Source organism: Burkholderia anthinoferrum (genome assembly GCF_002925705.1).
Classification (GTDB): Bacteria; Pseudomonadota; Gammaproteobacteria; order Burkholderiales; family Burkholderiaceae; genus Burkholderia; species Burkholderia semiarida.
In genome coordinates, this window is the sequence record NZ_LFZP01000063.1 from 1 (window position 1) to 56269 (window position 56269).

Sequence of the window (56269 nt, forward strand, 5' to 3'; positions counted from 1 at the left end):
CTTTTTTGATAGGAGACCTGATCTTTAGGGCGATCGGAACACCCCGTGTCGTCGCAGATCCGTACCGTGCTGCTGGTGATGGACGGATCCTGCGCGCAGGCGGCCAACAGCAACAGCAGCCCCGGTGCGAGTAAACGGCGATACATGGGTACTATCCTCAGGTTCTTATTGGCACCGCAATGCTTCGAGCTATCCACCCCGTGAGCTCGTACCCGGTTGCGTGCGGCGCACCGGATACAATTCCATCCGCCAACGCCGACACGCATCCCAAGGCTCTCTCAGGTTCTCTCTTTGAATCGTTCCGTCACTGTTTATTACCGCCGCTTTTCGCCGCCCGCCCATGGCCGGCATCGACCTCCAAACATGACGCGACAAACAATAGTGACGTGGTGAGCAATAATAATGGAGAAAAATGGCATGTCAAGTTCCATCGCACGTTTAAAGTTTGCGTGGCGCGTCAGCTTTGATATGCTCTTCCTCGCCAAAACCCTTGGAGACCCCCTCGAGATGTCCACCACCGAGCAGGCCAACGTCGATCTCATCACCGCCAACAAGGTGCGCGATCTCCTGAACCGGAACGGCATTCCGCCTCGAAGTCACAACACGACGATCGCGAACGTGCTCGGCCTGAGCTTCTCGGTCGTCACGCGCAAGATGAAAGGCCTGATCCCGTGGAACCTGTCGCAGTTGCAGGACATCGCGACGCACTTCGGCGTGCCGCCCGCGATCCTGCTCGACGACAAGGGCATGCAGCCGGCCGCGCCCGAGATGATCGACGCGACGTTCGTGATCGAATCGAAGCGCTTGCGCTGCCGCGCCGCGATCTCGACGAAGGCCACCAGCCAGATCGAAACGGATTTCGTCGCGCTGCAGTGGCAGGGCGAATGGATCGTCACCGAGCGTGCGCACGCGCGCGAGGGGCGCACGTATCCGGTCGACGTGATCGAGCTGCGCTCGGCGCAGCCGAACGTGTATGCCGCGCGGATCGCCGTGGTCGACGATTCGCACGACGTCGCCGAAACGGTCTGTGAATATTTCATCGAGAAAGGCGTGAACGCGATCCCGTACTTCGACGGCGCGAGCTTCCGCAAGGCGCTGGAAGTCGAGGATTTCGACGGGTACATCCTCGACTGGATGCTCGGCGACCAGACGGCCGCCGAACTCGTGCGCGGCATCCGCTCGAGCGAGAACAGCGGCGCGCCGATCTTCCTGCTGACCGGCAAGATCTCGACCGGCGAAGCGAGCGAGGACGAGATCGCGCACATCGTGTCGCACTACAACGCGCGCTGCGAGGAAAAGCCGGTGCGCCTGCCGATCCTGTTCGCGGAAGTCGCGCGCGAACTGAAGCTCACGCTGCCGGGCGCGGCCGCCGCGAACTGAAGCCGGAGCGACACACCACCACACGAACCACCAGACCGAGGGAAAGACATGCGCGTTTCAACCATCTGGATCAAGACCGTGCTCGCGGCCTGCCTGCTCGGAATGGCCGCCGCGGCATGGGCCGCGTCGTCGTTCACGTTCACCGTCGACGGCAAGATCAGCAAGAGCAATCAGCAGGGGAAAACGGCCTACGTCTTTTCCGAGCCGGCGCTGATGGCGCTGCCGCAGCATACGATCGTCACGTCGACGAGCTGGACGCCGAAGGCGACCTTCACCGGCCCGCGCCTGTCCGACGTGCTGAAGACGGTCGGCGCGCAGGGTACGCAGATCGAATTCCACTGCATCGACGAATACACGTTCACGATTCCCGTTTCCGATGCCGACAAGTACGGCGTGATCCTCGCGCGGACGATGAACGGCAAGGTGCTCGGCAACGACAACTACGGCCCGCTGTGGATCATGTATCCGCGCGATCAGTATCCCGACGAGTTGAAGACGCCGCTCGGCGAAGCCAAATTCGCGTGGCAGATCATCGGCCTGACCGTGAAGTGACATGACGCGGCGGCGCTGGAGAAACAGAAAGATCATCCTGATCCTCGGCTCGCTGTGGATCGCGGGGTTCACCGCATGGGCGTTCCTGCTGTGGGATCTCCTCGCCACCTCGGTCAACGAGGGCGTGCTCGAGGGGCCGCGCGAAGGCGTGTTCTGGACCGCCGCGCAATACCGCAACGTCTATACGCGCTTCGACCGGCAGCTGATTCTCTACGCGACGCGCGAGGACGACGATTTCGATCACGTGCAGATGCAGCTCGACAGCCTGTCGGTGTCGTTCGGGTTCCTGCAGCGGCCGTCGGAAGTGTCCCGATACTGGCTGCGCATCCCGCGCGCGCGCAACGAGATCGACGCGCTCGGCGAATTCATGACGCGCCTGAAGCGCGAGGTGCCGCTGCTGCGCGACGCGCCGAAGCAGGCGCATCAGGTGATCGACGAAGTCAATGCGTACTGGCCGAAGGTCAACGGCCTCGCGAACTACTTCCGCGCGATCGAAATGGCGCAGCGCGATTTCACGTTCCATCAATTGAAGGAAAAGCAGCGCGCGATCCTGATCCTCGGCATCGTGCTCGGCGTGATCCTGTGCGCGCTGTTCCTGCTGCTGTTCTATACGATGCGTACGCGCGACGACCTGCTGGCGCGGCAAAACGCGGCACTCGATGCGGAACGCAAGGCGTCCGACCGCGCGTTCGAGATGATCGAGGCGAAGAACGCGTTCCTCGGGATGGTCAGCCACGAACTGCGCACGCCGCTGCAGGCGATCTGCGGATCGATCGAGATCCTGCTGGCACGCCCGCAGTCCGACGCGAACCTGAAGACGATCCGGCGGCTGCAGAATTCCGCACTGTCGCTGGAAGCGCTCGTCAAGGACCTCACCGACTACATCAAGCTGCGCTCGACGAAACGCGTCGCCGAACTGGATACCGTCGGCATCGCGCCGCTGCTCGCCGAAGTGCTCGAACCGCTGCGCGGGAAGATCGCGGCCAAGCGGATCGCGGTCACGCAGCTCGTCGAGCCGCCCGGCCTCGCGATCCGCTCCGATCGCAAGCTGCTGCGGCAGGTGCTGTCGAACCTGATCGAGAACTCGGTCAAGTACACCGTCGGCGGCTCGATCACGGTGGCGATCACGCTCGCGGACGCGCCGGCCGGCGAGCAGGTGCGGATCGCCGTGCGCGACACCGGCGCCGGCATCGCGAAGCAGCATCTGCCGAAGATCTTCGAGCCGTTCTATCGCGCGAACGACGCGGTCGGGCTGCACGTGGACGGGATCGGCATGGGGCTCGCGGTCGTGCGCGAAATCGTGACGACGCTGCGCGGGCATGTGGACGTGCGCAGCGTGGTCGGCGAAGGCAGCGAGTTCGTCGTGACGCTGCCGGTCGAAGCACCCGGCGTCGAACCGGCCGGCAACGCAGCAGGGGACGCGCCCGCGCTACCGCCCGCGCTTCCGCAACGCGACCGGCGCGCGCTGGTGGTCGACGACAACGACAACGCGCGCGAAACGCTCGGCGCGATGCTGTCCGCGCTCGGCATCGAGGCTGACCTGTGCGGCACCGGGCAGGAGGGCGTCGCGCGCTTCGGTTCGGGGCGCTACGACCTCGTCGTGCTCGATCTCGAACTGCCGGACCTGAGCGGATTCGACGTGGCGCGGCGCATTCGCGCGGTGGCGCAACCCGACGGCGACGGCCGGCATCCGGCGATCCTCGGCGTCAGCGCGTATGAATCGGCCGCGTTGCGCGAGAACAAGCGGGTGTTCGACGCGTTCCTGCCGAAGCCCGTCCACCTGCGCGAACTCGGCGCGCTCGTCGAGAAGCTGCTCGCCTGAGCCGCACGCCGGCGCGGCATCGCGCGCTTCGCGCTTGCCCGGCCACTCGCCTGCTCGCCTACTCGCCGATCAGATGCAGCACGATGTCGCGCCGGTGCGCCGCGCGGCGATGCTCGAACACATAGATCCCCTGCCACGTGCCGAGCACCATACGCCCATGCTCGACCGGGATCGACAACTGCACCTGCGTGAGCGCCGTGCGCAGATGCGCGGGCATGTCGTCGGCGCCTTCGGTATCGTGCTCGTAACGCGTGTCGTCCTCGGGCGCGAGCGTCGCGAAATAGCGTTCGATATCGCGCCGCACCGACGGATCCGCGTTCTCCTGGATCAGCAGCGACGCCGAGGTATGGCGGCAGAACACGGTGAGCAGGCCGGTGCGGATCGCCTGCTGATCGACGAACGCGCGTACCTGCGGCGTGACTTCGACGAGGCCGCTGCCGCGCGTATCGACGCCGATGTGCGTGATGGCCTGTTGCATCGCCGTGACCTCAGGCCAGCGCGGCGAAGCCGTCGGCTTCGATCTGCTTCGCGTCGGTGGGGCGCACGACGCGCGCGACTTCGACCCCGTCGCGCAGGAATACCAGCGTCGGCCACAGCTTCACGCCGAACGAACGGCCGAGCGGACGGCCGGGGCCGTCCTCGATCTTCAGGTGCCGCACGGCAGGATGCGCGGCGAACGACGCCGTGATCGCGGGCTGCGCACCTGCGCAGATCCCGCACCAGTTCGCGCCGAATTCGATGACGGTTGCGCCGCCCAGTGCGTCGACTTCCGCGCGGGTCGGCGCGTTGGCGGTGTAGCGTTGCTCGGTGTCCATCGGGCCCTCGTGTACGTTGGCGAAACGCGACCGCGCGCGTCGGCGTGAGGCAGGCGCGCGGCCTTCGATTTCCTACTGTAGCGGAAAAGCCCGGCCGCTGCCGGTGTCGGCCCGGCGCGGTACCCGTGCCCCTTTGCGCACCCTTCGGAATGACACGACAAGAATCGGAGCGCCGCGCCGCCGCGACAGGATCAGCATGCGGACTGACCCGTCACCGAAGGACTCGACCATGAACGCGCCCCATTGCGTCACCGAACCGAACATCCTCTACTTCGGCACGCCCGTCGTGCTGGTCAGCACGCTCAATGAAAACGGCACGGCCAATCTCGCGCCGATCTCGTCCGCGTTCTGGCTCGGCTGGCGCGGCGTGATCGGCATCGCCGCCAGTTCGCAGACCACGCGCAACCTGCTGCGCAACGGCGAATGCGTGCTGAACCTGCCGTCGTCGGCGCAGGCGGACGCCGTGGACCGGATCGCGCGCACGACGGGCACGTATCCGGTGCCCGACGGCAAGCGCGCGAAAGGCTACGCATTCGAACCCGACAAGTTCGGCACGGCCGGGCTCACCGAGGCCGCGTCGCAAACCGTCGCACCGCCACGCGCGCTCGAATGCCCGGTGCATCTGGAGGCGGTCGTCGCGGCCACGCACGGGATCGGCGACGACATGCCCGACCTGCGCGGCCGCATTCGTGTGTTCGAGGTGCGCATCCAGCGTGTGCACGTGCATCCCGACCTGCTGATGGACGATCATCCGGACCGCATCGATCCCGACAAGTGGTCGCCGCTGATCATGAGCTTCCAGAAGTTCTACGGGCTGGCGCCCCGGCAGGTGCATGCGTCGCGGCTCGCCGAGATTCCCGAGCATGCGTATCGCAGCCCCGATATCGAGCGCTCGCGCGAGGCGGGCGTACTGACCGGTTCCGTGCGGTCATGACGCCGCACGCGCCGGCACGGCGGCATCGCTGATGAACGTGACGCGGATGACCGGCGCGGTATTCGGCGGGGCGATGCCGGGCGCGCTGTACGACGCGTGCGGCGGTGGTGCGACCGGGCTGCGAGTCGCGATGCTGACGGGCGGCACGCTACAGCTCGCGGGCGCGGCGCTCGCGTGGCGCACGGCCGGCGCGCCGGCGCCGATCGGATAAGATACGGCCGGCCACGCATCTGGGCCCATGACCGAACCGACGGAGTGTTTTCAGTGATTCAACCGACCGCAGTATTCAAGGACAACCTCGCGCAACTGCCGGCCATCGACGGCATCGCGCGCATCGATCTCGTCGGCGCGAACGGCGACGTGGTCGCGACCATCGAGAATCAGCCCGGCAAGCAGGGCTCGCTCGCGGTGTACCACTATCTGAAGCAGGCGTTCGGCACGCTCGACGCGAAAGCGGCCGAGCACGGCCTCGCGGTGTTCGCCGAGCATACGGCCGACGCGCGCAATCGTCCGGGCGCGCATCCGAACGTCGATCGCCTGCTGGCGATCGTCGCGGGCGGCGATGCGCTGCGCATCGACGTGGTCGCGAAGGGCTGAGTCGTTGGCGACACGCGCGTGCCGCCTGGCGGTGCGCGCAACCGTGATGGACGGGCGGAAAAACGCGATTGCCGCGCCCGCCCCACTTTCCCCGGAGACAGCCCGCGTGTTCCTTTCCGTTGCCTCACCGCTCGCCCGCAATCTTGCTTCGATCGTTTCGATCGCGGTATTAGCCGGCGCCACGTTCGGCGGCGCGGCATCGGCCGAGCCGCTGCGCACGGGCTCCGATATCGCCGGCGCGTCGCTCGTGCCGCTCGGCACGCTGCCGCACTCGCCTGAAAGCGGTGCGCTCGATCCGTTCTGCGCGCAATATCGCGCGAAAACGACCACGGCCGCCGGCCGCGAAGTCGCGCAGCGCGACTGGATCGTGACGTCCGAGGCACCGCTCGGGCGCTATACGGTCGTGACCTTCGCAAGCGGATTCAACGCCGGCACGAGCGCGATCTGCTTCGCGCGCAACGGCAATATCGGCGTCTTCGACGGCACGACGCTCGTCGCGCTCGGCTACACCGCGCGCAAGGCCGGCTGGCAGCTCGGCTCGGTCGATCGTCTGGAAAACGGCGCGCTGCTCGTCTGGGGCGGCGACGGCCCCGGCGCGCCCGTCGGCGAGTTGCACGCGGAAAGCGGCGGCCTGCGGCTGACCCGCGTCGCCGCCGAAAGTACGCACTGCAACGGCCGCGCGGTCGTGCCGAACGTGTATGGCAAGCCGCTCGACGCGGCACGCAAGATGCTGATCGCGCATGGCTGGCAGCCGCTGCGTCCGCGCGAAAAGCCGGACGCGGCGGATGGCGCTGCAACGCTCGCGAAGCACGGCATCGTCGAAGCCGAAGCGTGCTCGGGCACCGGCGTCGGGTATTGCGCGCTGCGCTACCGGAACGCGGCCGGCGTGCTCGGCGTGACCACGGTGGGTGGCGCGCCGGACAAGCCTTCCGAGAACACCGTGATCGACTATCAGGTTGCTTGCCGCAAACAGTGAGTGGCGTGCAGGCGGCACACGCGCGATGCGTGCCGTCTGGCCATCGGGCCATCGTCCGTTCGCTCGATTGACCGGCCTCGGGCGCCCTCCTAAACTGACCTCCCTTTAACGCCGCACCGGCAAAAGGGGCCGCCATGATCGATCTCTCCACGCTCGCGCTGTTCTCCGGCGCGTGTCTCGCGCTCACCGCCACGCCCGGCCCGGACATGTTGCTGATCGCGTCCCGCAGCGTGAGCCAGGGCCGGCGCGCAGGCTTCGCGACGCTCGCGGGCATTCAGGCCGGCACCTACTGCCATGCGCTCGCTGCGGCGCTCGGGTTGTCGCAGCTCTTCGTCGCGGTGCCGCTCGCGTACGACGTCGTGCGCTTCGCTGGCGCCGCGTATCTGCTGTATCTCGCGTGGAAAACCTTCCGTTCGGATGCGACCGCGCTGTCGCCCGTCGCGTCGCAACGTCGCCACTCGACCGCGACGATCTTCCGCCAAGGGCTGACGACGAACCTGCTGAACCCGAAGATGGCGCTGTTCGTGCTCGCGCTGTTCCCGCAGTTCGTGCGGCCCGAACATGGCTCGATCGCCGTGCAGATTCTCGTGCTCGCGACGGTGCTCAACCTGATCGGGATCGTCGTGAACGGCGCGGTGATTCTCTCCGCGAGCCGGCTGAGCCAGCGGATCGGCGCGCGCCGCCGGCCGTCGAAGGTGCCGCAGTATCTACTCGGGTCCGTGTTCGTGGGGCTGGCGGCGCGGCTCGCGGTGGCGGGGCGGAACTAACCCCGTCGCGAATCCGTAGTACCCACTCCAAGCTGACACCGAGTCGCGCTGCTTCCCGGGCCCGAATTCCCGAGCGCGCTCGGTTCCGTGCATCGTCATCGACATCGATATCTCCGACCCAAGAAATACGGTCGCGAACTCCCTCACGTGTGACCAACCGCCTGTGTCCGCATCTGCGGCCCGTCGTCGTTCTTGTCGCAACATAACATATTTGTTACTATGTCGACTCATGGTTACGAGATCCAGTTCTTCAACGACCGTGTAGCGGCGGGAGTCGCGTCGTTGCCGACAACGCTGCTTGCCCGGTACTTTGCACTCGCTGACCGCATGGAACGGTACGGTCCGAATCTCGGGGAGCCTCACTCCCGACCGATGGGAAACGGCCTGTACGAAATGCGATTGAAGGGCGCGGAAGGTATTGCCCGAGTGTTTTACTGCGCGATCGTCGAGTGGCGTATCGTCATGCTGCACTGTTTCGTGAAGAAGACGCCAAGGGCACCTCTGAAGGAACTGGAAATCGCGCGTCGTCGATTGAAGGAGGTTCGAGATGGCAACGTATAAGGAACTACGTGAGCGGGCATTGGCCGACCCCGCGGTGCGCGCGGAATACGAACGATTGAATCGCGAGGAATTCGCGCTGCTCGACGCGATGCTGGCTGCGCGGCGAGAGGCTGGCTTGTCGCAAGCCGATGTGGCGGAACGGATGGGCACGAAAGCGCCCGCCATTACGCGACTCGAGCGTGCGCTCGCAACGGGGCAGCATTCCCCGTCCGTCGATACGCTGCGCAAGTATGCGGCGGCTTGCGGCAAGAGGCTCGTGATCTCGTTCGCCTGAATCACGCACGCTCGAAACGGTCGGCTTCCATGACGGATTTCAATACCGGCATGGCGCGCGAGCGCCGAAGCCGTCAGCGCGTCGCGCCCAGCGCCACGCGCAGCCGCTCCATCAACTGCGTGTAATGCTTCAGCACGTCGTCCTTCGGCACGACGTTCGCGGTCGCGAAACGCTCCGACCACGCCGGCTTCCATTCATACGAACCGTGCACGCTCCGGTCGCCGTCGGGCGCCTGGATCAGCGAGCGGATCCGCGCGTCGCGGCCCGGCCCCGTATGCATCTCGAACAGCGCATGGATGAACGTGTGATATGCGTCGTACACGTCATCGTCGAACAGGTAACGGTAGATGTGGAATGTGCGGTCGAGGTCGCGCTTCGCGCGGATCACGTCGTCCGGCGAGATGTCCTTCCAGTAGCCGATCCACGTGTAGAAGCACAGCAGCGCATTGAGCTGCGGCGCGACCGTGTCGTACAGCGCCAGCCGCTTCTCGATCAGCCGCTGGTTGGTCCACTGCACGAGTTCGAGCCGCTTCAGCCGGCGTGCGACGAGCCAGCCGAGGCACGCGACCGACAACGGCGTCAGCACGCCGAGCACGAGCTTGACGATTTCCAGTGAATTCCACGGCGTATTGAATGGCTGCATGCAGGACTCGACAGGAAAAAACGTATCCGCTGCGACGCACGACCCGGCGCGCCACGCCGCGCCGCTGGGCCGACTGCATCGGCATTGACCGTTAGTTGCTTGCACATCGAACAGTGCGCGATCGCACGGCTCATCCGGTGCGACGCGACCCACCCCATCAGTTTATCGGGCGATTGTCACCGCGCGATGACCGCGCATCGATGCGCCGCCACGCGCCCACTCCGCGCTAGGTCGGCAGCGCCGACGTGAGCTTGACCTTCTGCATCGGAATATCGGTCTTCACGCTCAGCACGCCGGGAATGCGCGTCAGATATTCCATCTGGAAGCGCCGGTAATCGTCGATGTCGGCCGCGACGACGCGCAGCAGGAAATCGCAGTCGCCGGCCATCAGGTGGCATTCGACGACTTCCGGCATCTGCTGGACGGCCTCGGCGAAACGGTTCACCGATTCCGCGTCCTGCCCCTTCAGCCACACGCGCGTGAAGATCGTCAGCCCCTTGCCGACCTTCGCGGGATTCAGCACGGCGACGTACTTCTCGATCACGCCGGCTTCCTCGAGGAGCCGCACGCGCCGCAGGCATGGCGACGGCGACAGCCCAACCTCGTGCGCGAGTTCCACGTTCTGCATGCGGCCGTCGCGCTGCAGCGCGCTCAGGATCCGGCGGTCGATAGCGTCAAGCTTCATTTGGCACCCGATTCCAAAAAATTCGCGTATCACGCGTTCAATGCCAAATTCTGAGAAAAATCTGGCCACAACGCAACCCGATTCGAGTCAAAAAAGCAGACAATCCCTCCCCCGAAGGAGGAGTAATGAGCAGTAGCGTTTCAACGTCGTCCGGGCTTCGCGACAGGCCCGCCCATGTCGCCGAGATGGGTCGCGGTTTGCGCGCGGCGCTGCCCGTCATGCTGGGTTTCGTGCCGTTCGCGCTGGTGCTGGGCGCGCAGGCCGCGCAGAAAGGGCTGAGCCTGTTCGAGGTGCCGATGATGACGGGCCTGAACTTCGGCGGCGGCTCCGAATTCGCGGCGATCCATCTGTGGACGTCGCCGCCGCATATCGCGCTGATCGTCGCGATGTCGTTTCTCGTGAATTCGCGCCACATCCTGATGGGCGCCGCGTTCGAGCCTTATATCCGGCGCCTGCCGCGCCGCCGCGCGTTCGTCGCGCTGTTCTTCATGTGCGACGAGAGCTGGGCGATGTCGCTCGCCGACGCGCGCGAGCGCTCGGCCACGCACATCAGCGTGCCCTATTACGCGGGCATCTGCATGGGGCTCTATCTGACGTGGATCTCGATGACGACGCTCGGCGCGGCGGTCGGCCCGACGATCGGCAACGTCGAACAGTACGGCTTCGACATGGCGTTCACGGCCGTGTTTCTGGTGCTGCTGCGCGGGATGTGGAAAGGCGTGCGCGCGAGCCGCCCGTGGTTCGTCAGCCTCGTCGTCGCGGCAGCCACCCATCTCGCGCTGCCCGGTGCGTGGTATGTCGCGGCCGGCGCGTGCGCGGGGCTGATCGCCGCGCTGCTGTGGGAGCCGCGCGATGCCTGAGCTTCCGGATTTCAGCACGGTCGCGACGATCGTGCTGATGGCGTCGACCACGTACCTGTCGCGCATTCTCGGCTATGTGCTGCTGCGCAATCGCACGCTGAGCCGGCGAATGGCTTCGGTGATGGAGAACGTGCCCGGCTGCGTGCTGATTTCGGTGATCGCGCCGGCCTTCGTGTCGACGCGCCCCGCCGACCTGCTCGCGCTCGCGATCACGCTGCTCGCGGCGACGCGCCTGTCGATCCTGCCGACCGTCATCGTCGGCGTCGTGTCGGCCGGCCTGCTGCGCTACCTGCTCGGCTGAGCGGGGCCGGCCGGCCGCACCGGCAATCCATTCCGCGACACGACGAACGCGGTGGACGGAAGTGGACGGGGGGAAGCCGCGGCATCATCCGGGGCCGTTGAAACGCGAAGAGCCGGGGGGGAAGCTCAGTTCGAGGAAGTTGATAGAAAGCTTGGCGGCAGTCCGTCGACGCGGGACGGTTTCGCGCCCGGCAGGGCGGAATCGCCGCGACACGCCGGATACCCCGGAATCTCGACGACACGACCTTGCAGCGGCCGCGGCACCCCCGGGTAGACATTGAAGCGGGGCACTGCCTGCCCGTCGACCGTGGCATCCTTCACCGCATAGCGTATGTTGCCGGTCGCCGTCAGAAGCGCGCCGTGCGCATCGCACGCGACGGACAGTGCCTCGCGCGTACTCTCGGGCAACTGGCGCACGAGTGCGCGGAATGCGAAGTTGACGACAATACTGCCGGTTGTGTTCTGCTGCTCCTGGGTCGACACCTTGATTTCGGGCTTGACGTCCAGCCGATATACCGTTTCGTTCTGCACCGGCTGCAGCGCTTTCAACACGATCTTCTTGGATTGCCCGGGCGCAAGACTCAGCTTGAACGGATACGCATACAGCGCCGGCCTGGCCAGGGTTCCGACGGGTTCGAGCTTCTCGTCGTCCAGCGGCACGCCCGGATTGAGCAGACGAGACAGCGAAATGGTCACGTACTCGGGCCGGTCGCCGTTGTTGACGATCTCTACGTTCGTCGTATTCGAGCCAACCGTGATTTCCTTCGGAAGCACGTCGATCGCGGCAAGCGCCGGGCTCGATATGAACCCGGCGATCACTACCGCAATCGGCACAATCGAAAAAGAGAATGTGTGCAGTTTCATGTTCGCGTCTCGGTGAATCGGCATCGTGCTGAAACATGCCGGAGGGGCGTCTTGCCGGTTATCGCTCACGTGCGCGTCATGCTCGAAAAAGCGAAATCAACGACGATCGGTAAAATGCACCGCTCGCGCGCGGGCGAACGATCATGAACCCGGGCGGCGATGCCGCGAGCAGCGGCCGCGCTATTTCTGTTTCGGCACGATCGGCTCGAAGACTAGCGACAGCGTACCTGTATAGGTTCCGGTCGTACTCTTGAAATCGCCTTCCGGCGGATACGCGGAAACGTCAAGCGTATAGTAGCCTTCCGAGTCGATTTCCTCGGATGGTGGCGCCGGATTCACGAATTCGATCGCCTGCCCGACGGTGAACTGCTTCAGGGCGGCGTTTTCGGCGCCCATGCTGACGACCGGCTTCCGGAACGCGAGCGTCGGTTTCGCCTGGTTACGAATGTCCAGCGGCTGGTCCATGCGGACCTGAAACGTGCCCGTCGTCGATACGACGCGCAGGCGCGCCTTCACCTCGTAAGGGGTATCCCACGCGCCTAACTGCTGCATCGTCAGGCCTTGCCCGAACCAGCCGCCCTTGTCGTCGGTGATGATCAGATTGTTCGGGCGAATCACCTTTGCCGTGACCCTGCTTTCGGTCTTGCCGGTGAGCGCCGCAACTTGCGCCGACGCAAACGTCGGCACCAAAGCCAGAACCGCCAACGATCCGCTCAGGATGATTTTCTTCATGTCCACTCCTACGATTTCGTCACGACCGTGAACAACAGCACGTCGCTATAGTCGCCAGCCCCCGCGGACATGCCAACGGACGTCTTGAATGTCGGCACGAAACACGTGCGATTGCCAGTGTTCAGCCTGATCGCGCTGGCGCCGATGTTCGGTAACGGGAAATTCGCGCTGCCGCCGTTCAGCGTCACGCTGTACGGAACGGTTTGCTCCGGCTTGCTGGTATTCCTGAGCAGATAGCGATTACCGGACATTCCGTTCGCATTCGTCGCGTTAATGACGAAATTGCCAGAGCTGGCAAACCCCGTGTACGTGAAGCAGAGCTGCTGCGATGCACCGGCAAGCGTCTTCTGGCTTTCCCCTCGCGGCAGTTCGCCGAGATCCCAATCCGGCGCGACCGTGTCGAGAACAAACGACGGCGCCGGTGGCGGCGGCTTCGCAGGGTCCAGCACGATGCAGGTACCGTCGGTGCTCGCCATGGTGAGATAGGCTGCGCCCGTTACCTCGCCGAAATCGTTACCCTGCGTGTAGTTGGCGGCACGAAGGGACATTCCAGGCCAGTCCGCTATCTGGGAATTGTCGATCAATACCTCGATGTTGGCCGTAAAAGCTCTCTCAGTTCTCCACTCAGTCGACAAACCATAATAAATGGCGTAACCGTCTCCGACATAAGACGAAAAATTATAGCTGCCATTCAGTATAATACGTTTGGCCGCCGTGGTACTGGGCCTCAGATTTCCCATGCGATCGTAGTTGTACACCAGTATCCCTCGGGAGACGTATGCCACATTCCCGTGATTGCCGGCGGCCGGGCGGAATTTTATCGTGACACCGAGCGTGCTGGTTCCATCGCCATTGTTCTTCCACCTGCACGCGCTATAGCTATCGATGACTTTCGCGGTTTCGAGTATGAAGGCGGATGCATTAAATGAAAGCACGGAAAGACATACAGCCAACGCACAACTCCGCCAGTACTTGATGATTTCTATCCTGCCCATCGATTTAATCCTTTCGCTTAATATTCAATCCATTTCACCATCTCACCCGATCGCACATTTCCGCGTGCTGGCGGATACGGCAACATGACGGACACCTTCGTCGGCCCGGCGCGCGATACGCGATTGCTCACACCTTCAACGGCGCCGAAGGCGCAAGCCCATGCCGTCGCATGGACGATTCAGTGCTTCGCCGCCCCGTGCTGGTAGATCACCACGCCATAGCCGACATTGACGAATAACGGTGCCGGCGCACCGTCGCTCGACGATGCATCGACGAGAATCCGCTCGTTCGGCCTGAACGTGATCCGCCACACGTTCGTCTGCGACGGCACGGCCAGCACCTTCAACCCGATGCGATACTTCTGCCCGGGCGCCACCGCCAATCGACCAGGCGACACCAGCAGGGTCGGCTTCTCCACATCCCCGACCGGCACCAGACGCTCCGGCGTATCGCCCGGATTGAGCAGCAGATGTTGTTCGACATCCAGATAGAGCGGCGTATCGCCGGCGTTCTCGACGTAGAGCTCGCCCGCCGGCTGGCCCGGCTCCAGTGTCAACTCCGCGCGCGACAGCTTCAGGACGCCGGCGGCCATGCTGCACGTGCACATGAGCGCCGCCAACGTCCCCAGTGCAATGCGCGACGCACCGCCCATCACGAGCACTCCAGCGTGTGCGGTTTGTCGTCGACCGTCAGCGACATCCGCTTCGTCGCGAAGTGCTGCGGCGTGCCCGGAAAGACGGCAATGGTTTGAGCGGTAGGCGCCTGGTCGTATTTCACATCGGTGAAGACTTCCCGCACGTTGCCGGTGTTTTCGAGGGTGAGGCCGCCATCTTCGCAGCGATGCGTCCAGCCGCTACGTTGCTTGCCGGGGGGCGGCATATGCCGGACAAGCACGCCATACCCGACGGCTACCGACATCGGCGCGGTGATCCTGTCTTGCGGCGCGTCGTCGACCTTCAGCGATCTGACCGGCAAGATATAGAGCCGATACAGTTCCTCACTGGCCGGCTCCACGAGCGACTTGAGCACGATCGAGCGCGTCTGGTTCGGCCCGAGCGTCAGCTTGTCGGGGCTCGCGAGCATGCCGGGATGCGGCAGGTTGCCGATGTCCTCTTTCTGTTCGGGCGTCTTGCCCGGATTCAGCACCTTCTGGGCCGAAATCGTCAGATAGAGCGGCGCGTCGCCCATGTTCTTCACGGTGACGTGCTGATCGTGAGCGCTGAACACCTTGGTCGTGGCCGGCATCACCATCAGCTCGCCTTCGGCCTTGGCCGGTTGAGACGCCGCAATCAGCAGGCCACATAGAATCGGAAGCGTGGTTCGCAAGTTGTGGATCATGTCGTCAATTCCTGGATATGGTTGAATGCATCGTCATTGGCAACGGAAGTCGTTTCCGTTGGCGTCTTTCAGGCTGCACGTGTAGCGATGCCCGTTCTGGTCGAGCGTGATCTGCGACAGCATCTCCTTGCTCACTATCGAGAACAAACCGTTCGGGTGCACCTTGTCGCCGGTTTCAAGCAACTTCCCGCTCAGCGGGTTGCCGTTCATATCCTTCAGGAAACCGCTGTACACCATGTTGATGTCGACCTTCGCCTTCGCCGCATAAACCTGGCCCGGGTGAGCCCGAACGATGTTTGCCGGCACTTCGACGTTCATGTCGATCGTTTCGCTATTGCTGATCACGCGTGCGAACGGCACGTCGGCGTAAGCGTTGAGCGGCACCGCATACGTGCTGTTGCCCGCAACCGGGCTGCCCTCGACGTTGAAGCCGTACTTCATGCCCGGGATATTCGGCGTCTTCAACAACATCGCGCTGCCGCTCGAGCTGTAGCGCCCGAACGCCACGCCTTGCTTGCTGGCCGCGACCATCCCGCGATAGTTGAAGTCGACGTTGCTGCCCGAGCTGCTTTGCCCGAGGTTCAGCGACGCGTCGCCGCGCGTGCCGGAGCGCGTGCCGTAGACGTTCACGCCGTAGTCGGTGCCGATCCGGCTCGCCGACAGGCCGACGGACGTCGTGCCGAAACTGTCCTGGAAATCCTTGCGAACGTCGCCGCTGAGCTGGGTCTGCCCGCGCGCATGCGCGGCGCTGAAGCTGCCCTGCACCTTGTCCAGCACCATGGTCATGTTGAAATACACGCCATAGCCGCCGCTGCCCTGATAGCTGCCCTTCTGGACGCCCAGCGCGAACGTGCCCCACAGACCGTTCGGCCGGTAGTTCCAGCGCGCCTCGGCCTGCTGCGACTCGCTGAATTTCGAGCGCTGATAGTTGTAGCTGAACGTCACCCCGCGGAAGAGGCGGCTGTAGGACACACCCGTGCTCGGCTGACCGAAGTAGAAGCGCGACACGTTCGTGTTCTGATAGCGGCTGACCATCAGGCTGCCGAGCGCCTCGCTCGCCACCGACAGGTTGACGTAGCCGCCTGTGCTGCGTTCCCCGCTCAACAGGCCCAGCGTGGGCGTGACGTCGACCCCGCCCAGCCGCGTCGGCCGCGTGACGTTGACTTCGGCCGCCCATTTGCCGCTCTGGCCGGCCAGCATCGATCCGTTGAGATAGAACTGCTTGAAGTTCCGGCTCATCGCGACTTCGAGCAGATAGCCGCCGGTACCCATCTCCTTGCCGGCCGTCACGTGCCATGCGTTGCCGCTGCTCGCACCGAAATTGAGGTTGTTGACCTCGCGGGTTTCCCGGTTGACCACGTTACCGTTGCGGTCGACGAGCCGGATCTCGACTGAGTAGTAGCCGCCCGGCAAATCGGCAAAGCTGATCTCGTTGCGGCCGAGCACGGCCGGCCGCTTCAGGATCAACCGGCCATTCCGGTAGAACTCGTAGTTGCCTTCGGCCGATGAATAGAGGATCAGCGAGCCGGTGTTGGCGTCGACCCGCAGATGGGTCTGACTGCCGACGGTCACGAACTGGTCGAAGCTCGGCGTCAGCAGCGTGCTGACCGATCCGGCCTCGTAGTCGATATTGTTCTGCTTGCCTGCCCGCAAGTACGTGCGAGAAAAGTTCTTCTGCAGGTAGTACGACGACAGCCCCTGCTGGCCGCCGCTGTAATTGCGCGTTTCGGAACGGTTCGCGTACCAGCTCATGTAGCCGAAGCTCTGGAACGGAAGCCCGACGTACGTGTTGCCGCTCACGTTGACGGCACGGTACCCGTCGGACGACGCGCGCAAGTCGACCGCCTGGTTGTTGACCAGCCCGAAACCGGTTTCCGGCGCGATGTAGTCCTCGCGCGAATCGCGGATCGCGATCGACCGCTTCAGCTTGTCGACCGTGACGTAGTACCCGGCGATCTCGACGTCGCACCCCTTGCTGCAACGCTTGTAGTCGAGCCTCGAGATGACTTCCCGGATGGTGTCGACGTCGTCGGGCGAGATGCCGTTCGCCGCATACTTGGCCGCATCGAACTGGAGCGACGTGTTGGCTGACGAATAACTGATGAACCCCGGCAGCGTGCGCCCGTTGAACGTCCCGACATAATTCGCGCTATCGTCGAGTTCGACCGCACTGAACCCCTCTGGCACCCCGTACGTGACCTTCAGTTCTGCGAATGAGTGCGACGAAACAAAAAGAAACGCACCCAGCCACAGCTTGTTGAAACGGAAAGGAGCTTGATAGGCGATCACGCTGATTTCTTCTCTTCTATGGAGGACTGGGATTTGGACGAGCGGCCATGGGAACTCGACAGGAAGCGAGCCCCGATCGAATCGGGGCTCCAGGTGGAACGATTACGGAGCGGCGGCTGCGACCGGCTCGAACACCATCACGAGATCGCCGCTGTAGCTGCCGTTGGTGCTGTTCGTACCGATCATGTCCGGCGCTTCGACGTCGATCTTCAGGTTGTGGACTTCGTCGTAACCATCGAGCGTCTTTGCCACTTGCGTGATCTTCTGGGTCGAGCCGAACGCGACCGCCTTGTCGCCACCGTTGCTCGACAGCGTCACTTGCGCGTTCTTCATCTCGTACCTGCCGCTCGACATCTTCAGCTCTTGCGCGAGCGACACGTTGAAGTCGGGGTTCTTCGTCCAGATGCGGATCGGCAGCGTCTTCGTGAATTGCTTCTGCTTGTAGTCCGTGGCATTCAGTTCTTCCGTGCCGTACCAGGTCGAGCCGTCCGGCTTCGACACGAACATGGCGTCGTTGATCTGCGCCGTCAGCGTGATCTTCTTCGAAACGGAGTCGAGCTTTGCCGTTTGCGCCTGTGCCGTTTGCGCCATGCCGAACAGTGCAGCGCCCATACCCAGTGCCAGCGCAATTTTGTTGAGTTTCATCGAATGATCTCTATGTAAAGAATTGATTTCGGAGCGAATTTCGATTAGCTAACCGATCGAAACCCGACGCGTGGAAGAATGAATTCCACTGTTGATATTTTATGAATGTTGCCAAAGTCGATAAACTGGACGATTTCGAATTTGCACGGCAAATCAGATAGGACAAGTACGAAAAATATAGATTCGTGGCTTTAAATCGTTGATTGTCAGGACGATTTGACAATGTTCCGAGCGAGATGATTAAAGTTTTGGTCGAGCGAATCGCACGCACGTCGTCGCCGTACGTTGCATCGAATGACAAAATCCGGAAGTTGGCAGCGAATGGTGGACGATCCGCGACGCGGCTTGTGGCGCCGGACGCGGCGTTCCCGAAAGGCGGACCGTGACGCACCGGGCGAGCGCGTCAGCACGAAATCACGTGTGGGCGCGTAGGGACTGAGGTGCCGGTGCCATGCGGGAGGCCTGCATCGAGCGTGCGGCGCGTCGGCGCCACGACGGGCGGTGGGAAACGCGACTGCGCGGAGCTTGCCACGGGGCCGGCGAACGCCCGAAATGATTTACACGATGCGCCAACCCGTGGGGGGGCATGACGAAGTATGGCCGGTCGTTCAAGCGATAGATGTCAAGGCGTAAGCACCATAACCCGACATGAATGCATCAGGTCACCGCGGAATCGCGGGCATTCGATCATGCTCGCCGGTACGTCGTCAGATACGAGCGGACGCCGCGCCATATCCGGTTCGGTCTGCTGCTCGTGGCCCTGCCCGGCGTAGCCGGCTTCTCCGCCGCGGGCATGTGCGTCCACGCCCGATGTCTTGCTCGCTTCGCCGATCGGCCGAGCATGCTTCGTGACGGCCGTGCCGGGTGCTCCATGACGATCGCCAACAATCGGTTCAGGCGCCACCTGGCCCCGCTTGTAACGCCTGCCGACGGCAACAATCACGGATGACTGTCACGGCGGGCGGGAAAACCGTCCGCATCCTGATAACCGTCTTCGACCCCGCCTCATAACCGGTGTCCTGGCCGCAAACCGTGACTGAACCGTTGTTGAAGCAGGCAACGGAGCCAACGCATCCGTTCTCGCGCCGAATCGATTGGCCAGCCCCACGCGCAGGATTTAACAATTTACAAGACTTTCCTAAAAATCTACACCGCCTTTTACATATTTAGTACTTGTACTAGTTATTTTCCCGTCAATTTGGATGCCGTCCCATTCACCATTCCTTCCCATATCTGGAAAATCCGTCTTGAAATGCACATGCCGACATTCATCGCGCACCCGCTCCGCAGCGGCTCTCGCGTTCGCATTTCACCCTCATATCAATCACCGTTTGGAACTAGATTAATGAAAATCACGAAAAGCACTCATGCTCTTTCCTTGATCCTGGCTGCCGCCGGTCTGGCTGCCGCTTCGGCCGCGCATGCATCCGACGGCACGATCACGTTCACGGGCAGCGTCATTGCCTCGACCTGCAAGGTGACGAACGGCTCGGCCAACACTATTGCCGTGACGCTGCCGAAGATCGGCGCGAACACGCTCGGCGAGGCGGGCAAGACGGCGGGCCGCACGCCGTTCTCCGTGGTGCTGGAAGGCTGCACCTCCGGCGGCGCGAACCCGACGAAGGTCGGCGTCGTGTTCGAATCCGGCTCGAACGTCAACCAGTCGACCGGCCGCCTGACGCTCGACGGCGGCACGGATGCCGCAAAGAACGTCGAAATCAACGTGCTCAACGACAAGCAAACGCCGATCAAGATCGGCGCGATGGGCGATCAAGGCGGTCAGCTCGTTGACATCGCGGCAGACGGCAAGGCAACGCTGAACTACTTCGCCGAGTACTACGCAACGGCCGCGGCCACCGCCGGCCAGGCCAACTCGAAGGTTCAGTACTCGCTGACCTACCAGTAATCGATCGCAACGGAATCCGAGGGGCTTTTCCAAAAAGACTTCCGGCCGGGCCTTTCCGGCTCCTCGGCATTCCGCCTGATAAGAACTACTACATATTTACCGGAGTTGACCATGCTGTCCGCAAAATATTTTTCGACGTTCGCGCTGTTTTCCGCCCTCGTCACGTCCCACGCCTGCGCCGACGTGGTGATTTCCGGGACGCGCGTGGTCTTTCCGGGCAACGACCGCGAGGTCACGGTCAAGCTCACGAACGAAGGCAAGGCACCCGTGCTCGTGCAGGCATGGCTCGACAAGGGCGACCCGAACGCGTCTCCCGACAATATCGACGTCCCGTTCACGCTGACGCCCGCGATGTTCCGGATGGAACCCGGCAAAGGGCAGACGCTGCGCATGATCTATACGCGCGAACCGCTTCCGGCCGACAAGGAATCGCTGTTCTGGCTCAACGTGCTCGAGATCCCGCCCAAAGCGGCGCCCGGAAACGACCGCAACCAGCTTCAGATCGCGTTCCGCTCGCGCATCAAGGTGATGTTCCGCCCGGAAGGCCTGACCGGCAACGCCAGCGCCGCGCCGAAGCAACTGAACTGGAGCCTCGTCAAGGCTGGCGAAGGGTATGCGCTGCAGGCCAGCAATCCGACGCCCTACGTCGTCAATCTGGGCAGCGTGTCGCTGAAGGCCGCCGGCCATCAATACGACGCGGGGATGGGATACGTGCTGCCCGGCGGCACGCAACAGTTCCCGGTCAACCAACTCGGCGCGCTGCCGTCGAGCGGTGCGACGGCCTCGTTCGGCAGTATCGACGACTGGGGTTCGTCGTCGGACAACGAGCGCCCCGTTTCGATAGCGCACTGACGCGATACCCAGCCGCGCCGCGCGCTGCGGGTTCGACATCCGCAATCGCAACGCGCACCGCCGCTTCACATCTTCGTCGGAGGCCAGGCCTCGCGAACAACACCGATTTTTCTATTTGCAACGAACGCCGAGCGATGCCGCGAAACACGCAGCCCGTAACGGGCTTTGCGCGTGGCGCCGTGCACCCGATCACGACAGGAGCAGCTGGGAATGACTTCGAATCGACATGTGCGCACGTACGTGCCCGGCATGCCGCACCTCAAGCCCATCTACGTGCTGGTTCTGTCCTGCATCGGCGCGTGGTCGCAAAACGCGCGTGCGGAAACGCCCCCGCCGTCTCTGCCCGCGCCGATCCAGGTCGCGCAGACGGAGTTCGCGCAGGTCGAATTCGATCCCGGCTTCCTGAGCAACGGCAACGGAAGGCAGGTCGACCTGTCGCGCTATGCGCGCGGCAACGTCGCGCTGCCGGGCGAATATAGCGTCGACCTCTACGTCGGCGCCGACTGGATCGGCCGGTACGACGTCCCGTTCAAGGCCGCGCCCGGCACGCCGGACGCGCAGCCTTGCTTCGACGAAAAGATGCTGAAGCGCATCGGCGTCGATTTCCGCAAACTGTCGCCCGAGCTCGTCGCGCAACTCGCCGTCGCAGGCGAATGCCGCCGCATCGGTCAAGTCATTCCGGAAGCGAGCGCCGCGTTCGATTTCAGCGAGCAGACGCTGACGTTGAGCATCCCGCAAGCGTCGCTCGCGCACCAGGCGCGTGGCTACGTGAGCCCCGACCAGTGGAGTTCGGGCGTGCCGGTCGCGATGCTCGGCTACAACTTCAACCTCTACGGCTCGAAGAACCGCGGCAGCTCGACGCAGACGCAAGGGTATCTCGGCCTGAGCGGCGGCGTGAACGTCGGTAACTGGCACTTCCGCCACGACGGCTCGTATAGCTGGTCGTCGCAAGGGAGCAGCCAGTACGACGACATTTCCACCTACGCTCAGCGCGACCTCCCGTCGCTGTCGTCGCAGCTCGTGATCGGCGAAACCTACACGTCCGGCGACCTGTTCGACTCCACGCAGTTCCGCGGCGTGCGACTGTCATCGGACGATCGCATGCTGCCCGATTCGCTGCGCGGGTACGCGCCGGTGGTGCGCGGCATCGCCAACACCAACGCGAAGGTCACGATTCGCCAGAACGGCGTGATGCTTTACGAGACGACCGTCGCGCCCGGTGCGTTCGAGATCAACGACCTCTATCCGACCGGCTATGGCGGCGACCTGCAGGTGTCCGTCACCGAAGCCGACGGCTCCGTGCATGCGTTCTCGGTGCCGTACGCGGCCGTTCCGATGTCGCTGCGACCCGGCATCAGCCGTTACAGCTTTTCCGTCGGCTCGCTGCGCAATCCGCAGGGCAGCAGCCATCCGTTGTTCGCGCAGGCCACGTACCAGCGCGGCCTGACAAACCTCATCACGGGCTATGGCGGCGTGACGGCCGCGACCGGCTATGTGTCCGCGATGGTCGGCGCCGCGCTCAATACGTCGATCGGCGCGTTCGGTGCGGACATCACGCATGCGACCACATCGATCCCGGGCGTGAAGCGCTTCAACGGCTCGAGCATGCGGGTCAGCTATTCGAAAACGATCGCGCGGACGAATACCGATATCGCGATCGCGGCGTACCGCTACTCGACGAGCGGCTACTTCGGCCTGAACGACGCGATGCGCACACGCGACACCGTGCGCGAGGGCGGGCTTGTCGACTCGATCTGGCGTCAGCGCAATCGCGCGTCGCTGACCCTCAGTCAGCGCCTCGGCGACAAGGGCGGCCAGCTCGGCGTCACCGCGTCGGCCTCCGACTACTGGAATCGCCAGGGCTCCGACACCAGCTATTCGGTCAGCTACAACAACGCGTACCGCAATATTTCGTACAACCTGTCGGCCGCGCGGCAGCGCAGCCAGGGCGGCGAAATGAGCACGCTGTACTACGTCAGCGTCACGATTCCGCTCGGCCGATCGCGGCCCACGACGGTGTCGGGCAGCGTCACGCACGATACCCGCGGCCGTACGCAGGTTCAGACGACGCTGTCGGATTCGCTCGGCGTCGACAATGCGCTGTCGTACAGCGTCAACGTGAACCACGCGTCCGATACCGGCAGTTCGAGCACCGACGGCGGCGGCAGCGCCACGTACCGTGCACGCTTCGCCGAACTCAGCGCGAGCGCCAGCGCGAGCGGCGATTATCAGCAGGGGTCGATCGGCATCCGCGGCGCGGCGGTCGCGCATGGCGGCGGCATCACGCTGTCGCAGCCGCTGTCCGAAACGTTCGGGATCGTCGAGGCGCCAGGCGCTGCCGGCGCGCGCATCACGAATGCGTCGGGCGTGCGCGTCGACGGTCGCGGTTATGCGATCGTGCCGTATCTGACGCCTTACAACCTGAACACGGTCGAGCTCGACCCGAAGGGCATCTCGATGGATGTCGAGCTGAAGGAGACGAGCCAGCAGGTCGCGCCGCGCGCCGGCGCCGTGCCGCTGCTGAAGTTCGCGACCGATACGGGGCGCGCGATCGTCATCAAGGCGCGGCAGGCGAACGGCGCGCCGTTGCCGTTCGGCGCGACCGTGTACGACCAATCGGGCAAGGAACTCGGCGTCGTCGGGCAGGCAAGCAAGATCTTTGCGCGCGGGCTCGACGCCCACGGCGAACTCACCGTCAAGTGGGCCGACGACGCGAATTCGTCCTGCCGCATCTCGTACGACCTTCCGGTTCGACAGGGCAAGCACGGTTCGAACGGATATAGCCAGATCGCCGGCGTCTGCGCTAAACCCTGACCGGCGTGGTGTGGCCGCGCGTGGTCCGGCGCGGCTGATCGCCCGCGAGCATGCCGTGCACGACATGAACCACGACCCATTCATTTACGAAGCAAGCGTACGCCTTGCTTCTTTTCAAAGGAGCAACGGGTGAAACCATCCACGAAACCTCGCTTATCCGCTTCGCGCGGTTGGAATGTCCTACTGTCGCTTCTTGCATTGGGATGTGCACCGTTCATCCTGTCGGACGCCGCTCGCGCATGTTCGTTTCCCGGCGATGCGCCTCCACCATTGTCTCCGACGCTCCAGACGAGCATTACGAGCAACCGGGACGCGAAAAATCCCGGCACGCTCGTGAATTCGGGCGCACTCAGTGAACAGCAAAGAACCACCTACTTCATAGGCCCGGACTGCGACGGCAAACAGTATAGAGTCCGGTCACCGGGAAAACTGGTTCCCGGCATCACCTTTTCCTATGGAGGAAAATCGCACCCGGTATATGAAACCGGCATTCCCGGAATCGGCTACGCACTCATGGCAGCGGTACAGAACGGCGCCAGCCCGCTATCACCGTGGTCCCCCGTTACTTCGGACTGGACACAGATTCCGGTGTACCCCTCCAGCTCGGACCTCTACGCTCGCGTTGCGCTTGTATTCAGCGGAGCACTCGTTTCGGGCTCCTATTCCATCCCCTATACCAAAATCGGAGACGTTTACTTGGACCAGGGCTCTGGAGGTCGTGCTTCCGCGATTTATATGAACCCGCTCAGGATCAACATCACCGCCACCAGCTGCTCACTGACGTCGGCCACGCAGAGCAGCGTCGCGCTACCGGAGCTGTTTGCCCCCAGGCTGGCTTCGGTGGGCGACGTGTCCACCGAATCCGGCACCACATCGCTCATGGTCAATTGCAAGCAATCGACCGGCGTCTACGTCACGTTGACCGATGTCGTCACGCCAACGAACACTGGAAACGTTCTCAGTCTCGCTCCCGAGGCGACGGCAACGGGTATCGGCATCCAGCTCTTCAAGGAGGGAAGTTCGACGCCGCTCGGTTTCGGCCCCGATTCCTCATTGAAAGGCAACACCAATCAGTGGCTCGCAGGCAGAGTGACGGGAAGCGGCACCCTGACCATTCCGATCGTCGCGAAATACGTGAAGACCGCACCTAAAATCACACCGGGGCAAGTCAACGCGCGGGCGTCCTTTACGCTTTCGTATCAATAGAGCCGAAGCGGATCGGGACAACCAGCCGTGCGCCGCCATCGGTCAGTTCGAGGTACGCGGCGCTCGCGTTTCGGCGCCGGACAACCGCTCCAGCGCGGCCGCGATCGTCGCGCGGCAGGCCGGCCATGCCGGCGCGAGCCCTTCCACGCCTTCATCCATCGCGATACGTTCCGCGCGCGCGCATGCGTCCCGTGTCCGCGTGTCGCCGGCCAGCGCGAAACCGCCTCGCAGCGAGTGCAATTCGGTCTTCAGCGTGCCGATATCGCCGCTCGCCAGCGCCGCGTCGATTGCCGCGAGCGAGCGAAGCGTCGCCTCGCACAGTTTCAGCCGGATCTCGTCGGTCATCGCCGGCTGCTTGCCGTGATCACCATGCTCCACGGCGGGCGAGCCGGAAGCCGCATGCCGCCTCAGCGCGGCATCGAGCGCCGACATCGACAGCGGCTTGAGTACGACTTCCGCGGCACCCACCCGTGCGCAGCGTCGGTAGTCTTCCTCCGTCGCATGCGCGGTCATCGCGATCACGGGCACCGTTGCCCCCTGTTCCCGCAGGAAATTCGTCAGCGCGTAGCCGTCGAGCTCCGGCATGCCCAGATCGGTCAACACGACATCGAACGGATGCTCGAAGAACGCCCGCATCGCCTCCACGCCGTTGCTGACGATTATCGCGTCGTACCCCAGCGCATCGAGCTGGTCGCGCAGCAACGCGCGGCTCGCGGGATGGTCCTCGGCAACGAGCACCCGCAACGGCGCGCGCGTTGGGTCATCCGGTTCCGGCCTGGCGTCGGCCGCCGCGTCGTGCTCGAACGTATCCGCACGCCATCCGGCCGGGGCGGCCGGCAGCGGCAGTGTCGCGGTGAACGTCGTGCCTTCGTCGACGCGGCTGTCGACGGTCAGTTCGCCGTGCATCAGCGTGGCGATATGGCGGCATAGCGGCAGCCCGAGGCCGGTGCCGCCAAAGCGGCGATAGGTCGATGCATCGGCCTGGATGTAGACGTCGAACAAAGCCGGCATGCGGTCGGCGGGTATGCCGATGCCGGTGTCCGCGACGCGTATTTCGAGGCCGCGCCTGTGGGCGCCGATGCGCGCCGGCCCTGCCGAGAGCGTCACGCTGCCGCGTTCGGTGAACTTGATCGCGTTGCTGACGAGGTTCGACACGAGTTGCCGCAGGCGGGTCGGGTCGCCGACATAACCATCGGCCAACTCCGCCGACACGGCGCACTCGAGCGCCAGTCCCTTTGCATCGGCGAGCGGACGGAAAAACGCCGCGATGTCGAGCAGCAGACGGCGGGGGTCGAACGGCATGACTTCCAGCGTCATCTGATTCGATTCCGCCTTCGACAGGTCCAGCACGTCGTTGATCACGCGCAGCAGCGCATCGGACGACGACACGATCGTGCCGAGCCGGCGCCGCAGCGGCGGCGCCATCTGCGCGTGCGCCATCAACTCCAGGTTGCCGATGATCGCGTTGAGCGGCGTGCGGATCTCGTGGCTCATCGTCGCGAGGAACGTCGACTTCGCCTTGTTCGCGAGTTCGGCCGCTTCGCGCGCCTCGCGCAGCTTTTCCTCCGCCTGCTTGCGCACCGTGATGTCGAGCAGCGTGCACAGCAGCACGTCGATGCCGCGGTACTTGGTGCGCGCGATGTGCGCGTCGAAATAGACGATGCCGGCCCCCGCGCGCTCGACGGCCAGCTCTCGCGTCACGCGCTTGCGCGCGTTGCCGGCCGGGGCGCCGTCCCGGTACGCGCGCCACAGCAGTGTGCCGAGCGGCTCGCCCGCCACCTCCCGCTCGTACGCGATCATCGCTTCGTTGCGCATGATCGCCTCGCCATCGGCAAAGGACAACAGCACGAGCCCGGCCGGCGCGGTCCGGATCAGTGTACGGTTGAGCGCCTCGCTTTCGATCAGGCGAATTGCACGGCGATTCGCCGGACGCAGCGCGCGCCGGTCGAAAGACACGATGGCGCCCCACAGCAGCCCAATGGCGAACACGGCGGCCCCGAGCGTCACGCCGAGGGCGGCGGCAATATCGTACAGAACGCCGCGCCACGAGAGCGTCGCCATCAGCACCGCATCCGATTCCCGTATCTGGCTGCCGATGACGAAGTGCGTGCCGACACGACGAACGACCGTTTGCGTGCGGCGCGCGTCGGCGAGCGCCAGGGCGGCTGTCACATCATCGGGTTGACGGCCGACCAGCAGATTGCCGCCGACGTCGACGAGCGCGTAGTCCGCGCCGATGCTCGACGGACGCACGATCTCGTCCATCTGCGGCCGGCTGTTGGTGATGAACCAGGCGACCGGCTTGCCGTTCGCGCCGCGCACCGGTTGCACCAGCCGCAACACGGCGCGCCCGAGCACCGGGTCGAATCGACGGTCGAGCGTGATCGCGTTCGCCGCGGAAGCCGCCGGGGCGGACGCGCCGTCGTTCAGCGGCCGCAGTTGCCGAACGAGTGCCCGCACGTCGAAACCGGCCGGCCACGAGAGCGCTCGCTTGACCACCGGATACCCCATCGCGACAAGATAATCGCCGTTCGAATCGATCAGATAGGACGCGAATACCGAAATCGCCGGTTTCGGCGGCAGCACGCCGGTCGTCTCCACCTGTCCGAGAAAGTTTTCGAGATAGGGCAGGCGCGTATTCGCCGGATCGGCTGACGGGACATCGACGAAGGCCGCGACCGCAACCGGCCCGATCCGGCCGACCAGGGTTTGTTTACCGCGCTTGCCGTCGAACAGCCCGGGCGAGCCCGGCGCAATGACGGGGCCGTGCGCCCAACGCTGCTCCATGTTGTCGACATAGCGATTCTGCAGCGCCTTCATCACCTCCAGCTCGGCAAAGAACTCCGCCTTGCGCTCGGTGAAGTCAACGCGGGCGCGCTCGAGGGATTCCTTCACATCGAGCAGCACGACGAGCGCCGCACACACCAGAATGAACACCGAGATCGCGGCGCCGCTTGCATACAGCAGGAACTGCTGCTGTCGCCTCACGCGAGCCGGTTCGAATGACTTGCGACCCGTCGGCGTGGCGGACGAAAGAAGTCTTTTCAGTTTTGCAGGCATGTCGTGTCGATCTCGTCACACGCGGCCGCGGATGCCGCATCGTTTACCGACCTCCACGCGTCGGCGCCCCGAAAACAGCGTTGTCGCGCGGCGCGCACCGCCGACACGCACATGCATCGTTTCAGCGGCACTGGCCCGCAGCGGAGTCGGAGCACAGCCGGCCCGCGGGCGCGTCACGTCCGCGACGCCTCGTCGTCGGGTGCGCCGTCGAGATCCTGTTCGCCGTTGTAGCGGATCAGATCCGCGTCGCGCACGATACCGAGTTTCTTCATTGCGCTCGACTTTTGGGAACTGACGGTCTGCTTGCTCCGATGAAGCTGCGTGGCGATCTCGCCCACCGTGTAGCCCGCACCGAACAATCGCACCACCTCGATTTCGCGCGTGGTCAATGCGCGCGCGGTGGGCTCGGGTTTGGCGTCGTGCAGGAGTTGCTTGATGTATGGCGACGTGTAGCTCGCACCGACGTACGCGGCATGCACGGCGCCGATCAGGTGCGAGATCGCATCGGACTTGCTGAGAATGCAGCTCACGCCCCGCTTGTGGATCGCGCGCAGCACGCTCGGATTGTCGATCATCGTGATCGTCACGATGCGCAGCGCCGGATAGCGCCGCTGCAGGAACGACAGCAGCACGAGCCCGTCGCCGTACTTGCCGCCCGGCATCACATAGTCGAGCACGAGCACGTCGCTCTGCTGCACGTCGAGCGCTGCAACCAGGTCCGTCGAATTCGAAACGGTGCCCACGAGCCCGATCGTGCTGTTGCCTTGCAGCGCCTGCGACATGCCCAGCGCGGACGCGGGATGATCGTCGGCTACCATCACGCGCACAAAAAATTCTTCCATGTTCCTGTTTCCGCCGAGGCTTTCGGTGATGCGCCGCTTCCCCGCCGCGATGGGAAGCATGCTCCCACCATCGTGTTGCAGGCCGTACTCGGCATACCGGGCAATAGCGGCTCAATTTTAGAATAATTTCCGGTTCGTCCGGAAATCGGCGTGCGGCCGAGCAGCGGACGGTACGCGCACTGCGCCGGCAGTGCACAGGATATGGCCGCACGTCCCCGTCGTGCGGATTTTTCGAAGTTATCGACGACTCGCCGCTTTTTACACGATACCGGAGCCGGCCACGCGCCCGCGAGGCATGGTCGCCACGCTACGTGGCGCGCTTTGGACAGCTCGGCTCGCCGGGCAGTTGCGAATTGCCAGGATGTCGGTGAGGCACCGCATAACGGCATTACCTGAAGGCGAATCGCTGAAATTCTGGCAACATGACTCGAGAAACCGATCCCCGGTCGACGCCGGGAGTCATATCAGCCTCGTGGCTTGCGCCACGCCGCACTTCTCCTCATTGCCTTCCGCGAGGATCGTCCCGATGCAAGAAACCCGCCCGCTGTTCGATCGCGTCCTGCTCACCAACGACGACGGATTCGACGCTCCCGGCCTTGAAATACTCGAACAGGTCGCCACGCAACTCGCCCGCGAAGTGTGGATCGTCGCGCCCGCCGAAGACCAGAGCGGCACGTCGCATTCGCTGAGCCTGCACGAACCGCTGCGCGTGCATCGCAAGGGCGAGCGCCGCTTCGCGGTGCGCGGCACGCCCGGCGACTGCGTCGCGATCGCGGTCAGCCACCTGATGAAGGGCGCGCGGCCGGACGTCGTGCTGTCGGGCGTGAATCGCGGCGCGAACCTCGGCACCGAAACGGTGTTTTCCGGCACGGTCGGCGCCGCGATGACGAGCATGCTGGTCGGCGTGCCGGCCATCGCGCTGAGCCAGGCGTTCACGGATCGCAACGCGGTGCCGTGGGGCACCGCGCTCGCGCACGCGCCGGACGTCATTCGCCGGCTCGCCGCCGCCGGCTGGGACAGCGATGCGTGCCTCAACGTCAATTTCCCGCCGCGGCCGGCCGACGACGTGCGCGGCCTGAAGGTGACGAACCAGGGCGCCGGCACGCTGCAGGGCGTCGAAATCGTGTCGGGACGCGATCCGCGCGAGATCGACTATCACTGGCTGAAGCTCGCGCGTGCGCCGCGCGATGACGATGCGGATTCGGAAACGGTCGCGCTCGGCGAAGGGTATATCGCGGTCACGCCGCTGAAGTTCGAACGCACGCACGACCAGGCGCTCGCGCGGCTGCGGTCGAACCTCGGCTGATCGATCCCCCTGCGAACGAACCCGGCGGTTGCGTACACGATGCGCGCACCGCCGCCGGTTCTCCGCGTCACCCCGTCACGTCAGGTTCAACCCGCCATCGAGCATCACGATCTCGCCCGTCACGTAATCGGACGCGACGAGCATCGCGACCGTCTGCGCGATATCGTCCGGCGTCGCCGCGCGACGCATCGGCGCGCGCTCGCGCCACAGCTGCTGCGCTTGCGTCCAGTCGGCGGTCAACGGCGTATCGACAAGCCCCGGCGCGACCGCATTGACGCGAATCGCCGGCGCAAGCGTGCGCGCGAGCAGCCGCGTCGTGTGATTGAGCGCGGCCTTCGCGGCCGCATACGGAATCGACGCGCCCTTCGGCCGCACGCCCGCATGCGAACTGACGTTCACGACGCACCCGGCACGCCCGTGCGACGCCGCCTCGCGCAGGGCGGCCTGCGCTTCGGCGACGAGCCGGAACGGCGCGATCACGTTGATCTCGTGCATTTCGCGCCACACGTCGGGCGTGGCCGCCGCGAGGTCGTCGTGCGCAATCACGCGGCTGACGCCCGCGTTGTTGACGAGCACGTCGAGCCGCCCGTGCACGGCGAGTGCGTCGCGGATCAATCTCACGCGCTCGGCGTCGTCGGCGAGATCGGCCTGCACATAGGCGCCGCCAAGTTCGCGCGCCATCGCACGCCCGGCGTCGGCCGAGGTGCGCGAATGCAGGATCACCGCGTAGCCGTCGGCCGCGAGGCGCCGCGCGACGGCCGCCCCGATTCCCGACGTCGAGCCGGTCACGAGCGCGACCGGCCGATGCACGCGCGACGCGCGCGGTTCGCCGGCAGCTTCGGCTTCGGTTTCAGGAGCCGTTTCGGAAATCGGGGCAGACATCGGCGGGAGCGGCGCGTCCATGGCGTGGAACCTTTCAGTGGCGTTCCCGCATCATAAGCGCGACAGGGTCGCGAGAAGCGAATTCATCGTGATTGACCGAACGGCCCGCTCCGTCGATGACGTTCGATCCGCCGTCACGGCGCCTTCGGCAGCTCGACATACTCCTCGAGCTGGCCGGCGATATACAGCCGCTTGCCGATACGCGGGTATTCGCACACGTCGTGTTCGAGCCGCTGCCCGCCAACGAGCAGCTCCAGCGGCGCCTCGCCGGTGTTCTGCACCGTATGCGCGTCGCCGCCGCGCGGAAAACCCAAAAAATCGCCGGGCCCGATTTCGCTGGCGTGCCCGCCGATCGTCACCGTGCCGGTGCCGGACAGCACGTACACGAATTCCTCTTCGTACAGATGGCGGTGATATTCGGCCGATTCGTGACCGGGCATCAGCGTGAGCAGATGAACGCCGAATTGCGTCAGGCCGGTCAGGTCGCCGAGTTGCCGCTTCAGACGAACGGCATTGGGATTGAGCGAATGCACCTCGCGCGTCGGTTCCATCTTCGCGATATCGGCGGCCTTCAGCAGTTCCCGGGGAAAGGAAGTCGACATGGGGATCTCGCAAGCGTGAATGCTTCGGTTGAACGCGCGGTGCCGGCGCGGCCCGCGCGATGACTATTGTCCGACATTTTCACGCCTGCGGATGTGTCGCGCGCCCCGCATGCCGCGCGGCACTTCATCGAACGCCAGAAAGTTGCGTACGCAACCGTTACGACGTCGGACGACGCGTGACGCTCAACCCGCGTGCACGCCGCGCAACCTCGTCAGCAATGCGACGAGCCGATCGATGTGCGCATCCTCCGTGCGCCACGACGACACGCTGATCCGGAACGCCGGCCGCCCCTGCCATACGGTCGCGCCGAACCACACGTCGCCCGACGCCTGCGCGGCTTCGAGAATCGCCGCCGTTTCCTCGTCGGTGCCGGCGCGCACGAGCACCTGGTTCAGCACGACGCGATTGATCACGTCGTAGCCGGCCGCACGCAGGCCATCCGCGACGCGCGCCGCCTGCGCGCAATGCCGCTCGACCATCGTCGCGACGCCCGCGCGGCCGAGCGAGCGCAGCGCGGCCCACACGGGAATGCCGCGCGCACGCCGCGAGAATTCGAGGTTCAGATTCTTCTGCGCATCCTGCGCGCCGCTCAGGTACACGGCGTCGCTGTTCATCGCGGTGGCGAGCGCGGCCGCGTCGCGGCAGATCACCATCGCGCCGTCGTACGGCGTGTTGAGCCACTTGTGACCATCGGTCGTCCAGCTGTCCGCGCCGTCGACGCCGTCCGTCAATGCGCGCTTCGACGAGGCCCGCGCCCACAGGCCGAACGCGCCGTCCACGTGGACCCACGCGCCGGCCGCCTTCGCGGGCGGAATCAGCGCCGCGAACGGATCGAATTCGCCGGTGTTCACTTCGCCGGCCTGCACGCAGAAGATCGTCATGTCGTCGAGCGGCGGCAACTGCGCCGGGTCGATCCGGCCGTGCGTATCGACCGGCGCGACGACGATGCGCTTCATCCCGAAGCCGAGTACGCGCAGCGCCTTCTTCACCGTGATGTGCGCGAGCGCGGAGATCACGACTTTCACCTCGGGGGCGCCGATCAGCCCGTCTTCGTCGATATCCCAGCCCTGGCGCGCGAGCAGCGCGCGCCGCGCGGCCACCAGCGCGACGAGCGTGCAGGCCGTCGCGCTCGTGCCGAAACCGACCGCGCTGCCTCCGGGCAACCCGAGCGCCTCGACGACCCAGCGCGCGGCCTGGCGCTCGAGCGTCGCGGCCACCGGCGAATTCGCATACGACGACGCGCACTGGTCCCACGCGAGCATCAGCCGCTCGGCCGCCGCCGCGGCCGGCAGCGTCGCGCCGATCACGAAGCCGAAGTAGTTCGGGCCATTCGATGCGACCGTCGCGGGCGTGCCGCGCTCGTCGAGCAGGCGCAGCACGTCGTCGGCCGGGCGGCCCGTATCGGGCAGCGGCTCGTCGAACGCCGCAAGGCCGGCGAGCGCCCCCGCATCGGGAAACGCGCGCCGTTCGTTCGTCGCGGCCAGATACGCGTGCGCGCGCCGGTCGGCATCGGCCAGCAGTGCAAGTTCATCCATGTCGGTTGCCTCGGTCGGAGTCAGAGTTGCGAGAGATCGCGGCCGAGCTGCCGCAGCGCGCCGTCGATCCGCTTGTAGTACGTGAACTTGCCGACGCGGGTCGCCTGCACGAGCCCGGCATCCGCGAGGATGCGCATGTGGCGCGTGGTCGTGGCCGGCGCGATGCCCAGTTTCTCGGTGATGTACGTGCAGCACACGCCGAGCGCGTCGACATCGCCGTGCGGCTGCGGCGGGAAATGCTTGCGCGGCTGCTTGAGCCAGCGCATCACGGCCAGACGGCTTTCGTTGGCCAGGGCGCAGAGGCGGGTGACGTCGTCCATAGGGTTCGGCTTCGTTTGTCGTTTTGAATATTAGCTAAATGACGAAATGTGGGCAATGAATCCGAGGCGCGCTTTTGGCGCGTGGTGTGGCTCGCCACGCGCCGGCATCGGGCGCCAGCGCCGATGCAATCGCAGCGATATCGCCGCCGCAACCGCTCGCCGCTCGTACGCGGCGCAAGCAACGTGCCGCTACGCCAGCGCCTGCGCGAGCCTGTCGATCAACGCCCGCACGCGCCGCGGCTGCGCGACGCCGCCCGGATAGACGATCTGCAGATCCACGTCGCCCGGCGAGAACGCGCCGAGCACCTCGACGAGCGCGCCCGACGCCAGATCCCGCTCGATATCGACCAGCGACTTCAGCGCGATACCGTGCCCCGCGACGCACCACGCACGTACGAGCGCGCCGTCGTTGGCGACGCGCCGGCCGCGCACCACCACGCGCTTCAATGTGCCGTCGATGCTGAACGGCCATTCGGCATACAGATCCTGGCCGAAGCGCATCACGATGCAGTCGTGCTCGGCGAGTTCGTCCGGATGCCGTGGCGTGCCATGTGCGGCGAGATACGCGGGCGACGCGCACACCGCGCGCCGCGCCCGGCCGAGCGAGCGGCTGCGCAACGAGCTGTCGGCCAGCGTGCCGCGGCGGATCGCGAAATCGAGCCCCAGCCCGACGAGATCGACATATCCGTCGCCGAGATGCAGGTCGACCGTCACGCCCGGATGCTCGGCCAGGAACGCGTCGACGACCGGCACGACCCGCTCGCGGCCGAGATCGGCCGGCGCGCTGAGCCGCACGGGCCCCGACAGCGTCTGCATGCCCAGCCGCACACGGCTTTCCAGTTCGTCGGCCTCGGCGAGCAGGCGTCGCGCGCCGTCCACCAGCGTGCGCCCCTCGTCGGTCAGGCTGATCGCGCGCGTCGTGCGCGTGAGCAGCGCGGCGCCGTAGTGGCGCTCGAGCGCCGTCAGCCGTTCGGACACCGTGGCCGGCGACAGGCCGACCTCGCGGCCGGCCGCGGCCAGCCCGCCCTTCTCCACGATGCGCAGGAACAGCGCGAGGTTGTCGAGCAGCATTGTTCGCTCCATCCGAAGGATATTTTCGTCATCTTCCGGATTATCTGGAAAAGCCGCAAACGGTACAGTGATCGCGTGACGATCGACGCGCGGCCGCGCCGCGCTCACACGACGAAAGGAAATGCACATGGAATACCGTACGCTCGGCCGCTCCGGCCTCAAGGTCCCCGCCCTGAGCTTCGGCGCCGGCACCTTCGGCGGCACCGGCCCGCTGTTCAGCGCATGGGGCAATACCGGCGTCGACGAAGCGCGCCGCCTGGTCGACATCTGCCTCGAAGCCGGCGTCAACCTGTTCGACACGGCCGACGTGTATTCCGACGGCGCGTCCGAACGCGTGCTCGGCGCCGCGCTCAAGGGGCGCCGCGACCAGGCGCTGATCTCGACCAAGACGGGCCTGCCGACCGGCGACGGCCCGAACGACGCGGGCACGTCGCGGGCACGGCTGGTGCGCGCCGTCGACGACGCGCTGCGCCGCCTCGACACCGACTACATCGACCTGCTGCAACTGCACGCGTTCGATGCGAGCACGCCGGTCGAGGAAGTGATGTCGACGCTCGACGATCTCGTGCGCGCGGGCAAGCTCCGTTATATCGGCGTGTCGAACTTCGCCGGCTGGCAGATCATGAAGTCGCTCGCGGCGGCCGACCGGCACGGCTGGTCGCGCTACGTCGCGAACCAGGTGTACTACTCGCTCGTCGGCCGCGACTACGAATGGGACCTGATGCCGCTCGGCGCCGATCAGGGCCTCGGCGCGCTGGTGTGGAGCCCGCTCGGCTGGGGCCGGCTCACCGGCAAGATCCGGCGCAACGCGCCGCTGCCCGAACGCAGCCGCCTGCATGAAACGGCCAGCTACGGGCCGCCGGTCGACGACGCGCGCCTGTACGACGTGGTCGACGCGCTCGACGCGATCGCGGAGGAAACCGGCAAGACGGTGCCGCAGATCGCGCTGAACTGGCTGCTGCAGCGGCCGACCGTGTCGTCGGTGATCGTCGGCGCGCGCGACGAGGAACAGTTGCGGCAGAACCTCGGCGCGGTCGGCTGGGCGCTGACCGATGCGCAGATGGCGACGCTCGATGCGGCGAGCGCGGTGGAAGCGCCGTATCCGCATTTCCCGTATCGCCGGCAGGCAGCGTTCGCGCGGCTCGATCCGCCGATGCGCGGGTAAAGGGCAACGCTGACGCGGCGGCGCGACTCGTCGGTCGCGCCGATGTTCGATGCCCGCGAAGACGACTGCGACCAGCGGCAGAATCCGATTTCGCCTCGGGAGCAAGTTGATCTATTCGCTCAATCCCACGGATTCAGAATCGCGACACCGGTTTCAACAAAACCGGCAACGTTGCGCGTCACGACCGTCATGCCATGCACGATCGCCGTCGCAGCAATGAGCGCGTCCCGCTCGGATCGCCGGTCCGGCACATGGAGCCGTGCGCATCGTTGGGCGACGGCGGTATCGACCGGTAACACGCGCCCAGCGAACTCGGGCAGCACGTGCCCGTCAAGCCATGCCCTGAGAAGCGCCCCCTGTTCCGTGCCTCTGCGCTCGACCTGCAAGACACCGGTCTCCAGCTCCATGATCGTGATGGCCGAGACAAACAGCACCGACGCATCGACGGTCGAACACCAGGCCGCCACGTTCCTGTCCGCCTTGCCCGCCCGCACTTTCCGGAGTTCCGAAACCACATTGGTATCAAGAACGAACATCATCAGAAGCCGACCTCCTTGATTTTGACGTTTGCGGGCGGCGGGTCGAACTCAATGTCCTCGACACCCGGCATAGCGAGCGAGTCGGCAATGTTGCGCCGCTGCCGGGTGAGACGCTGGTATTCCTCGAAACTCAGCAGCACATGGGCCGGCCTGCCGCGGTCGGTGATGAACACGGGGCCATCCTTCGTCGCCTTCTTTGCCTTGGTCACGTCCTGGTTGAGCTCACGACTCGAGAGGGTGGTGATGGTCACGATGGACTCCTGGAAGCCATATATGTAGGTATGTTGCTACAAAATGTGAATCCGTGTCACTCCTCGCCCTGTGCGCCGGGATTCCTCGCGATATCTGTAGCAACGTCCTACAGTTACGAGAAACAACCGCACCGCATCCCCCGCTCGGCGATGCGCACCCGAATCCGAGGACTGCCCATGCCGAGTATCTTCGCCGCACCCGCCAATGCCCCGCCAGGCCCCGTCGCGGCGGAAACGCGCATGGTGCACGACGTGGCGACGCTGAAGCCGTCCGACTACCGCTCGGCGGACGGCGCGTCGTGGGTCGTCTCGACCATCACGCCGGCCGCTGACAGCGGCGCGAACGTCACGGGCAACACGTATTTCGACACCGCGAAAGGCCGCACCGTCCCGGTACCCGACGCGCGCCGCCGCTATGCGAATCGCGGCACGTGGCAGGTCGTCGCGAGCGCGAGCCCCGCCGTGCCCGCGACGGGCCGCTACGACTGGCTCACGCTCGCGTGGCTGCCGATCAACCGGCGGCCGCCGCCGCAAACACCCGAGCACCTGTATTCGCCGTTCATTCGCGGCGGCACGATCGTCTATCGGTGGAATCCGGCCGCCGAAGGCGGCGAGCAGTTCGGCAACGTGCGGATGATCTTTCCGGAGTGGGCGCGGCAGGTGGCCGATGCGTTGCGGTCTACACCGGCCGCGACGCAGGGCGGCGTGTCGTCGGCGTCGCAACCGGCACTCGAGCGCCTGAAAGCGGACACGAATCCGATGACCGCCGTACTCGACTTCGGCGATGCGCTGCGCGAGGAACCCGCGGAGCGGATCGTTGCCCGGCTGCCTGCGCTGCTGAGGGTGGAAGACCGGCGTGAACTATCGGCGATCGTGTTCCTGTGCCTGTCCGCCGCGCGCGATGAAGACCGGCCACGCTTCGTCGACACGATCAACGCGACGATCGCGGGAACCGACGACGGCGCGCGCCTGCTGGCGATCGCGTACGGCGCGTTCGCCGCAGGACGAACGCAACCGGTTCCATTCGGCGACAAAGCGCTGAATACGTTCGTCAACGATGTGTTCGGTGCGCTGAAACAGCGGACGGCGGCGCTCGGCATACCGGTCGCGCAAGGGTCGCCGTGGTACGCGTTCTTTACCGCGTATCGGCTCGGTGAGGCGGAATCGGGTAACGGCTCCCGACGCTGACGGCATCACGCTTCGCACTTCCCGGTTCCCGCGAGCCTGCCTGTCTATCAAAAAGCCGCCGCTGCTTGCGGCCGCAACGACGGCCGGCGCTTACGCCGCCTTTCGCTTGCGCGTGTCTCCTGCGTTCGATAAGACCCGCCTCACGGGAATTCCCGCCTGAATCAGCCGGGACCGAGTGATCGATGCGCGCCCGTTTTTTATCCTTGCATGACGCACCGACGGACAGACAACGGCCAGCCGTTCGCACAACGCATCGCCAGGCCGCGGTCCCGCGCGATTCGTTCGCCGTCCGCACAGGTGATGTTTTCCCGGCGGTGGCGCGTATTCGCGGCGACGTCCCTATAGTTCGAGGCACTCGACATTTCCACAGGAGCCCCGTCATGTTTGCATTCTCGATCCGCAACCTCGCCCGCTACGCCGTCCTCGCGTCGGCCGCCACCATGCTGCCGACCGCCGAAGCCGCATCCAGCCTGCCCGCCACGCCGACGATTCGCGCGATGGCCGGCGCGCAACCGATCGACCATCTCGACCCGAAGACGACCGCGCTCGTCGTCATCGATTTCCAGAACGAATACCTGAACGGCAGGATGCCGATCGCCGACGTCCAACAGGCGATGGCCAACGCGAAGCGCCTGATCGACTTCGCGGACCGCAACGGCATGCGCGTCTACCAGGTCCAGCACGTCGCGCCGGCAGGCTCGGCGTTGTTCGCACTCGGCGGCAAGACCGTCGAGTTCATTCCGGAAATGAAGCCGCGCGCGCAGGACGTGGTCGTGCGGAAGGAAACGGTCAGCGTGTTCGCGAGCACCGATATCGACAAGCGCCTGAAGGCGGACGGTATCAAGACGCTGGTGATCGCGGGCCTGATGACGCACGCATGCGTCGCCGGCGCCGCCCGGGATGCCGCGCCGCTCGGCTACGGCGTCGTGGTAGCATCGGACGCCTCTGCGACGCGCGCCATCGCACGCGCGAACGGCCAGTCGATCGACAAGGACACGCTGCACCGCGCCGCGCTCGCCGAGATCGAGGATACGTTCGGCGACGTGAAGACGACGGCCGACATCCTCGCCCTGCCGCTGCGCTGATCGTTCGCCGCACCGCACCCGTCGAAGCGGGTGCGGCGGCCCGATCACCGCTTCTTCCGCGAACCGGAGCCCGACATGGATCAACTGCTCGCGATGCGCGTCTATCGGAGCCTCGTCGAAGCAAAAGGATTCTCGGCCGCGGCCGATCGCCTCGACACGACCCATTCGACCGTATCGCGCCAGTTGAAACTGCTCGAAGCCGGCCTGGGCGTGCAGCTCGTCAACCGCAACACGCGCCATTTCTCGCTGACACCCGCCGGCGAGCGCTATTACGACGCATGCGTCGAGATTCTCGAGCGCGTCGCGGCAGCGGCGGAGAGCGTGACCGATACGCCCGGCCAGCCGTCGGGCGTATTGCGCGTCAGCATGCCGCTGTCGGTCGGCACGCTGGAAATGCCGGCATGGCTGCCCGCGTTCCGCACCGCCTACCCCGACATTCGCCTCGACGTGTCGTGCAGCGACCGCTTCGTCAATCTGATCGGCGAAGGGTTCGACGTCGCGCTGCGCATCAGCGGCGAACTGCCGGACTCCGATCTCGTCGCGAAAACCCTGGCGATCTCCGACGAAATTCTCGTCGCGGCGCCGGACTATGTCGCGCGCCGCGGCCTGCCGCGCACACCCGCTGAACTGGCGAAACACGATCTGCTCGCCTACAGCGGCGGCGACGACCGGATCAGTTGGCGCGTCACACCGCCGAGCGGCGCACCGGTCACGGTGCGGCTCGACGGCCCGCTGCGCATCGATGCGATCACCGCGTTGCATGCGGCCGCGCTCGGCGGCCTCGGCATCGGCGCCTTCACGCACCACACGGTAAGCAACGACATCGCGCACGGGCGGCTCGTCCCGATCCTGCCCGGCCATACGCTGGCGAAGCGCCGCTACTACGCGCTGTATCCGAAATCCCGGCACGTGCCGCCGAAGGTGCGTGCGTTTGTCGACTTCGTCGCCGCGCTTTACGGCACGCATGTCGGCGGCGACGGCCAGTGAGCAAGCGATCGACAGCCGCCCGCGGATGCGCCGGGGCAGCCGAGACGGGCGTCATGTCGCGAACGCGTGAATGCCCTGTGCTCGCATCTGGCAGCGTTCCTATTCCGTTAAACCAGCCGATATACACCGGAGTGCGGCCGCGCCCACCGACCGCCACAAGGCATTCACGCGTGCACGCACGACGCTAAAAAAAGCGGCCGCTCGCGAGCGGAGCGGCCGTCAAGGAGAGATCCCTGTGCGGGATACCGGCGGACACCACACCAGACCGGCAAGCATATTGTTGATGAACGGCACGCTGCTGACCATCGGCCCCGTCTGATTCGCTGCACGCCGGCGTGAACGGCATGCAATCCCGGGCTACCCCGCCTGGCGCCTGTCGCTTTCCGCAACACGCCGTTACGTTCCGGAAAGGAACCCCATCCGCGGCAACCGGTCGAAACGCCGCACGACCGCCGACGGCTCGATCGCCGCGGCGGCCATCCGCCTTTCCGCCCCGCTCGATCACGTCCATCATTCTTCCTGCCTCATGCTGAGCATCGGTCCCTTCTCGATCCGCGTCGTCGCGGTAGCCGTCGCCGCGCTGCTGGCGTGGCTCGTCGCGCGCTTCATCCAGCGCCGTCCGCCGGACGGGCATCACAAGAGCGCGTCGAGCCTGATCCTCGACGTGCTGCTGCTCGGGCTGATCGCCGCTCGGGTCGGTTACGTCGCGCAATGGTGGCCGGACTATGCGGCGACGCCGCGCGCGATCGTCGCGCTCGGCGACGGCGGCTTCGACGCGCGCATCGGTATCGCGGCCGCGCTGGTGTTCGCCGGCTGGCGCCTGCGCCGCCTGCCCGCGCTGCGTCGGCCGGTGCTGGCCGGCATCGTCGCGGGCCTCGGTGCGTGGGGTATCGCGCAAGGCACGCTCGCGACGTTGCAGCGCGGCGCGCCGCCGCTTGCCGCGATGCCGCTCCAGGCGCTCGATTCGACGCCCGTGTTGCCGGCGGGCTTCGTCGGCAAGCCGGTCGTCGTGAACCTGTGGGCGACGTGGTGCGCGCCGTGCCGCCGCGAGATGCCGATCCTCGCACAGGCGCAGCGCGACCATCCGGGCATCACGGTGCTGATGCTCAACCAGGGAGAAAGCGCGCAAGCGGTGCGCGCTTTCCTCGAACAGCAGCACCTGCGCTTCGATCACGTGCTGCTCGATCCTTCGCTGCACGCAATGCATGCGTATGGCTCGCGCGGGCTGCCGACCACGTTGTTCTTCGACGCGAAAGGCGAACTCGTGGAATCGCACATGGGCGAACTGACCCCCGCCCGGTTGAAGGACACCATTACGCAGCGCTTCGCGCAGTAGCCCGCAACGCAGGAATCAGACCTGTCCGATAGGCCGGGCGATACACGGCCCGTACACTCGGGCCCATGATTTCGCTGATCCAGTCCGCCTTCGATACGGCGCGCGATGCGGTCGCGCACGTCGCGCGCCGCCCTTCGTTCCTGCGCAAGCTCGACATCGCCGTGCTCGCGCTGATCGTCGCGAGCGTGCTCGTCGTGATGGCCGACAGCGTGCAGGAGTTGCACCAGCAATACGGCCACGCGCTCTACGCGGCCGAATGGGCGTTCACGCTGCTGTTTTCCGCCGAGTACCTGCTGCGCCTCTGCACCGCGAAGAAGCCGGCCGCGTATGCGCGCAGCTTCTTCGGCATCGTCGATCTCGTGTCGGTGCTGCCGACCTACCTCGCGTTCTTCTTCCCGGGCCTGCACGCGCTGATCGACGTGCGGCTGCTGCGGCTGCTGCGCGTGTTCCGCATCCTCGGGCTGTCGATCTATCTCGAGGAAGGGCAGATGTTGATCCGCGCGCTCACGCGTGCGCGGCGCAAGATCTTCGTGTTCATCGGCGGGATGTTCGTGCTCGTCGTGATTCTCGGCACCGTGATCTTTCTCGTGGAAGGGCCGGAGCACGGGATCACGAGCATTCCGGTGGGCGTCTACTGGGCGGCCGTGACGATGAGCACGACCGGATACGGCGACCTGACGCCCGTCACGCCGCTCGGCCGGTTGATCACGTCGTGCGCGATTCTGCTCGGCTACGGGATCATCGCGTTCCCGACCGGGATCATGGGCGCGGAGCTGGTCGCGTCGGCGCTGGAGCACAAGCGGGCCGGCAAGGGCGACATATCCTGTTGCCCGCATTGCGGCGCCACGCTCCCGTCGCATGGGGAAACCGATGCGGCACCGCGCGGGCGCGCGGATGTGCATCGAAACGACACGTAGCCGACATTGCCGCCGGCCTCGAAAGCAGGCCACGACGACGCCCCTTCATCGCGCCTACCCGCCCAGCGTCTGCACGAACGCGGCCACTCCCGTCAGCATGATCTGCACGCCCACGCACAGCAGCAGGAATGCGGAGACGCGCATCGCGACCTTCGTCCCTTCGCTGCCGAGATAGCGCGCGAGCGTCGTCGCGCGGCTGTAGATCTGCCAGATCGCGAACGCGACGAGCGCCGCGACCGCCGCCGATACGACCCCCGACAACAGATAGTCGCTCGCCGTATGCGCGCGGTTCGCGTGCAGTGCGATGCCGGCCGCGATCGAGCCCGGGCCGATCGTCAGCGGCACGGTCAGCGGAAAGAACGCGCGCGACATCAGCTTGTGCAGGTCATCGCCGTGCGCGGCGGCGTCGCCGCCGGCCGGTACGTCCGGCGCGTTCAGCATCGACCAGCCGGCCACGGCCACCGCGAAGCCGCCACCGATCCGCAGCGCCTCCATCGATATTCCGAAGAAATTCAGCACCGGCGCGCCGGCGAAGAAAATCACGAGCAGCGTGGCGAAGACGTTCGTCGCGAGCCGCTTCGACAGAATCGCGCGCTCGGCTTCGGTCAGCGATTGCGTGCGCTCGAGAAACACGAATGCCATACCGACCGGATTGATGATGCCGATCAGGCCGGTGAAGCCGAACAGGATTTCAGGGATCAGACGGTCGAGCTGCATCGATCGTACTCTCCGGTAACGAACAGGAATAAAAAAGCGGCCAGTCGGGAAGACCAGCCGCGAAGAGGAGATATCTCCATGATCCGGCACACGGGGGTGTGCCGGGCCGCAGAACCTGAATTGTCGGGAATATGAACCGGGAAGGAAATCAGCCACGTCCGATTTTTGCGTCGCAGATCATCAGCATCGCGACGGCCGACCCCGGACAGACGCCCTGAAACTGGCTGGACGCCAGCAACGGCGCGGGCACCGCCTCGCGGGCGATACGGACGAAGCCTTGCGTGACGAAGTAGTCTTCCGCCGTCGTGGTCAGCAGCGCGACCGACTGGACGGCACGCGCGCGGCATTCCGCGAGCAGGCGAGCCACCAGCATCCGCCCGACGCCGGCGCGACGCGCGTGTTCGACGACAGCGATCGAACGAATGAGCGCATGGCGTCCGTGGAACTCGATTCCACCACACCCCACGATGCCGGACGCCGCGTCGGCAACGACGAAATGCGGCAGATGTACGGCAACGCCCGCAGTCGGCAAACCGCTGGCACGAAGCAGCGCGTCGATCGCGGTCAGATCGGATTCGGTCGCTTGACGAAGAAACACCATGGTTCCACTCCCGGTTTGCCGTGACATTCCCCGAATCCAGCACACTCGCGCAAATCCGACGCGCCGCGCCGGAATGCGCGCGATGCGCCCGGGTGTCCATTCAATGGCAATCTGTTTACATTTACATGCGGAATGCACATGCGAATGCCCGCTCGCCGCGTTGTGCGCCTTGGCGATACGTCGAGTATTCGGGGCGTCGCGTTCCGTATGTCAACAGACCCTAGATACGCGCTTGATTGACGCGCTTCGACAGTTCCTCCGCGCTTTCCTTGCGCTCGCTGTACCGGTCGACCAGATAGGGGCCGACGTCGCGCGTGAGCAGCGTGAACTTCACCAGTTCCTCCATCACGTCCACCACGCGATCGAAATACGCGGACGGCTTCATCCGCCCCGCTTCGTCGAATTCCATGAACGCCTTGGCCACCGACGACTGGTTCGGGATGGTCAGCATGCGCATCCAGCGCCCGAGCACGCGCATCTGGTTCACCGCGTTGAACGACTGCGAGCCGCCGCTCACCTGCATCACCGCGAGCGTCTTGCCCTGCGTCGGCCGCACGGCGCCCGTCGACAGCGGAATCCAGTCGATCTGCGCTTTCATGATGCCGGTCATCGCGCCGTGCCGTTCCGGCGAGCACCACACCATGCCTTCGGACCACATCACGTGCTCGCGCAGCTCGACCACTTTCGGGTGGCTCTCCGGCGCATCGTCCGGCAGCGGCAATCCGCTCGGATTGAACATGCGCACCTCGGCGCCCATCGCGGTGAGCAGGCGCGCAGCTTCCTCGACCAGCAAGCGGCTGAACGAACGCTCGCGCAGCGACCCGTACAGAAGCAGGAACCTCGGCGAATGGGTCGACGGCGCCGCGGGCCGCAGGTGCGCGACGTCCGGCACGTGAAACAGCGTGGCGTCGAGTTGCGGCAGGTCTTTCAGGGAGTCGGTCATGGGGCGGTTCTCTCGTGATCTCGGGCCCGGCACTCGTACCAGCCCTTCGACCGGTTGACGATACGCACGACCAGCAGCATCGTCGGCACCTCGATCAGCACGCCGACGACGGTAGCCAGCGCCGCGCCGGAATGAAAACCGAACAGGCTGATCGCGGCCGCGACCGCCAGCTCGAAAAAGTTGGATGCGCCGATCAGCGCCGACGGGCAGGCCACGCTGTGCTTCTCGCCCACCGCGCGATTGAGCCAGTACGCGAGCGCCGAATTGAAGAACACCTGAAGCAGGATCGGCACCGCGAGCAGCGCGATCACGAGCGGCTGCCGCAGGATCGCTTCGCCCTGAAACGCGAACAGCAGCACGAGCGTGGCCAGCAGCGCGGCGATCGACCACGGGCCGGCCTTCGCCATGGCGGCGTCGAACGCCGCCTGCCCCTTCGCGAGCAGCATCTTGCGCCACAGCTGCGCGAAGATCACCGGAATCACGATGTAGAGCACGACCGACGTGAGCAGCGTCGCCCACGGCACCGTGATGGCCGACATCCCCAGCAGCAGGCCGACCAGCGGCGCGAACGCGATCACCATGATGCTGTCGTTCAGCGCGACTTGCGACAGCGTGAACAGCGGGTCGCCGCCCGTCAGCCGGCTCCATACGAACACCATCGCCGTGCACGGCGCCGCGGCCAGCAGGATCAGGCCCGCGATGTAGCTGTCGAGCTGGTCGGCCGGCAGCATCGGCGCGAACAGATGGCGGATGAACAGCCAGCCGAGAAACGCCATCGAGAACGGCTTGACGAGCCAGTTCACGACGAGCGTGACGCCGATGCCTCTCACATGCCGACGCACCTCGTGCAGCGCGCCGAAGTCGACCTTGACCAGCATCGGGACGATCATCACCCAGATCAGCAGCCCGACCGGGAGATTGACCTGCGCGTACGCCATCCGGCCGATCCGCTGGAACAGGTCGGGCAGCACCTGGCCGAGCGCGATGCCGGCGACGATGCACAGCGCGACCCAGATCGTCAGGTAGCGTTCGAAGAAGTTGATGGAAGGCTTTGCGACAGCCTTGCCCGGCGGGGCGACGTTGGATGTGTTCATCGGACAGGTTCAGCCTCGAAGTCGTTGGCGCTCGCGCGTTTCGGCAGACCGCCGCGCAAATGATCAGGTTTGCGAGATCGCGGTCAACGCCGTCTGGAGTTCGGCATGGCTCATGCGGTCCAGCGGCAGCGCGAGCAACTGCAGCATGCGATAGCCGATCGCCTGACGCGTGAGTTCGAACGCGCGGCGCTTGCCTTCGTCACCGCCCGTCGCATTCGACGGATCGGCGTAACCCCAATGGACTTTGACCGGGCTGCCGGGCCAGTACGGACAGGTTTCCGCCGCCGCGCCGTCGCACACGGTGATGACGACGCGCATTTCCGGCACGCCGTCGCCAACGAACTCGTCCCAGCTCTTGCTGCGGTATCCGGCCACGTCGACGCCGGCGTTCGTCAGCGCTTCCAGCGCGAACGGATTGAGGCGACCGCTCGGCGCGCTGCCGGCGCTGTAGGCACGCACATCCTTGCCGAGCTTCGCGGCCCAGTGATTGAGCATGCCCTCGGCCAGCACGCTGCGTGCCGAGTTGTGGGTACAAAGGATCAGGACGTTCGTGGTCATGGGCGGGGCACGCGAATGCGCTTCAGGATTGCCGGTTGCGGTTGCTCTTTGCCGACGGCGAACAGACGGAAACCGGCGAACACGGATTCCCGCCGCAACAGTTCTCCGTGAGATAGCCCAGCAGCCCGTTCATCGTGTCGAAGTTCGCGCAGTAGAAGACGAAGCGGCCTTCCTGGCGGCTGGTGACGAGCTGCGCATGCGCGAGTTCCTTCAGGTGAAAGGACAGCGACGATGGCGGCACGTCGAGCAGCGTCGCGATCCGGCCGGCCGGCATGCCTTGCGGCCCCGCCTGCACGAGCGCGCGAAAGACGGCAAGCCGGGATTCATGCGCGAGCGCCGCAAGGGCGGCAATGGTCTGGTTCGTTTCCATTGTTCGATAATAATCGAAATATGGAAACCAGGAAAGCGACGCCGAACCATGGCGTCGCCGGAATGGTCTGCCCCCAAGACGACGCGCGCCGTGCCCGCGCGCGACGTGCGCCGTCAGCGCCCGATCAGCCGCGTGTGACTCGGCAACGCGACCGTGAGATCGGTGTCGCCCGCTGCCGGCCGCGACACGTCACGCGTCGTGGCAAGCCATTGCGCGAATTCGGCGGCGGTCATGCCGACGGCCTCGGCCGAACTCGATGCGGGAGTGCCCGCCGGCTCGCCTGCCGCGTGTGCGGCCCGTTGCGCATGCGTTGCCGCACCACGAGATGGCGGGGCCGCCGGCGCGTTCGACGCCGCGTCCGGCGCCTTTTTGCCACGCGACATGGCGGCAGGCTTCGCCGCCGAACGCGCGGCGGCGGCAACCGGCTTCGAGGTGACCGGCGATGCGGGTTCGGCATCCGGCGCCGCGGCTTGCGCCACGACGGCATCCGATGCGATCGCCATCGCCACGGCCACCGGCGCATCGCCCGACGGCGCGCGGCCGGCATGCAGCGCACGCGATGCCGCGGATGCCGCTTCCGCAGCTTCCACCGCGACAGCCGCCGGACGGGCAACCTCGCCGTCCGCGGCCGTCGCACGATCGGCCGGCACGATCGCCACTTCGGCCGCCCTGCCGGTCGCCTGCGCCACCTGCGTCGCGGCAACGGCCGCCGTCGGCGCCACCAGGATCGCCGCCGAATAGACGGCGCCATGCTCCGCCGCGTGCTGACGTTCATCGACGAAATGCGTCGCGAAAACGCACGTCGCGCCGAACAGCGCGCACGCCATCAGCGTGAGCCGCCAGTGGCGGCGCAGCGGGTGCGGCCGGACCCATGCCCGGTTATCCGAGCCGAAATCCTCCGCACGCACCGCCTTCTCGGCTTTGCGCGACTTCGTTGCGTGCACAACCATATCGGCTTGCCCGGCCGCGGGCATCGCCGCGCGGCGCGTGCCCTTCAGGTCGAACACGTTCGGTTTCGGCCGCCGGCTCGCCACGAACGGCCGGCGCCGCCGGCCGTACGGCGGCGGCACATCCGAGAACGGATGCGCGAGCGGAATCGCGTAATGGCCGGTGATGTCCTGCATGCTCATGATGTCGACGACGCATTGCGCGACATCCGCCGCGGCAATCCGTGCTCCCGTAGTTGAACGAATGACCCCGAGTATCGCCGTCGCGCCGGTTTCGGTAAATCGGACTGCGTTACCTTCGATCCGGACCGTAGTCGGCCTGGTCCTACCGATCCGCGGCCGGCCCGGCGGACGGCACTTAGAACCGGCCGCGCAAGCCGATGAACACCTCGTTCGACGACAGCTTCGACTTCAGTTGTTCGTCGCGCGCGTTGACGCGGTTCGCGAACGTGTTGAAGCCGGTCTCGACGTTGCCCATGTCGACATAGCGATACCCGAGGTCGATCGAGAAGCGCTTGTTGATCGCATAGCTCACGCCCGCGCCAGCCGAATACGCGAGATTGGTCTGCGTCTTCGACGCGAAGCGGCGCGTGTCGTTGGTCTGCCAGCCGTCGGCCGACACGATCGCGACGCCGATGCCGAGCGTGCCGTACACGGAGAAGCCGCGGCCGAGATCGAAGTCCTTGTAGCCGTTCAGCATCAGGCGCTGCGCCGACACGTGGAATTCGTTCGCGTTCGCGTCGAACGGCGCCCAGTAGCTGGTGAAGTTGTTGGTGCGCTTGAACACGTATTCGCCTTCCGCGCGCCAGCCGTTGCCGAACTGGTAGCCGAGGCCGAGCGAGCCGGTGACGTTCGAGCCCGTCTCCGGGCCGCCGACGCGGCTCGTGACGCGCGGGCTCGTCAGCTCCATGTTCACCGCGTTGTCGAACGCGCCGATGACGCGGCCCGTCGCGTAGTAGCCGGCGTCGCCCGGTTCGGCGGTCTTCTTCGTTTCCGGCGCGGCGACGGTATCGGCAAAAGCGGCGCCCGAGAACAGCAGGGCCAGCGTGGAAGGCACGGCAAAGCGCTTGATCATGATGAATCGAATCCTTGACGATGGATGACTGGTCGGAGAAGCCCCCATCGTAGGAATCGCGCCGCGATCGTTGAACCCGTTCGGCTACGGGTTGCGCCTCCGTAGCGCTACGGAGGCGCCATGCGATGCGATGGAAGCGCCGAGCCCGCGAGCGCCGCGTAATCGCGCACGAGTTCGACGAGCGACGCGGCCCGCAGCTTGTCGAACACGTTCGCGCGATAGGTCTCGACGGTGCGCGGCGACAGCCCGAGCACGCGCGCGATCTCCTTGTTGCTCCAGCCGCGCACGATGCCGTCGAGCACTTCCCGTTCGCGCGCGCTCAGCGTCGCGATACGGGCCGCGCGCGTCTGGCCCGCATCGTCCTGCCCGCGTTGTGCCGCCTGCCGGCGCAGCGCTTGCTGAACCGTATCGATCAGCTCGTCGTCGTCCACCGGCTTGCGCAGGAAATCGAGCGCGCCGCGCTTGAACGCGCGCCGGCACGCATCGACGTTGCCGTGGCCCGTCATCACGATCACCGGCAGGTCGCGTCGCGCACGCAGTGCGTCGAGTGCGTCGAGGCCGCTCATCCCCGGCATCCGGATGTCGAGCAGCACGCAGCCGAGCGCCGGGTCGTCGGCATCGGCAAGAAACGCCGGCGCGTCCGGATAGCAGCGCGTCGGCACGCCCACCGTGCGCAGCAGCAACGCAAGCCCGTCGCGCACGGCTTCGTCGTCGTCGACGATCGCGACGGCCGCTGCGGCGGGCGCCGAATAAGGCGAGCCATTCATGCGGCCTCCTCTGCCAGCGGCAACGACAGCACGGCCTCGACACCTCCCGACGGCAGGTTGCGCACCGTCAGCGCGCCGTCCTGGCGCTGCGCGAGCGTGTCGCACAGCGGCAGCCCGAGGCCGAGCCCGCGCGCACGCGTCGTGAAGAACGGTTCGAACAGGCGCGGCAGCGCGTCTTCCGGCACGCCGGGGCCGTTGTCGACGACGCTGAAGCGGTAATGCCGGCCGACGCGCGCGCCGCTCACGCGGATCTCGCCGCGCGACGTGCCGGCCCCGGTACCGGCCAGCGCATCGCGCGCGTTCCGGATCAGGTTGTGCAGGATCTGCTCGACCGCGATCGGCTCGGCGAACGGCCGCTCGCGCGGCGCCGCGTTGTGCCAGCCGAGCGCGACGTGCTCGCGCGCGCATTCGTCGCGGTACAGGAACAGCAGCGTGTGCATGATCGCGTCGGGATCGAGCGCGCGGCGCTCGCCGCCATGCGCGGTGGCGACCGCTTCGCGCATGCGTTCCAGGATCGCGGCCGCGCGCTTCGCCTGCGCGACGCTCGTCTGCAGCGCTCGCCGCACGCTGTCGCGCTCGTCGGGTTGATCGAGCAGGCGTTCGGCCGCACGCACGTGGCTGACGATCGCCGCGAGCGGCTGGTTCAGCTCGTGCGCGAGGCCCGCGGCCATTTCGCCGAAGGTATCGAGCCGGCCGAAGCGGTCGAGCCGCGCGCGGGCATCCTCGCGGCGCCGCGCCTCGCGCAGCCGCCACGCGACGAGCGCACCCGCGACGAGCAGCGCGGCCACCGCGTTCCACAACGCGATCGGCAGCCACGGCAGATCGGCGGCCGTCAGCGTGCGCGTGGTGTGCAGCACGAATGCCTGCGGCTGCGCGGGCAAGCGCTTCTCCAGAGGCACCGTCCAGCCGGGCAGTGGGCTGCCGGAAGCACGCGACAGCAAGTCGATACGGCGATCGCGCACCGCCAGCGCCGCCGACGAAATCGCCGACGACCAGTCGCCCGCCGGAATCATCTGGCGCGGATCGACACGCACGGCCCAGCCGGAATTCGCCACGAGCCAGTACGCGGCGGCGCCGTCGAACACCATCGCGAACGGTTTGCCGGGCGTCGGCCGCGGCGGCTCGGCCGGCGCCGGTCCGCCGTCGGTTTGCCAGCCCGCGCCGGCGCGCCAGTACGCGAGCCCGTCGACCTGCGGCATCCGCTCGCGCAGGCTGTCGAGCATGTGCGCCGGCGGCGCGGCCAGCGACGACGCGCCGAGCGTCGCGAGGATCGCCTCGTGCTGCGCGGCCTTCTGCGCGAGCAGACGGATCGTGATGCTCGAATCCTGGAAGAAGCGGTTGTACGCGTCGGCGACCGCGCGCGACACGACGAACGCGGTGCCGGCCAGGCTGAGCGCGAGCCACGCCAGCAGCGCGACGAGTCGGACGGAAGGTTTCATGGGCAACGAGGATTCGGCAACGGATGACGGATGGCGCGCAGCGCGGCGCACGGCCCGCGCGATGCGGCGAACGCGGAGAAGCGGTCGCGACGCCGCACGCGATGCGCTCCATTGTCGGCAACTCCGCATGGCCTGTGGTCCGAATGCCGTTATGTTTCCTGTCAGACCGGTCCCAAACATGCGCTTTCCGTGGCAGCGACGCGCAGTTTCGGACTGGACTGATTTTCTTCAGACTCCGAAACGACCACAATCGGCCTGCTTGTTCTCCGTCTCCAGGAGATCAGGCTCCATAGTCGATACTTTTCCCGCCTTCTCCGGCGGGACTTTTTTTGGACGGCATCACGCCACTCCCTGCCCGGAGCCTTCCGGCCATGATCCCGCTTCTTTCCCTCCGGTCGCGAACGCACGCCGCCACCGCGCCGCACCGGCTTCGCCCGCTCGCACCGTGACCGACGCCCCTTCGACCGCGATCGCGATCCTAACGATCGATCATCCGAGCCGCGGCATGTTCGACGACCGGCTGCGCCGCGCGGGCCATGGCTACGATCGGCTGCGCATCGACGACATCCTGCGCCGCGCCGGCTACCGGCCGTTGCGCTTCGAATATCTGACCGATCTGCTCGCGGCCTGCGACACGCGCGCGTTCGATCTCTTCATCGTGCAATGCGAAACGGCCTGCCGCCGCACGACGGACGCGATCCGCGCGCTGCGCGCGCGTTTCGCCGACACCGTGGCGATCATGTCGATCAGCCAGCGCGATGCGGATCTCGCGCAATCGGCGTGTTTCGTGGCGGGTGCGAACGAGCATCTGCCTTACGCCGCGTCGCCCGACGCGCTGATCGGCAGCATCGCGACGTGGCTGCGCTGGTCCCATCACCGTGCGATCCATCATCGCCACTGGCGGATCGGACAGTTCGAGTTCGATACGGCCGCGCGCAGCGTGACCGTCGCCGGCCGCGAGCACGTGCTGACCGAGAAGCACTTCCAGATCGCGACCGCGTTCTTCCTGAACATGGGCCGTGCGCTCGATCGCGCGCACGTGAGCCAGCTCGTGTGGGGCTCGCTCGTCGCGTCGCAAAGCCGGCGGCTCGACACGCACGTCGCGTATCTGCGCGACCGGCTCGAACTCGACGGGCGGCACGGCGTGCGGATGATGACGATGTACGGCTTCGGATACCGGCTCGTCACGTGCGAGCCGGACGATCCGCCCGGGCCGGACCCGCGCCGGGCCGACGGCACGCGCGCCGCGCAACCCTGACGGGCAGCGTTGCGTACCGATCGGACTCCATTATCATGGGGGCACCTTGGCCGACCGCCCCGCCCCGATGGACCACCGCGCCGCACCCGATCGATCCCGCCTCGCCGCCGGCCCGTCCGCCGATCCCACGCCGGCCGGCCGCCGCCAGCGCGCGCTGCTGTATGCCGGCGGCGCCGCCGTGACCGTCGCGATCCTGCTCGCCAGCGGGCTGATGCTGTACACGATGGCGAGGGAAGCGATCCAGGAGCGCTATACGGGGTTCGGCGTGCGGCATTTTCTCGTCCAGTTCGAATTCAAGCTGCGCACGACGGGCATGGACATGCTCACCACCCACGACGAAAGCGTGTGGCACACGCGCGCGGCCGATCCGGCCGCCGTCGCCGCGCTGGCCGCCGGAAACGGGCGGCTCGAACTGCGCGACAACCCGCGATTCCCGTCGATGCTCGTGCTCGCCGACCTGTCGCCCGAGCGGCCGGCCGCGTCCTATGCGCGCTATCTCGCGATGGCGAGCGACATGAGCTACCGGGTCGGCGCGTACGTCGCGAAGCAGGACGCCGGCCGGCCCGTGGCCGGGTACGCGTACAGCCCCGACCGCCGCTTCGCGATGGTGATCCCGAGCCCGGAACCGGGCACGGCCCCGGCCGAACCGGCGCCCGCTCCCGCGTCGGCGCTGCTGGCCCAGGTCGCCGCCGATCTCGATACGCCCGCGCCGCGCCGGTTCGTGTGGCATGCGCCGGCCTACGACCCCGTGCAGCGCCGCGACGTGTTCCGAATCGTCGGCGCCGCGTACGACAACGGCGTGCCGCTCGAAGTGCTCGTCTCGACGCTGCCTGTGGACGTGCTGCGCGCGCGGCTCACGACCGACGTCCCGACCAACGCGGCCATCATCGCGAATGCGCACGGCGACACGCTGCTGCGCGTCGGCGCCGCCGAGCACGACGCGGCGACGGTCGCGGCACTCCAGCGTCTCGCGGCCCGCACGCGCCCGGCGAACGGCAACGGCACGCGCGCCGCTTACGGCGACGGCCTGTTCGCGCTGAGCCAGCCGATCCCCGACACCGGCTGGACGCTCGTGCAGGCGTTCTCGCTGCGCTCGCTGCTCGCGGCGATCGGCGTGCGCGCGGGCGGCTACGCGGCGATCATGCTCGCCGCGATCGCGCTCGTCTGGTGGCTGCTGGTGCGGTTCGACCGCCGCGTGCTGAAGCCGGACGAAGCGCGCCGCCGCCGCGTGATCGACAGCGAGAACCTGAACCGCACGATCGTCGAGGCCGCGCCGTCCGGCATCGCGCTGCTGTCGCTCGCGGACGGCGCGGTGCTGCTGCAGAACGACACGATGCGCGACTACGACGCGCGCCGCGCGGGCGGTCCGTCGCTGCCGGCGCGGCTGCTCGCGCGCTTCGACCGCTCGGCCGATACCGACGCGTGGCAGTCCGGCCTGCATGTGTCGCTGCCCACCGCCGACGGCAACGCGGTCGATCTGCTCGTCAACCTCGTGCGCACACGCTATCGCGACGCCGACGTCGTGCTGTGCAACTTCTCCGACATCACGTCGCAGAAGAACGTCGAACGCGCGCTCGACCACGCGCGGCAGGCGGCCGACGCGGCGAACAGCGCGAAATCCACGTTCCTCGCGACGATGAGCCACGAGATCCGCACGCCGCTGAACGCGATCCTCGGCAATCTCGAACTGATCGGCCGCGAGCCGCTGGCGGACACGCAGCGCGAGCGGCTGCATACGGTCGAGGGCGCGTCGTCGGTGCTGCTCGACCTGATCAACGACATCCTCGACCTGTCGAAGATCGAGGCCGGCCAGATGACGATCGAGGCGATTCCGTTCGATCTCGCCGACACCATCCGGCAGACCGGCGCGATGTTCGAGCCGCTGGCCGCCGCGAAGGGGCTGCAATTCGACGTGTTCGTCGACGATGCGCTGGCGCCGCGCTATCTCGGCGATCCGACGCGCATCCGGCAGATCGCCGCGAACCTCGTCGGCAACGCGATCAAGTTCACGAACCACGGCGAGATCACGCTGGAGGTGTACCTGCGCGACGACGCCGATCCCGCGTCGCCGATCGCGATCGGCGTCAGCGACACGGGCATCGGGATGACCGACGAACAGCGCGCGACGCTGTTCCGCCCGTTCACGCAGGCCGATACGTCGATCACGCGGCGCTATGGCGGCACGGGCCTCGGGCTCGCGCTGACGAAGCAGCTCGCGCAGATGATGCACGGCGCGATCGACGTGAAGAGCGAAGCCGGCCACGGCAGCACGTTCGTCGTCACGCTGCCGCTGCGGGCGGCGACGAGCGAGCAGATCGCCGCGCAGGACGCGGCGCGCGCCGACGATGCCGCGTTGCCGGCCGTCGCCGCGCGCGTGCTGGTGGTCGACGATCATCCGGTGAACCGCAAGTTGCTGCAGGGGCAGCTCGTCACGCTCGGCTATGCGGCGGACGCGGCCGAGGAAGGCGCGGCCGCGCTGCGGTGCTGTACCGATACGCGCTACGACCTCGTGATGACCGACCTGAACATGCCGGGCATGGACGGCTATACGCTGGCCCGCGTGCTGCGCGCGCAGTATCCGGGCCTGCCGGTGGTCGCGGTCACCGCGCATGCGAGCGCGGCCGAGCATGCGCGCTGCGCGGAAGCCGGGATCGTCGCGGTGCTGGTGAAACCGGTGCTGCTCGACATGATCGACCGCACCGTGCGGCGCTTCGCGAAGGGTGCGGCCGCAAGCCGGCCCGCGCAAAACGCGCTGGTCGATCTGGCCGAAGGCCCGTTGCCGCCGGACGTGCACGAACTGTTCGGCGACACGCTCGAGCGTTCGCTCGCGGCGATTCGCGATGCACTCGCGCGCGGCGACGTGCCCGCGCTGCGGGCGGAGCTGCATTCGCTGCGCGGCGCGTTCGCGACGATCCACGAGCATGCGGTGGCCGACGCGGTGCGCGACATGCAGGATGCCGTGCAGGCCGGCGATCCGGCCGCGCTCGACCCGCTGGTCGACCGCACCGAGCGCCTCGCGCGCGACACGCTCCGGCGGCGCGCGGCGCAAGCGCCGCAAGCCTGATCGGCCGCCGTCCGGCGGCTGTCTTTCCTTCCCTCTCGGCTCCTTTCACGACCACCCGTCGCGGCGGCCCGTTCGTGCGTTCACGCGTGTAGGACACGCCCTACAAACATCGCATCTCGAATAGGTTTTGGACGACAGATTCGGACGAGGCCGATCCATACCATGGACTCATCAACCTGACGAACTGAAAGGAGTGGGTCAATGAACAAGACGTATCGCAACATCTGGAACACGGCGACGGGCACGTGGACGGCCGTGGCCGAAACGGCGCGCTCGCGCTCGAAGGGCTCGGCGCGCGCGGCACGCCAGGCCGTGGCAGTCCTCGCGCTGGGCAGCGCATCGATCGGCGGCGCGTTCGCGGCCGATGCGTGCACGACCGAGGACGGGAAAGGCGGTTCGCTCGATGCGGCCGGCGTGTGCAAGGTCACGGCTTCGCGCACGATCGGCACGGATGCGATCGGCACGACGGCGACGCTCACCGACGACTACATCAAGGTCAATAGCACCGGACCCGTGGCGGCCGCTACGGGTGCCAACGCCGTTGCGATGGGCCAGTCGGTGACATCCAGCGGATCCAGTTCCGTGGCAATCGGTTCGGGCACCTCGGCGGACGGGCTTCATTCGATGGCGCTCGGCGCATCGTCGCGCGTCGTGGGCAACAGCAACCTGGCCGTGGGCGACGGCGCAACGGTATCGACGCTCACCGCCCCGCCGACGAACGCCATTGCAATCGGTACTCGCGCCAATGTATCCGACGCCGGCGTAACCGGCGCCACGGGTTCGATCGCGATCGGCAATAGCGCATCGGCCGGCGGCACCGGCTCGATCGTGATCGGGACAAGCACGCGCCATTCCGGCTCCGGCGCGACGGTCGTAGGCGCCAACGCGAGCGCAATGGGCGGCGGTTCAGGCGTGGCCATCGGGAACAGCAGTGCTGCGGCGGGTGCGGGCTCGGTCGCAACGGGCCCGAACGCCACGGCCACCGGCACGGGTTCGGTTGCAATCGGCAGCCAGGCCGCGACCACGAACAACAACAGCGTGGCGATCGGCAATACGGCCTCCGGCAGCGCGATCAATACCACCGCGATCGGCGGAAACGCCCGGGCAACGGGCGACAACGCGACCGTGCTCGGCCAGAGCGGTGCCGCAAGCGGCCTGGGGGCGGTCGGCATCGGTTTCCGTGCCAATGCGCAGGGGGACCGCTCGGTCGCGCTCGGCATGGATTCCGTCGCGGATCGCGACAACACCGTTTCCGTCGGCTCGGCCACGCAACAGCGTCAGATCACGAACGTCGCGGCCGGCACGGCGGGTACGGATGCGGTCAACGTGGAGCAGATGAACGCCGCGATCACGGCGGCCGACAAGTATGTCGACATTCGCACCGGCACGTATGCGGCCGACGTGGCCGCCAGCGCCGGTGACAGTGCGACCGCCGTCGGCGCGAACGCAAGCGCCACGGGCCAATCGGCTGTCGCGCTCGGCGGCAATACGACGGCCAGTGCGGCGAATGCGGTAGCCATCGGTACGCTCTCGCGCGCAAC

General features: G+C 66.2%; 56 protein-coding genes and 1 pseudogene (1 of these 57 cut by a window edge). 26 read left to right on the plus strand and 31 right to left on the minus strand.

Going from position 1 to position 56269, the window contains the following annotated elements; all coding sequences use genetic code 11:
* Positions 1-146: pseudogene (locus C5F75_RS36515) on the minus strand (sel1 repeat family protein); the annotation flags it as partial.
* Positions 147-507: 361 nt separating this feature from the next.
* Here C5F75_RS36515 and C5F75_RS29700 point away from each other — a divergent pair.
* From C5F75_RS29700 to atsR, 3 genes are read left to right on the plus strand one after another with little or no spacing between them, the layout of a single operon-like run.
* A complete protein-coding gene (locus C5F75_RS29700; RefSeq protein WP_059576173.1) occupies positions 508-1380 on the plus strand; it encodes a response regulator in 873 nt (290 codons plus the stop codon).
* Positions 1381-1428: 48 nt separating this feature from the next.
* A complete protein-coding gene (locus C5F75_RS29705; protein WP_059576176.1) occupies positions 1429-1932 on the plus strand; it encodes a molybdopterin-dependent oxidoreductase in 504 nt (167 codons plus the stop codon).
* A gap of 1 nt (position 1933) precedes the next feature.
* Positions 1934-3754, plus strand: coding sequence for a hybrid sensor histidine kinase/response regulator AtsR (gene atsR / locus C5F75_RS29710; RefSeq protein WP_059576179.1), 1821 nt, complete (start codon positions 1934-1936; stop codon positions 3752-3754).
* Between the two features lie 58 nt (positions 3755-3812).
* Here atsR and C5F75_RS29715 read toward each other — a convergent pair whose 3' ends face one another.
* A complete protein-coding gene (locus C5F75_RS29715; protein ID WP_059576183.1) occupies positions 3813-4232 on the minus strand; it encodes a secondary thiamine-phosphate synthase enzyme YjbQ in 420 nt (139 codons plus the stop codon).
* Positions 4233-4242: 10 nt separating this feature from the next.
* Positions 4243-4569: a thioredoxin family protein gene (locus C5F75_RS29720; protein WP_059576186.1), complete on the minus strand. Its 327-nt coding sequence runs from the start codon at positions 4567-4569 to the stop codon at positions 4243-4245.
* Between the two features lie 229 nt (positions 4570-4798).
* On the opposite strand from C5F75_RS29720, the gene C5F75_RS29725 reads away from it, so the two are divergent.
* The 7 genes from C5F75_RS29725 to C5F75_RS29755 all read left to right on the plus strand — a co-directional run bounded on the left by C5F75_RS29725 (position 4799) and on the right by C5F75_RS29755 (position 8678).
* On the plus strand, positions 4799-5503 hold the full coding sequence (locus C5F75_RS29725) for a flavin reductase family protein (RefSeq protein WP_059576189.1): 705 nt from the start codon (positions 4799-4801) through the stop codon (positions 5501-5503).
* A gap of 31 nt (positions 5504-5534) precedes the next feature.
* Entirely contained in the window at positions 5535-5714 is a 180-nt protein-coding gene (locus C5F75_RS29730) for a hypothetical protein (protein WP_059576192.1), read from the plus strand.
* 53 nt (positions 5715-5767) lie between these two features.
* Positions 5768-6100, plus strand: a complete 333-nt coding sequence (locus tag C5F75_RS29735; protein ID WP_059576195.1) for a DUF2322 family protein — start codon at positions 5768-5770, stop codon at positions 6098-6100.
* Positions 6101-6206: 106 nt separating this feature from the next.
* Positions 6207-7076, plus strand: coding sequence for a PASTA domain-containing protein (locus C5F75_RS29740; RefSeq protein WP_059576198.1), 870 nt, complete (start codon positions 6207-6209; stop codon positions 7074-7076).
* Positions 7077-7210: 134 nt separating this feature from the next.
* Positions 7211-7843, plus strand: coding sequence for a LysE family translocator (locus tag C5F75_RS29745; protein ID WP_059576201.1), 633 nt, complete (start codon positions 7211-7213; stop codon positions 7841-7843).
* Positions 7844-8170: 327 nt separating this feature from the next.
* Positions 8171-8404: a type II toxin-antitoxin system RelE/ParE family toxin gene (locus tag C5F75_RS29750; protein ID WP_367033703.1), complete on the plus strand. Its 234-nt coding sequence runs from the start codon at positions 8171-8173 to the stop codon at positions 8402-8404.
* Positions 8391-8678, plus strand: a complete 288-nt coding sequence (locus C5F75_RS29755; protein WP_059576207.1) for a helix-turn-helix domain-containing protein — start codon at positions 8391-8393, stop codon at positions 8676-8678. Before C5F75_RS29750 ends, C5F75_RS29755 begins: the two co-directional genes overlap by 14 nt.
* Before the next feature lie 73 nt (positions 8679-8751).
* Here C5F75_RS29755 and C5F75_RS29760 read toward each other — a convergent pair whose 3' ends face one another.
* Together C5F75_RS29760 and C5F75_RS29765 are read right to left on the minus strand one after the other, a co-directional pair.
* The gene (locus C5F75_RS29760; protein WP_059576210.1) at positions 8752-9321 is read right to left on the minus strand and encodes a hypothetical protein; all 570 of its coding nucleotides are present in this window, start codon (positions 9319-9321) and stop codon (positions 8752-8754) included.
* A 226-nt stretch (positions 9322-9547) separates the two neighbouring features.
* Complete coding sequence (locus tag C5F75_RS29765; protein WP_006486309.1) at positions 9548-10006, minus strand: Lrp/AsnC family transcriptional regulator; 459 nt, start codon at positions 10004-10006, stop codon at positions 9548-9550.
* A 125-nt stretch (positions 10007-10131) separates the two neighbouring features.
* On the opposite strand from C5F75_RS29765, the gene C5F75_RS29770 reads away from it, so the two are divergent.
* The gene (locus C5F75_RS29770) at positions 10132-10866 is read left to right on the plus strand and encodes an AzlC family ABC transporter permease (protein WP_059576213.1); all 735 of its coding nucleotides are present in this window, start codon (positions 10132-10134) and stop codon (positions 10864-10866) included.
* On the plus strand, positions 10859-11167 hold the full coding sequence (locus C5F75_RS29775) for an AzlD family protein (protein ID WP_059576216.1): 309 nt from the start codon (positions 10859-10861) through the stop codon (positions 11165-11167). Before C5F75_RS29770 ends, C5F75_RS29775 begins: the two co-directional genes overlap by 8 nt.
* A 125-nt stretch (positions 11168-11292) precedes the next feature.
* On the opposite strand, the gene C5F75_RS29780 is transcribed toward C5F75_RS29775, so the two are convergent.
* From C5F75_RS29780 to C5F75_RS29810, 7 genes are all read right to left on the minus strand, one after another.
* Positions 11293-12030, minus strand: coding sequence for a hypothetical protein (locus C5F75_RS29780; protein ID WP_063892419.1), 738 nt, complete (start codon positions 12028-12030; stop codon positions 11293-11295).
* 180 nt (positions 12031-12210) lie between these two features.
* Positions 12211-12762 (minus strand): hypothetical protein, encoded by a 552-nt coding sequence (locus C5F75_RS29785; RefSeq protein WP_059576219.1) that lies wholly within the window; start codon positions 12760-12762, stop codon positions 12211-12213.
* An 8-nt stretch (positions 12763-12770) separates the two neighbouring features.
* The gene (locus C5F75_RS36520; RefSeq protein WP_063892420.1) at positions 12771-13757 is read right to left on the minus strand and encodes a hypothetical protein; all 987 of its coding nucleotides are present in this window, start codon (positions 13755-13757) and stop codon (positions 12771-12773) included.
* A 179-nt stretch (positions 13758-13936) separates the two neighbouring features.
* Entirely contained in the window at positions 13937-14410 is a 474-nt protein-coding gene (locus C5F75_RS29795) for a hypothetical protein (RefSeq protein WP_059576225.1), read from the minus strand.
* Positions 14410-15096: a hypothetical protein gene (locus tag C5F75_RS29800; RefSeq protein ID WP_059576228.1), complete on the minus strand. Its 687-nt coding sequence runs from the start codon at positions 15094-15096 to the stop codon at positions 14410-14412. Before C5F75_RS29800 ends, C5F75_RS29795 begins: the two co-directional genes overlap by 1 nt.
* A gap of 33 nt (positions 15097-15129) precedes the next feature.
* Positions 15130-17385 carry a TcfC E-set like domain-containing protein gene (locus C5F75_RS29805; protein ID WP_059576233.1) on the minus strand — a complete coding sequence of 752 codons (2256 nt, stop codon included), beginning with the start codon at positions 17383-17385 and terminating at the stop codon, positions 15130-15132.
* Positions 17386-17487: 102 nt separating this feature from the next.
* Positions 17488-18030 carry a CS1 type fimbrial major subunit gene (locus C5F75_RS29810; protein ID WP_059576236.1) on the minus strand — a complete coding sequence of 181 codons (543 nt, stop codon included), beginning with the start codon at positions 18028-18030 and terminating at the stop codon, positions 17488-17490.
* A 1345-nt stretch (positions 18031-19375) separates the two neighbouring features.
* Between C5F75_RS29810 and C5F75_RS29815 the strand changes: the two genes are divergently transcribed.
* From C5F75_RS29815 to C5F75_RS36525, 4 genes are all read left to right on the plus strand, one after another.
* Positions 19376-19936 carry a fimbrial protein gene (locus C5F75_RS29815; RefSeq protein ID WP_059576239.1) on the plus strand — a complete coding sequence of 187 codons (561 nt, stop codon included), beginning with the start codon at positions 19376-19378 and terminating at the stop codon, positions 19934-19936.
* Between the two features lie 111 nt (positions 19937-20047).
* On the plus strand, positions 20048-20788 hold the full coding sequence (locus C5F75_RS29820; RefSeq protein WP_059576242.1) for a fimbrial biogenesis chaperone: 741 nt from the start codon (positions 20048-20050) through the stop codon (positions 20786-20788).
* Between the two features lie 210 nt (positions 20789-20998).
* A complete protein-coding gene (locus tag C5F75_RS29825; RefSeq protein ID WP_059576245.1) occupies positions 20999-23602 on the plus strand; it encodes a fimbria/pilus outer membrane usher protein in 2604 nt (867 codons plus the stop codon).
* 129 nt (positions 23603-23731) lie between these two features.
* Complete coding sequence (locus C5F75_RS36525; RefSeq protein WP_143328734.1) at positions 23732-24808, plus strand: fimbrial protein; 1077 nt, start codon at positions 23732-23734, stop codon at positions 24806-24808.
* Positions 24809-24850: 42 nt separating this feature from the next.
* Here the strand turns inward: C5F75_RS36525 and C5F75_RS29835 are convergent, their stop codons facing one another.
* Entirely contained in the window at positions 24851-27868 is a 3018-nt protein-coding gene (locus C5F75_RS29835; protein ID WP_059576251.1) for a hybrid sensor histidine kinase/response regulator, read from the minus strand.
* A gap of 173 nt (positions 27869-28041) precedes the next feature.
* On the minus strand, positions 28042-28710 hold the full coding sequence (locus C5F75_RS29840; protein ID WP_059576254.1) for a response regulator: 669 nt from the start codon (positions 28708-28710) through the stop codon (positions 28042-28044).
* Between the two features lie 526 nt (positions 28711-29236).
* Here C5F75_RS29840 and surE point away from each other — a divergent pair.
* Entirely contained in the window at positions 29237-30016 is a 780-nt protein-coding gene (surE, locus tag C5F75_RS29845; RefSeq protein WP_059576257.1) for a 5'/3'-nucleotidase SurE, read from the plus strand.
* 75 nt (positions 30017-30091) lie between these two features.
* On the opposite strand, the gene C5F75_RS29850 is transcribed toward surE, so the two are convergent.
* The 5 genes from C5F75_RS29850 to C5F75_RS29870 form a co-directional block, all read right to left on the minus strand.
* On the minus strand, positions 30092-30919 hold the full coding sequence (locus C5F75_RS29850; protein ID WP_060010367.1) for an SDR family NAD(P)-dependent oxidoreductase: 828 nt from the start codon (positions 30917-30919) through the stop codon (positions 30092-30094).
* A 113-nt stretch (positions 30920-31032) separates the two neighbouring features.
* On the minus strand, positions 31033-31500 hold the full coding sequence (locus C5F75_RS29855; RefSeq protein ID WP_059576260.1) for a cupin domain-containing protein: 468 nt from the start codon (positions 31498-31500) through the stop codon (positions 31033-31035).
* A 183-nt stretch (positions 31501-31683) separates the two neighbouring features.
* A complete protein-coding gene (locus C5F75_RS29860) occupies positions 31684-33036 on the minus strand; it encodes a pyridoxal phosphate-dependent decarboxylase family protein (RefSeq protein WP_089465314.1) in 1353 nt (450 codons plus the stop codon).
* 20 nt (positions 33037-33056) lie between these two features.
* Complete coding sequence (locus tag C5F75_RS29865; RefSeq protein ID WP_104013169.1) at positions 33057-33356, minus strand: ArsR/SmtB family transcription factor; 300 nt, start codon at positions 33354-33356, stop codon at positions 33057-33059.
* Between the two features lie 189 nt (positions 33357-33545).
* On the minus strand, positions 33546-34427 hold the full coding sequence (locus C5F75_RS29870) for a LysR family transcriptional regulator (protein ID WP_104013170.1): 882 nt from the start codon (positions 34425-34427) through the stop codon (positions 33546-33548).
* A 127-nt stretch (positions 34428-34554) separates the two neighbouring features.
* Between C5F75_RS29870 and C5F75_RS29875 the strand changes: the two genes are divergently transcribed.
* Positions 34555-35592, plus strand: coding sequence for an aldo/keto reductase (locus C5F75_RS29875; RefSeq protein ID WP_059576272.1), 1038 nt, complete (start codon positions 34555-34557; stop codon positions 35590-35592).
* A 119-nt stretch (positions 35593-35711) separates the two neighbouring features.
* Here C5F75_RS29875 and C5F75_RS29880 read toward each other — a convergent pair whose 3' ends face one another.
* Positions 35712-36131, minus strand: coding sequence for a type II toxin-antitoxin system VapC family toxin (locus C5F75_RS29880; RefSeq protein WP_179231754.1), 420 nt, complete (start codon positions 36129-36131; stop codon positions 35712-35714).
* The gene (locus tag C5F75_RS29885; RefSeq protein ID WP_059576355.1) at positions 36131-36382 is read right to left on the minus strand and encodes a type II toxin-antitoxin system Phd/YefM family antitoxin; all 252 of its coding nucleotides are present in this window, start codon (positions 36380-36382) and stop codon (positions 36131-36133) included. The genes C5F75_RS29880 and C5F75_RS29885 overlap by 1 nt, the downstream gene beginning before the upstream one ends.
* A gap of 177 nt (positions 36383-36559) precedes the next feature.
* On the opposite strand from C5F75_RS29885, the gene C5F75_RS29890 reads away from it, so the two are divergent.
* The 5 genes from C5F75_RS29890 (at position 36560) to C5F75_RS29910 (ending at position 41895) form a co-directional block, all read left to right on the plus strand.
* Positions 36560-37570, plus strand: a complete 1011-nt coding sequence (locus C5F75_RS29890) for a hypothetical protein (protein ID WP_104013171.1) — start codon at positions 36560-36562, stop codon at positions 37568-37570.
* A gap of 182 nt (positions 37571-37752) precedes the next feature.
* Positions 37753-38655 (plus strand): cysteine hydrolase family protein, encoded by a 903-nt coding sequence (locus C5F75_RS29895; RefSeq protein ID WP_456151271.1) that lies wholly within the window; start codon positions 37753-37755, stop codon positions 38653-38655.
* A 75-nt stretch (positions 38656-38730) separates the two neighbouring features.
* Positions 38731-39642, plus strand: a complete 912-nt coding sequence (locus tag C5F75_RS29900; RefSeq protein ID WP_104013181.1) for a LysR family transcriptional regulator — start codon at positions 38731-38733, stop codon at positions 39640-39642.
* A gap of 526 nt (positions 39643-40168) precedes the next feature.
* Positions 40169-40978 carry a TlpA family protein disulfide reductase gene (locus tag C5F75_RS29905; RefSeq protein WP_099317000.1) on the plus strand — a complete coding sequence of 270 codons (810 nt, stop codon included), beginning with the start codon at positions 40169-40171 and terminating at the stop codon, positions 40976-40978.
* A 65-nt stretch (positions 40979-41043) separates the two neighbouring features.
* A complete protein-coding gene (locus C5F75_RS29910; protein WP_099316999.1) occupies positions 41044-41895 on the plus strand; it encodes an ion transporter in 852 nt (283 codons plus the stop codon).
* Between the two features lie 54 nt (positions 41896-41949).
* Here the strand turns inward: C5F75_RS29910 and C5F75_RS29915 are convergent, their stop codons facing one another.
* The 10 genes from C5F75_RS29915 to C5F75_RS29960 all read right to left on the minus strand — a co-directional run bounded on the left by C5F75_RS29915 (position 41950) and on the right by C5F75_RS29960 (position 50406).
* A complete protein-coding gene (locus C5F75_RS29915; protein WP_059576287.1) occupies positions 41950-42612 on the minus strand; it encodes a MarC family protein in 663 nt (220 codons plus the stop codon).
* A 148-nt stretch (positions 42613-42760) separates the two neighbouring features.
* Complete coding sequence (gene arsN2 / locus C5F75_RS29920) at positions 42761-43213, minus strand: arsenic resistance N-acetyltransferase ArsN2 (protein ID WP_230951141.1); 453 nt, start codon at positions 43211-43213, stop codon at positions 42761-42763.
* 220 nt (positions 43214-43433) lie between these two features.
* Positions 43434-44156 carry an arsenical resistance protein ArsH gene (gene arsH, locus C5F75_RS29925; protein ID WP_104013172.1) on the minus strand — a complete coding sequence of 241 codons (723 nt, stop codon included), beginning with the start codon at positions 44154-44156 and terminating at the stop codon, positions 43434-43436.
* Entirely contained in the window at positions 44153-45250 is a 1098-nt protein-coding gene (gene arsB, locus C5F75_RS29930; protein WP_104013173.1) for an ACR3 family arsenite efflux transporter, read from the minus strand. Before arsB ends, arsH begins: the two co-directional genes overlap by 4 nt.
* Positions 45251-45313: 63 nt before the next feature.
* Entirely contained in the window at positions 45314-45808 is a 495-nt protein-coding gene (locus C5F75_RS29935; RefSeq protein ID WP_104013174.1) for an arsenate reductase ArsC, read from the minus strand.
* 22 nt (positions 45809-45830) lie between these two features.
* Complete coding sequence (locus tag C5F75_RS29940) at positions 45831-46178, minus strand: ArsR/SmtB family transcription factor (protein ID WP_059576298.1); 348 nt, start codon at positions 46176-46178, stop codon at positions 45831-45833.
* 113 nt (positions 46179-46291) lie between these two features.
* Entirely contained in the window at positions 46292-47302 is a 1011-nt protein-coding gene (locus tag C5F75_RS29945) for a serine protease (protein WP_258048617.1), read from the minus strand.
* 181 nt (positions 47303-47483) lie between these two features.
* Complete coding sequence (locus C5F75_RS29950) at positions 47484-48200, minus strand: outer membrane protein (protein ID WP_099316993.1); 717 nt, start codon at positions 48198-48200, stop codon at positions 47484-47486.
* Positions 48201-48307: 107 nt separating this feature from the next.
* Positions 48308-48967, minus strand: a complete 660-nt coding sequence (locus C5F75_RS29955) for a response regulator transcription factor (protein WP_060010379.1) — start codon at positions 48965-48967, stop codon at positions 48308-48310.
* Entirely contained in the window at positions 48964-50406 is a 1443-nt protein-coding gene (locus C5F75_RS29960) for a sensor histidine kinase (protein ID WP_104013176.1), read from the minus strand. The genes C5F75_RS29955 and C5F75_RS29960 overlap by 4 nt, the downstream gene beginning before the upstream one ends.
* Before the next feature lie 445 nt (positions 50407-50851).
* Between C5F75_RS29960 and C5F75_RS29965 the strand changes: the two genes are divergently transcribed.
* The 3 genes from C5F75_RS29965 to C5F75_RS29975 all read left to right on the plus strand — a co-directional run.
* Positions 50852-51664: a response regulator transcription factor gene (locus tag C5F75_RS29965; RefSeq protein WP_059576313.1), complete on the plus strand. Its 813-nt coding sequence runs from the start codon at positions 50852-50854 to the stop codon at positions 51662-51664.
* Between the two features lie 67 nt (positions 51665-51731).
* Positions 51732-54728 carry a sensor histidine kinase gene (locus C5F75_RS29970; RefSeq protein ID WP_060010386.1) on the plus strand — a complete coding sequence of 999 codons (2997 nt, stop codon included), beginning with the start codon at positions 51732-51734 and terminating at the stop codon, positions 54726-54728.
* Positions 54729-54929: 201 nt separating this feature from the next.
* Positions 54930-56269 carry the 5' portion of a YadA family autotransporter adhesin gene (locus tag C5F75_RS29975; protein WP_059576319.1) on the plus strand. 2290 nt of this gene lie beyond the right edge of the window, so 1340 of the gene's 3630 nt are visible here — the first part of the coding sequence; the start codon lies at positions 54930-54932; the stop codon falls past the right edge of the window.

Bases quoted from the DNA above. Each gene is read 5' to 3' on its own strand.
- C5F75_RS29715 (WP_059576183.1), bottom strand. From the start codon at position 4,232: ATGCAACAGGCCATCACGCACATCGGCGTCGATACGCGCGGCAGCGGC.
- C5F75_RS29720 (WP_059576186.1), bottom strand. From the start codon at position 4,569: ATGGACACCGAGCAACGCTACACCGCCAACGCGCCGACCCGCGCGGAA.
- C5F75_RS29870 (WP_104013170.1), bottom strand. From the start codon at position 34,427: ATGCTGCTCGACAACCTCGCGCTGTTCCTGCGCATCGTGGAGAAGGGC.
- C5F75_RS29960 (WP_104013176.1), bottom strand. From the start codon at position 50,406: ATGAAACCTTCCGTCCGACTCGTCGCGCTGCTGGCGTGGCTCGCGCTC.
- C5F75_RS29850 (WP_060010367.1), bottom strand. From the start codon at position 30,919: ATGGACGCGCCGCTCCCGCCGATGTCTGCCCCGATTTCCGAAACGGCT.
- C5F75_RS29730 (WP_059576192.1), top strand. From the start codon at position 5,535: ATGAACGTGACGCGGATGACCGGCGCGGTATTCGGCGGGGCGATGCCG.
- C5F75_RS36520 (WP_063892420.1), bottom strand. From the start codon at position 13,757: ATGGGCAGGATAGAAATCATCAAGTACTGGCGGAGTTGTGCGTTGGCT.
- C5F75_RS29765 (WP_006486309.1), bottom strand. From the start codon at position 10,006: ATGAAGCTTGACGCTATCGACCGCCGGATCCTGAGCGCGCTGCAGCGC.
- C5F75_RS29800 (WP_059576228.1), bottom strand. From the start codon at position 15,096: ATGATCCACAACTTGCGAACCACGCTTCCGATTCTATGTGGCCTGCTG.
- C5F75_RS29970 (WP_060010386.1), top strand. From the start codon at position 51,732: ATGGACCACCGCGCCGCACCCGATCGATCCCGCCTCGCCGCCGGCCCG.
- C5F75_RS29915 (WP_059576287.1), bottom strand. From the start codon at position 42,612: ATGCAGCTCGACCGTCTGATCCCTGAAATCCTGTTCGGCTTCACCGGC.
- C5F75_RS29955 (WP_060010379.1), bottom strand. From the start codon at position 48,967: ATGAATGGCTCGCCTTATTCGGCGCCCGCCGCAGCGGCCGTCGCGATC.
- surE (WP_059576257.1), top strand. From the start codon at position 29,237: ATGCAAGAAACCCGCCCGCTGTTCGATCGCGTCCTGCTCACCAACGAC.
- C5F75_RS29880 (WP_179231754.1), bottom strand. From the start codon at position 36,131: ATGATGTTCGTTCTTGATACCAATGTGGTTTCGGAACTCCGGAAAGTG.
- C5F75_RS29900 (WP_104013181.1), top strand. From the start codon at position 38,731: ATGGATCAACTGCTCGCGATGCGCGTCTATCGGAGCCTCGTCGAAGCA.
- C5F75_RS29775 (WP_059576216.1), top strand. From the start codon at position 10,859: ATGCCTGAGCTTCCGGATTTCAGCACGGTCGCGACGATCGTGCTGATG.
- C5F75_RS29890 (WP_104013171.1), top strand. From the start codon at position 36,560: ATGCCGAGTATCTTCGCCGCACCCGCCAATGCCCCGCCAGGCCCCGTC.
- C5F75_RS29750 (WP_367033703.1), top strand. From the start codon at position 8,171: ATGGAACGGTACGGTCCGAATCTCGGGGAGCCTCACTCCCGACCGATG.
- C5F75_RS29810 (WP_059576236.1), bottom strand. From the start codon at position 18,030: ATGAAACTCAACAAAATTGCGCTGGCACTGGGTATGGGCGCTGCACTG.
- atsR (WP_059576179.1), top strand. From the start codon at position 1,934: ATGACGCGGCGGCGCTGGAGAAACAGAAAGATCATCCTGATCCTCGGC.
- arsN2 (WP_230951141.1), bottom strand. From the start codon at position 43,213: ATGGTGTTTCTTCGTCAAGCGACCGAATCCGATCTGACCGCGATCGAC.
- C5F75_RS29895 (WP_456151271.1), top strand. From the start codon at position 37,753: ATGCGCGCCCGTTTTTTATCCTTGCATGACGCACCGACGGACAGACAA.
- arsH (WP_104013172.1), bottom strand. From the start codon at position 44,156: ATGACCGACTCCCTGAAAGACCTGCCGCAACTCGACGCCACGCTGTTT.
- C5F75_RS29815 (WP_059576239.1), top strand. From the start codon at position 19,376: ATGAAAATCACGAAAAGCACTCATGCTCTTTCCTTGATCCTGGCTGCC.
- C5F75_RS29755 (WP_059576207.1), top strand. From the start codon at position 8,391: ATGGCAACGTATAAGGAACTACGTGAGCGGGCATTGGCCGACCCCGCG.
- C5F75_RS29935 (WP_104013174.1), bottom strand. From the start codon at position 45,808: ATGACCACGAACGTCCTGATCCTTTGTACCCACAACTCGGCACGCAGC.
- C5F75_RS29950 (WP_099316993.1), bottom strand. From the start codon at position 48,200: ATGATCAAGCGCTTTGCCGTGCCTTCCACGCTGGCCCTGCTGTTCTCG.
- C5F75_RS29860 (WP_089465314.1), bottom strand. From the start codon at position 33,036: ATGGATGAACTTGCACTGCTGGCCGATGCCGACCGGCGCGCGCACGCG.
- C5F75_RS29835 (WP_059576251.1), bottom strand. From the start codon at position 27,868: ATGCCTGCAAAACTGAAAAGACTTCTTTCGTCCGCCACGCCGACGGGT.
- C5F75_RS29795 (WP_059576225.1), bottom strand. From the start codon at position 14,410: ATGGGCGGTGCGTCGCGCATTGCACTGGGGACGTTGGCGGCGCTCATG.
- C5F75_RS29745 (WP_059576201.1), top strand. From the start codon at position 7,211: ATGATCGATCTCTCCACGCTCGCGCTGTTCTCCGGCGCGTGTCTCGCG.
- C5F75_RS29910 (WP_099316999.1), top strand. From the start codon at position 41,044: ATGATTTCGCTGATCCAGTCCGCCTTCGATACGGCGCGCGATGCGGTC.
- C5F75_RS29940 (WP_059576298.1), bottom strand. From the start codon at position 46,178: ATGGAAACGAACCAGACCATTGCCGCCCTTGCGGCGCTCGCGCATGAA.
- arsB (WP_104013173.1), bottom strand. From the start codon at position 45,250: ATGAACACATCCAACGTCGCCCCGCCGGGCAAGGCTGTCGCAAAGCCT.
- C5F75_RS29705 (WP_059576176.1), top strand. From the start codon at position 1,429: ATGCGCGTTTCAACCATCTGGATCAAGACCGTGCTCGCGGCCTGCCTG.
- C5F75_RS29875 (WP_059576272.1), top strand. From the start codon at position 34,555: ATGGAATACCGTACGCTCGGCCGCTCCGGCCTCAAGGTCCCCGCCCTG.
- C5F75_RS29725 (WP_059576189.1), top strand. From the start codon at position 4,799: ATGAACGCGCCCCATTGCGTCACCGAACCGAACATCCTCTACTTCGGC.
- C5F75_RS29760 (WP_059576210.1), bottom strand. From the start codon at position 9,321: ATGCAGCCATTCAATACGCCGTGGAATTCACTGGAAATCGTCAAGCTC.
- C5F75_RS29825 (WP_059576245.1), top strand. From the start codon at position 20,999: ATGACTTCGAATCGACATGTGCGCACGTACGTGCCCGGCATGCCGCAC.
- C5F75_RS29820 (WP_059576242.1), top strand. From the start codon at position 20,048: ATGCTGTCCGCAAAATATTTTTCGACGTTCGCGCTGTTTTCCGCCCTC.
- C5F75_RS29855 (WP_059576260.1), bottom strand. From the start codon at position 31,500: ATGTCGACTTCCTTTCCCCGGGAACTGCTGAAGGCCGCCGATATCGCG.
- C5F75_RS29780 (WP_063892419.1), bottom strand. From the start codon at position 12,030: ATGAAACTGCACACATTCTCTTTTTCGATTGTGCCGATTGCGGTAGTG.
- C5F75_RS29905 (WP_099317000.1), top strand. From the start codon at position 40,169: ATGCTGAGCATCGGTCCCTTCTCGATCCGCGTCGTCGCGGTAGCCGTC.
- C5F75_RS29785 (WP_059576219.1), bottom strand. From the start codon at position 12,762: ATGAAGAAAATCATCCTGAGCGGATCGTTGGCGGTTCTGGCTTTGGTG.
- C5F75_RS29700 (WP_059576173.1), top strand. From the start codon at position 508: ATGTCCACCACCGAGCAGGCCAACGTCGATCTCATCACCGCCAACAAG.
- C5F75_RS29945 (WP_258048617.1), bottom strand. From the start codon at position 47,302: ATGCAGGACATCACCGGCCATTACGCGATTCCGCTCGCGCATCCGTTC.
- C5F75_RS29865 (WP_104013169.1), bottom strand. From the start codon at position 33,356: ATGGACGACGTCACCCGCCTCTGCGCCCTGGCCAACGAAAGCCGTCTG.
- C5F75_RS29770 (WP_059576213.1), top strand. From the start codon at position 10,132: ATGAGCAGTAGCGTTTCAACGTCGTCCGGGCTTCGCGACAGGCCCGCC.
- C5F75_RS29840 (WP_059576254.1), bottom strand. From the start codon at position 28,710: ATGGAAGAATTTTTTGTGCGCGTGATGGTAGCCGACGATCATCCCGCG.